Origin of the sequence: Pseudomonas sp. UBA5568 (genome assembly GCF_002425525.1) — a bacterium.
Classification (GTDB): Bacteria; Pseudomonadota; Gammaproteobacteria; order Pseudomonadales; family Pseudomonadaceae; genus Aquipseudomonas; species Aquipseudomonas fulva.
This window is the reverse complement of the sequence record NZ_DIMK01000024.1, coordinates 1-57671: the sequence shown is the minus strand read 5'-3', so window position 1 is coordinate 57671 and position 57671 is coordinate 1. Positions and strand designations below refer to the sequence as shown.

Sequence of the window (57671 nt, the reverse complement as noted above, 5' to 3'; positions counted from 1 at the left end):
TGATGCCGCTCTTCCTGCAATCGAGCGCGACGCTGGTACTGCTCAGCGTCACGGGAGTGCCGTTGCGCCTGATTGAGCTGCCCGGCAGCGCTCAGGTCTGGGTGGCGGTGGCGTGGTTGACGTTGTTTTCGACCTTCATCGCCTACCTGAGCCTGTGGATACTTTTGACCAAACTGTCTGCCACACGGGTATCCGCGTTGGTTTACCTGGAACCCCCTGTAACGCTCATTTGGGCGGCGTTGATGTTCGGCGATGCCATTCACTGGACGACCTATCTGGGTATCGCGATAGTCGCCACAGGCATTGCCATCACCCGCACCGCTCGACGTGTGCGGTCGTCAGGGGAGTGTCCGCAACGATGAGCGGGTTTGGGCCACCTTCTAGAACCACCCTGGTTGCATGTTCAAGCTGGTGTCATCGCGCGCCTCGAGCAAAGCCAGGTCTGCATGGCAGCCCGGTATTTCGCAGGTAAGGAAATACCGGGCTGCCTGCAGCTTGCCGAGGTAGAAGTCGCGGTCAATGGAGCCGCACTGAAGCAGACCGAGTTCGGCATGAATCGCCTGTTGCAGCCAGCGCCAGCCAATCACGCAATGGCCGAAGACCTTGAGGTACAGGGTCGAGTTGGCCAGGGCGCCGGCAACCTTGCCTTGGGCCAGGTCGCCGAGCAGGGCCAGGGTGACACCTTGCAAGCGGTTGACCAGCTGCTCCAGGGGATGGCGCAGCGGGTCGAGGACGGGATGATGGCTGGCGCGCTCGCCAGTGACAGCGATCAGGCGCATCAAGTGTTTGAGCCCGGCCCCCCCGTTCTGGGCCAACTTGCGGCCCAGCAGATCGAGCGATTGGATGCCCTCGGTCCCTTCGTGGATGGGGTTCAGGCGGTTGTCACGGTAATACTGCTCGACCGGGTACTCCCGGGTATAGCCGTGCCCACCGAGAATCTGGATGGCCAGTTCGTTCGCTTTCAGGCAATACGCCGAGGGCCAGGATTTGACGATGGGCGTCAACAGGTCGAGCAACGCTTGGGCCTGCTGGCGAGTGTTTTCATCGGGTGCGGTGTGGGTGTCGTCGAACAGCCGCGCCGCATACAAGCCCAGGTCGAAAGCGCCTTCCACATAGGCCTTTTGCGCAAGCAGCATCCTTTTGACATCGGTGTGCTCAATGATCGGGATGGCCGGGCTTTGCGGGTCCTTGTTGTCGGCTGATCGGCCCTGTGGGCGCTGACGCGCATAGTCCAGCGAGTACAGGTAACCGGCGTAACCGAGCATCACCGCGCCCATGCCGACGCCGATGCGTGCTTCGTTCATCATCTGGAACATGCAGGCCAGGCCCTGGTGTGGCTGGCCGATCAGATAGCCCACGCACTGGCCGTTGTCGCCGAAGTTCAGCGCAGTGGACGTGGTGCCGCGCCAGCCCATCTTGTGAAACAGCCCCGCAAGCGCTACGTCGTTGCGCGAGCCCCGGCTACCGTCGGGCCCGACCAGGTACTTGGGCACGATGAACAGCGAGATGCCTTTGACCCCCGGTGGGGCGTCCGGCAGTTTGGCCAGGACCATGTGCACGATGTTTTCCGACAGCTCATGGTCACCGCCGGAAATAAAAATCTTGTTGCCCCTGAGCCGGTAGCTGCCGTCACCGGCAGGTTCTGCGCGGGTGCGGATATCGGCCAGCGAAGACCCTGCGTGGGGTTCGGTCAGCGCCATGGTGCCGAAGTAGCGGCCCTCGATCATCGGCTGCAGGTACAGGCGCTTTTGTTCTTCGCTTCCGAAGCTCTCGATCAGGTTGGCCGCGCCCATGGTCAGGAACGGGTAGGCGGTGGTGCCGGCGTTCGCAGCCTGGAAATGCGCAAAGCAGGCTTGTGACACCAGGCTGGGCAACTGCATGCCTCCGACCTCGAAGTCGCGGTTGGCGTTGAGGAACCCGGCTTCAAGAAAGGCATCGACGGCAGGCTTGACCTCTGGGATCAGCTCAGCGCGGCCGTCTACATAGCGCGGCTCGTTTTCGTCAGCTTTGCGGTTGTGGGGCGCGAAGTATTTTTCGGCGATGGTGCGCGCAGTGGTCAGCGCAGCGTCGAAGGTTTCACGGCTGTGCTCGGCAAAGCGAGGGCGCTGTATGAGGCTTTCGGCGTCGAGGACTTCATAGAGTTCGAATGCCAGGTTTCGGGTGCTAAGCAAGGTCTCGGGCATGACGGCGGTCCTGGGGCACAATGCTGCGAGTGTAGAAGCGGGTTGGATGGCGAGGACAGGTTAATAGGTCTGGGTGATATGGCGTGAGAAAAGTAAAGCCCGTGGTGCCGCAAGCCACTTGCGATACCACGGGTCACACCACCGCTATTGGACGGGCGCCGCTGCTTAGCCAGGTTGTCACTGCGGCAAGATGGCGACCATAAAAAAGGGAGAGCCCGAGCTCTCCCTTTTCTTCGACCTTCAGCGTTAGCCGATGGTCATCAAGCTGGCGTTACCCCCAGCCGCCGCAGTGTTCACACTCACCGCACGCTCGATGACCAAGCGCTCCAGTGCAATCTGATGATCGCCGCTGGACAAGCCGTGTACCCCGACGATGGCACCGGCACGCTTGGCCACCTGCTGGCAGACGCTGCGCAGCTGGTCCGAATCGCCGTGATGGATCACGGCATCGAACGCCACTTCGTCCTTGTTCCAGTCGGGTACCAGCTTCACCTTGGCCTGCAAGTCACGGGGCAGTCGGGCGCGCAGGGCCTTGCCCGGTTCGCCGTCGGCCCACACCGCCGAGCTGCCTACCGCGAGCACCGCAGCGAACTGCGCCAGCAGGTCGGCTTCGTTGTCAGCCAGGCACAGCACGTGTTCGCGCGGCAGGATGGTGTAGGTGTTGCGCTCGCCGGTCGGGCCTGGCAGCAGACGGGCGATACCGCTCTGCGACTGGCTGGCGAACTGGCTGCACAGCACGGCAAGGTCGGACAGCTGATTGCTCTCGGCCCACGCCTTCAGCGCGTGGAGCGGCTTGACCAACTGCTCGTGCAGTGCGCGATCTGGCTTGGCTTCGCCGTCCTGGTGCTGGAAGTGGCTGCCGATGGCGTCCGCCGGGCGGGTCGACAGCAGGCGGTACAGGTACAGCGGACCGCCGGCTTTCGGGCCAGTGCCCGACAGGCCTTCGCCACCGAACGGCTGTACACCTACGACGGCGCCGACGATGTTGCGGTTGACGTACATGTTGCCGGCATGGGCCGACTCGACCACCTTGGCGATGGTTTCGTCGATACGCGTGTGCACGCCCAGGGTCAGACCGTACCCCGAATTGTTGATCTGCTCGATCAACTGGTCCAGGTTGCGGCGGTTGTAGCGCACCACGTGCAGGACGGGACCGAAGATCTCGCGCTTGAGCTCGTCGAGGCTGTCCAGTTCGATCAGGGTTGGCATCACGAAGGTGCCACGCTTGATCTCGGCACTGTCGGCAATCGCCACCTGATAGACCGAGCGGCCTTTCTCGCGCATGCCCTGGATGTGCTTCTCGATGCCAGCCTTGGCTTCAGCGTCGATCACCGGGCCGATGTCCACGGCCAGCCGGTCCGGGCAACCGAGCCGGCTTTCGGCCATGGCGCCCTTGAGCATCTCGATCACGCGGTCGGCGGAGTCTTCCTGCAGGCACAGTACGCGCAGGGCGGAGCAACGCTGGCCGGCACTGTCGAAGGCCGAGGACACGACATCGATCACCACCTGCTCGGTCAGGGCCGAGGAGTCGACGATCATCGCGTTCTGGCCGCCGGTTTCGGCGATCAGTGGCACTGGGCGACCCTGGTTATCCAGGCGACCCGCCACGTTGCGTTGCAACAGGCGCGCCACTTCGGTGGAACCTGTGAACATCACGCCTTTGACGCGCTCGTCACCCACCAGCCCAGCACCGACGGTTTCGCCGCGGCCCGGCAGCAGTTGCAGGACACCTTCCGGAATGCCGGCTTCGAGCAGCAGGCGCACCGCCTGGGCGGCGATCAGCGGGGTTTGCTCGGCAGGCTTGGCCAGTACCGGGTTGCCGGCGGCCAAGGCTGCGGCTACCTGGCCGGTGAAGATCGCCAGCGGGAAGTTCCAAGGGCTGATGCACACCACAGGGCCCAATGGGCGGTGGGCATCGTTGCTCAGGTCGTTGCGCGCCTGGACGGCGTAGTAGCGCAGGAAGTCGACGGCTTCGCGCACTTCGGCGATGGCGTTGGCGAAGGTCTTGCCGGCTTCGCGGATCAACAGACCCATCAGGGGCTGGATTTCGGCTTCCATCAGGTCGGCCGTGCGTTCCAGGATGGCGGCGCGCTCGGCTGGCGGGGTGGCCTGCCAGATGGGCGCTGCGTTGAGTGCGCACTGGATGGCATTGTCGACGTCTGCAACGGTCGCTTCCTGAACGTGGCCGACCACATCGCGGTGATCGGCAGGGTTCAGAACCGGCGTTGCCGCACTGTCACTGGCGGTGCAGGCCAGCAGCGGGCCGGCTTTCCAGTCGTTGTTGGCGGTGGCCAGCATGGCGCAGGACAGCGAAGCCAGACGGTGCTCGTTGGCCATGTCGATGCCGGCGGAGTTGGCCCGCTCGGTGCCGTACAGGTCACGCGGCAGTGGAATGCGGGGGTGTGGCAAGCCGATGCGGCCTTCCTGGGTACCCATGCGCTCGATGCTGGTGACCGGGTCGGCGACCAGTTCCTGGATGGAAATGGATTGGTCGGCGATGCGGTTGACGAACGAGGTGTTCGCGCCGTTTTCCAGCAGGCGACGAACCAGGTAGGCCAGCAGGGTTTCATGGGTGCCGACCGGTGCATATACGCGGCAAGGGCGGTTCAGCTTGCCATCGGCGATCTTGCCGACCACCTGTTCGTACAGCGGCTCACCCATGCCGTGCAGGCACTGGAACTCGTACTGGCCGGGGTAGTAGTTCTGCCCGGCGATCTGGTAGATGGCCGACAGGGTATGGGCGTTGTGCGTGGCGAACTGCGGGTAGATGGCCTCGGGTACGGCCAGCAGCTTGCGGGCGCAGGCGACGTAGGACACGTCGGTGTAGACCTTGCGCGTGTAGACCGGGTAGCCCTCCAGGCCTTCGACTTGGGCACGCTTGATCTCGCTGTCCCAGTAGGCGCCTTTTACCAGGCGGATCATCAGGCGGTGGCGGCTGCGCTTGGCCAGGTCGATCACGTAGTCGATCACATACGGGCAGCGCTTCTGGTACGCCTGGATGACGAAACCGATACCGTTCCAGCCGGCCAGTGCGGGCTCGAAGCACAGGCGCTCGAGCAGGTCGAGGGACAGCTCAAGGCGGTCGGCTTCCTCGGCATCGATGTTCAGGCCGATGTCGTATTGCTTGGCCAGCAGGGTCAGCGACAGCAGGCGCGGGTACAGCTCTTCCATCACCCGCTCGTACTGGGCACGGCTGTAGCGTGGGTGCAGGGCCGAGAGCTTGATCGAGATGCCCGGGCCTTCATAGATGCCGCGGCCGTTGGATGCCTTGCCGATCGAGTGGATGGCTTGCTCATAGGATGCCAGGTACTTCTGGGCATCGTGCTCGGTGAGTGCCGCTTCACCGAGCATGTCATAGGAATAACGGAAGCCCTTGGACTCGAAACGCGTGGCGTTGGCCAGTGCTTCGGCAATGGTTTCGCCCGTGACGAACTGCTCGCCCATCAGGCGCATGGCCATGTCCACGCCCTTGCGGATCATCGGCTCGCCGCTCTTGCCGATGATGCGGGTCAGCGAGGAGGTCAGGCCCGATTCGTTGTGGGTGCTTACCAGCCTGCCCGTTAGCAACAGGCCCCAGGTGGCGGCATTGACGAACAGCGACGGGCTGTTGCCCAGGTGCGGCTGCCAGTTGCCGGTGCTGATCTTGTCGCGGATCAGGGCGTCGCGGGTGCCTTTGTCGGGAATGCGCAGCAGCGCTTCGGCCAGGCACATCAGCGCCACGCCTTCCTGCGACGACAACGAGAATTCCTGCAGCAGGCCTTGAACGATGCCGGCCCGGCCCCCGGTGCTCTTCTGGTTGCGCAGCTTCTCGGCGATGCCGGCAGCCATCTTGTTGGCCGCGTCGGCAAGCGGAGCGCTCAGGCGCGCCTGCTCCAGCAGCATCGGCACCATCTCCTGCTCGGGCCGACGGTAGGCGGCGGTAATGGCCGAGCGCAGCACCGACTGCGGCAGGATGCTTTCGGCGAACTCCATGAAGCTCTGGTGACCCTGCTCGGGCTGCACGTCGCCGGCTTCATCGTTCAGGCCGAGGGTCTGGCCATTGATTTCGGTCAGGGTCGCGCCACCCTCGAGCTTCTCCAGGTAGCTGAAGATCGCTTGCTTGATCAACCAGTGCGGCGTGCGGTCCACGGACAGCGCAGCGGCCTTGAGTCGTTCACGGGTAGGGTCGTCGAGTTTGACCCCAAGGGTGGTCGTCGCCATTTCTTATCCTCATTATTGCCACGAGTGTGGCTTAAGCTGGCGACAAGATTATCTTCAGGAAAACGCGGGTGCAACCAGGTGCAACCCTAAAATGTCGCGAATAAGGTGCAACTCGTCAGGCTGTCGTTTTCAGTGAGGGTCAAAGCGTCAGGCGAGGAAGGATTTGTTCTAAAAAAGAGCATCATCTGCCCCATTAGGGAGCAAAAACGAGGCTTTGTCTGAAAATGCATACTTGGGTGCAACTTCACAGTGAAAAATGGTTGCACCGGATTTACGTTGTTGAATAGCATCTGCCGCCTGGGTGCAACCACCAACGATGTGGGTGCGCATGAGATAACAACAAACGCCAGGGCCAACACATGGGTAATCCCTTAACGATCACATTCGTGGTCTACATCGCAGCAATGGTGCTGATCGGCTTCGCTGCCTACCGCGCCACCAAGAACCTTTCCGACTATATTCTCGGCGGCCGTAGCCTCGGCAGCGTGGTCACCGCGTTGTCGGCCGGTGCATCCGACATGAGTGGCTGGCTGCTGATGGGCCTGCCCGGCGCCATCTACTTCGCGGGTCTGTCAGAAGTCTGGATTGCCATCGGCCTTACCGTCGGCGCCTACCTGAACTGGCTGTTCGTCGCCGGGCGCCTGCGCGTGCAGACCGAGCACAACGGCGATGCGCTCACCCTGCCGGACTACTTCTCCAGCCGTTTCGAGGACAAGAGCGGCCTGCTGCGGATCATCTCGGCCATCGTCATCCTGGTGTTCTTCACCATTTATTGCGCCTCTGGCATCGTGGCCGGTGCTCGCCTGTTCGAGAGCACCTTCGGCATGTCTTATGAGACAGCGCTGTGGGCAGGGGCAGCCGCCACCATCATCTACACCTTCGTCGGAGGCTTCCTGGCCGTGAGCTGGACCGACACGGTCCAGGCGTCGCTGATGATCTTCGCGCTGATCCTGACCCCGGTGATCGTGCTGATCTCCACCGGCGGCTTAGACCAGACCTTCGCCGCGATCGAGGCCGTCAACCCGGCCCACTTCGACATGCTCAAGGGCGCCAGCTTCATCGGGATCATTTCGCTGATGGGCTGGGGGCTGGGCTACTTCGGTCAGCCACATATCCTGGCGCGCTTCATGGCGGCCGATTCGGTGAAGTCCATCGCCAAGGCGCGCCGTATTTCCATGACCTGGATGATCCTGTGCCTGGCCGGTACCTGCGCCGTTGGGTTCTTCGGCATCGCCTATTTCTCGGCCCACCCTGAGGTGGCCGGGCCGGTGAACGAAAACCACGAGCGCGTGTTCATCGAGCTGGCGAAGATCCTGTTCAACCCGTGGGTCGCCGGTGTCCTGCTGTCGGCCATCCTGGCGGCGGTGATGAGTACCCTGAGCTGCCAGCTGCTGGTGTGCTCGAGTGCGCTGACCGAAGACTTCTACAAGGCCTTCCTGCGCAAGAATGCCTCCCAGCGAGAGTTGGTGTGGGTCGGTCGTCTGATGGTACTGGCCGTGGCCCTGATCGCCATCGCCATGGCTGCCAACCCTGAAAACCGCGTGCTGGGCCTGGTGGCCTACGCCTGGGCGGGCTTCGGTGCTGCGTTCGGCCCTGTCGTGCTGATCTCGGTGCTGTGGAAGGGCATGACGCGCAATGGCGCGCTGGCCGGTATCGTGGTGGGTGCCCTGACCGTGATCCTGTGGAAAAGCTTCGACACCATGGGGCTGTACGAGATCATCCCTGGCTTCCTGTTCGCCAGCATCGCCATCGTCCTGGTGAGCAAGCTGGGCCGTCCTTCGCAGGCGATGGTGAGCCGCTTCGAGACGGCTGATGCGGCGTATCACGCTGACAAGTGACAGCGCCAAGGCGCGCTGCTAGCTGAAAGACGGGCCCGCTCCTGCAGTGTCCGCACGGCCTTCAAGGGTTCGTGCTGCACTGCGGTAGCGGGTTCGTTGTTTTCTGACGACCGTCAGGCCTGACGTCGTTTGCCAGGCAGGGTAAACTTGCGCTCTGCGCAGGAGTTGCCATGAACTATCGTCACGCCTTCCATGCCGGCAACCATGCCGACGTTCTCAAACATATCGTGCTGACCCGCCTCATCGCCCTGATGTCGCGCAAGGAGCAACCGTTCGCCTACCTCGACACCCATGCCGGGCTGGGGCTGTACGACCTCAAGGGTGACCAGGCGAGCCGGACCGGTGAGTACCTCGAGGGGGTCGCGCGGCTGTGGAACCGTGACGACCTGCCGGCCATGACCGCCGATTACCTGCGCGTCATCAAGCGTCTGAACGCAGACGGCGAGCTGCGCTACTACCCAGGTTCACCTGAATTGGCGCGTCGCCTGATGCGTCAGCAGGATCGCGCCTTGCTCAACGAGAAGCACCCGGAGGACGGGCCGCTGCTCAAGGAAAACATGAAGAAGGATCCGCGCGTGTTCGTGCACCTGGGCGAGGGCTGGCACGTGCCGCGCGCCTTGTTGCCCGTGCAGGAAAAACGCGCGGTCATGCTCATCGATCCGCCGTTCGAGCAGGCCGATGAACTCAAGCGTTGCACAGCCGCGATGAAGGAAGCCATTGGTCGGATGCGCCAGACGGTGGCGGCCATCTGGTACCCCATCAAGGACCAGCGCTCGCTGACCCGTTTCTACCAGGACCTTACCAGCACTGGGGCGCCCAAGCTGCTGCGCGTCGAGCTGTATGTGCATCACCAGGACAGCCCGCAAGGCCTCAATGGATCTGGGCTTGCCATCGCCAACCCGCCTTGGGGGCTGGAAGATGAACTCAAGGAGCTGCTGCCCTGGCTCGCCCGGGAGTTGGCGCAGACCGAAGGCAGCTATCGCATGGACTGGCTGATCGCCGAATAAGGCCGCCCCGGCGAGGCTGCTCCACACAGGCCGCGTGACGCCTGAGTGAGTAGCCCCACAGAGCGTGGAGCGGCCTAGTCAGCGATGGGCCGCAAAGTGGCCGCAGGGTTTCAGCTTCGCAGCGCGTAGTGCAGGGGCCGCTTTGCGGCCCATCGCGGCGCTAGGGCGCTCCCACAGTGACCGCGTGATGGACAAGTTGCGCGGTTGCCGTGCTTGTGGAGTTTGTGCCGTGGCCGAAGGCGTAGCCTTTGCAGAGGCATGCGTACGCTGCGCTTTGCGTTATAATCCCGCCTTTTAGCCGCCACCCGCCCACCGGGCCGCTGGCGCATCTCTACCGAATGAAGAGGCCTATCCCTTGGCATTGACGATTCTTGGCCTGTCCGGCGCCCTCAGCCATGACCCTTCCGCGGCCCTGTACATCGACGGCAAGCTGATTGCCGCCGCCGAAGAAGAGCGTTTCGTGCGCGACAAGCATGCGAAAAACCGCATGCCCTACGAATCGGCGAAGTTCTGCCTGGAACAAGCCGGCATCAAGCCCGCCGACGTCGATGTCATTGCCATCCCGTTCGCGCCCATCAGCCTGTTCGGCAAGGCGCGCTGGCACTACGCCAAGCGCTACTGGTACGCACCGGACCGCGCCCTCGACGCGATCCTGATGGGCAACCGCCGCTACAAGCGCTACCGCAAGAAGATCGTCTGGTGTCTGGAGCAGCTGGGCTTCGACCCGAAAAAGGTCAAGATCGAGCCCGTGGAACATCACTTGGCTCATGCCTCCAGCGCCTACCACTGCTCGGGCTTCAAGGAAAAGACCGCGATCCTGGGCATCGACGGCAAAGGCGAGTACGCCACCACCTTCTTCGGCTACGGCGAGAACGGCAAGATCCACAAGATCAAGGAGTTCTTCGATCCGGATTCCCTGGGTGGCCTGTACGGCGCTATTACCGAATTCCTCGGTTTCGAAATGCTCGACGGTGAGTTCAAGGTCATGGGCATGGCGCCGTACGGCGATGCCAGCAAATATGACTTCTCGCGCCTGGCCAGTTTCGAAAACGGCGAGTTGGTGATCAACACCGATTACGCCAACGTCATCGGCTTGCGTCGCTACAAGGAAAAAGGCAAGGGCTTCTACTTCTCGCCCAAGCTGATCGAGTGGCTGGGGCCCAAGCGCGAAGGCGACATCGCCGACGAGCCGTACATCCATTACGCAGCCAGCATGCAGGCGCTGTTCGAGAAGATCGCCCTGCAGATGATCGACCACTACCTGGGCGATACCCTGCGCGAAACCGGCAAGCTGGCGTTCGCCGGCGGTTGTGCGCTGAACGTGAAACTCAACCAGAAGATCATTGCCCGTTCCGATGTGAAGGAGCTGTTCGTGCAGCCGGCCTCCGGTGACGCCGGTACGGCAGTGGGCGCGGCAGCCTACGTGTCCCACGCCCGCGGCGTGCCGGTCGAGAAGATGGAGCACGTCTACCTTGGCCCGTCCTACTCCAACGAAGATGTGATCGCGGCCTGTGCTCGTCATCCCAACGCCCCGAAATGGCGCAAGCTCGACGACATGCCGCAGCGCATCGCCAAGATCATGGTCGATGGCAACCCGGTGGCCTGGTTCCAGGGCCGCATGGAGTTCGGCCCGCGTGCCCTGGGTGGTCGCTCGATCATTGGCTGCCCGAGCGTGCCGGGCGTTGCCAACCGCATCAACGAGCAGATCAAGTTCCGTGAGCGCTGGAGACCCTTCTGCCCGTCCATGCTCGATACGGTCGCCCCGCAAATGATCAAGGTCGACCATCCGGCGCCATTCATGACCTTCACCTTCGAAGTGGCTGAAGAGTGGAAAACCCGCGTGCCAGAAGTGGTCCATGAGGACGGCACCTCCCGTGCCCAAGTGCTCAAGCGCGAATACAACCCGCGCTACTACGACATGATGAAGGCGCTCGAAGACCTGACCGGCAATGGCGTCTCGCTGAATACCTCGCTCAATCGCCGGGGCGAGCCGATGATCTGCTCGCCGACCGATGCCCTGAACATGTTCTTCGGCTCGGATCTGCAGTACCTGATCATGGAAGACATCCTTGTCGTCAAGGACGGCGCTGCCGCCTATGAACAGCCGCTCTGAACCGCGCATCCTGCAGTTCTGCCATGGCTATGACGGGCCTTTCCTGGATTGTGCCCGTCAATACGCCAGCCTGTTCGAGGGCAGCGGCTACAAGGTTACGACCGTGTTCCTGACCGGCGCAGCCGACCCGCAGGTGGCGGCCGGCTGTGCGTCGGATGAAGTGCTGTTTCTGGAGTTCAGCTCCAAGGCGGTCCGTGGCCTGAAGCTTGGCGCGATTCGGGCGTTGCGCAAGGTCGCGGCCCAGCGCAACTTCGCGTTCTGCATAGCTCACCGCTTCAAGCCGATCTACGTCGCCTTGCTCGGTACCCGGTTACCGGTGATAGGCGTGCACCATGCCTTTGGCGACTATGAGCGCAAAGGCCGGCGCCTGTTCGCCAACCTGTTCAGCAAGCGCTTGAGCCTGCTGGGTGTATCCGACGCAGTGCGCGACGACATGCGCCGCTGCCTGGCGCAGTGGCCCGCCGAGCGCATCCAGACGCTGTACAACCGCATCGACATCGCGGCCCTGCAAGCTGCCCTGGTACCGCGTGCCGAGGCACGCGAAGCGTTGGGGCTGGATGCGCAGGCCTGGGTGGTGGGCAACGTCGGTCGGTTGCACCCGGACAAGGACCAGGCCACCTTGCTGCGCGGCTTTGCCCAGGCATTGCCGGCCTTGCCGGGTGGTGCGCGCCTGGCCATCCTGGGCAAGGGCCGCCTGGAACCCAAACTGAAGGCCCTGGCCCGCGAGCTGGGCGTTGCCGATCAGGTCGACTTCCTGGGGCAGGTGCCCGATGCGCGTCGTTATTTCCAGGCCTTCGACGTGTTCGCCTTGAGTTCCGACCATGAGCCTTTCGGCATGGTCCTGCTCGAAGCCATGGTCGCTGGCGTCCCGGTGCTGGCCACGGCCTGTGGCGGCGCGCGGGAAGTGGTCGAGGGTGTCGGCATGCTGTTCCCACTGGGCGAGGCCAGCCAGCTGGCGCAAGGCCTCGAACGCATGGCTGCGCTGGACGACTCGCAACGCCAGGCGTGCGCCGAGCATATGCTCGAACGCCTGCGCGAGCGTTTCTCGGACCAGGCGGTGCGCGATACCTTCTGGCAACTGCCCCAGGTTCGCGCGTTGGTGGGGGCCTGATGTTCAATCATGTAAAAGCCCTGCGCGAGCGTGGCTGGCAAGTCATCGACGCGCAAACCTATGCCCAGGCCTGGGCGCGTTTCGGCGGCAGTGTCGCCACTCATCCCCTGGTGGTCTCGCAGTTGGCGGACCTGGCGCAGATCCCCGTGCGTTACCTGGCCTGGCATCAGGGCGGGGAGCTCAAGGCAGCCATTCCCACCTGGGGGCGCCACCTGGCGCTGTCCAAGGACGTGCTCAAGCGCAGCGGCAAGAAGGCGTTGTTTGACCTGGGCAATGCCGAAATCATCCTGCCGGCGGCGGCCGACGCCGCTGCGCCGCTGCGCCATGGCGCACGCTACCTGTCCGAGCTGAACCAGGGCCGCTTTGTTGGTCTCAAGGCGCAGAAAGAACAGCTGGCGATGGCCCGTGCGCCCGAAGACCTGTCGAAGAAATTCCGTTACAACCAGCGCCGTGAGCTGCGGTTACTGGAAGAAGCCGGTGGCGTGGTGCGGCCGATCAGCGACTTCGATGCCGCTACCATCGCCGCCATGTATTGCGACCTTTTCCAGCGTCGCTGGGGGTTCGCAGCCACCGGCGCCGAGCGCATGGGCGACGTGATCGCGCGGCTGCGGGACCTGCTGATCGGCTCGGTCCTGCTGCTCGAAAACAAGCCTATCGCCATCCAGCTGGTGTACCGCGTCGAGGCGCCTGAGTGGATCAGCGTCGAATACGTCAATGGCGGCGTCGACCCCGAGACCAAGGCGTTCAGCCCCGGCAGCGTGTTGAGTTTCCTCAACACCCAGGCCGCCTGGGAAGACGCCCGCGCGCGCAACAAGCCATTGCGGTTCTCGTTCGGCCGTGCCGACCGCGAGTACAAGGACCGCTGGTGCCACCCCGTGCCGGTGTACCAGGCGTGAGCCGCAAGCAGCAGTTGCTAAAGCGCCACCGGCGCAACAAGCGCCTCGCGCTCCTGGTGGCCCTGGCGGCGTTGATTGCGCTGGGTTTGGTCACCTGGTGGCTGCCGTTGTTGCTGCTGCCGCTGCTGTGGGTGGCCCACGAGGCGTGGCTGGCCGATCACCTGTTCTACACCCCGGCCGACGACTACACCTACGCCTTCGATGAGGCCGATGAAGTGGCGGGCGTAAGCTTGAAGGACGGCCGCTTGCAGCTACCTGCATTGCCCGTCGCAGAAGGCGCCACGTGGGTGCTGCAGGTTGAGCTGCGTTGCGCCCTGCTGGGCAGGTTTCTTGACCCCGGCGTGTCCATCGAAGGCGCAGGTGGCGAAGACCTGCAGGTGTTCGAGCGCGGTGTTCGCGGCAAGCGCTACCTCAACCTGACTGGGCTCGACACGGCGCTGCGTCAGGGCCAGATCACCTTGCGCGGGCGCTTCTGCCGGCTGGTGGGCCAGCCGCGCCTGTGGATGTTCCAGCAGCCAGACCTGCGTCGTAAGCGGGTGATGGTCATCGCGCCCCATGCCGATGATGCCGAACTTGCCGCCTACGGCCTGTACAGCCAGGCAGACGAAGCCTGGATCGTGACCCTGACCGCTGGCGAAATCGAGGCCGAGCACTACCAGGCCATGGGCCTGTCATCTGTCGAGGCTGCGCGGCTCAAGGGGCGCTTGCGGGCCTGGGACAGTATCGCGGTGCCTCGCTGGGCAGGCGTTGCGCAAGCGCGCTGCGTGCAGTTGGGCTATTTCTGCCTGCAATTGCCGGCCATGCGGCAGGCACCGACGACCCCCTTCGGCTCGCGTGAAGCGGACATGGCCGACACGCGCCCCTTCCGTACCCTCAACGCGTTGCCTCTGCCCGGCGACGACGGCGTCCCGACTTGGCACAACCTGCTGGCCGACGTGCGCGCGTTGATACAACAGGCGCGTCCGGAAGTGATCGTGATGCCGCACCCGGTGCTCGATCCGCATCCTGACCACGTGGCTGCCCAGCAAGCCCTGCAGGAAGCGTTGCAGGGCCTGCCGTGGCAACCCGAGATCCTGCTGGGCTATGCCAATCACCTGCACGACAACGACCGCTGGCCCATGGGCGACAGCGGTGCAGGCGTGGCCTTGCCGCCGGTCACCCACGCGTTGTCGGTCGGGCAGCCGTGCACCTTGGTGCTGGACCGTCCTCTGCAACTGGACAAGGCCATGGCTCTGGGCATGATGCACGACCTTCAGCCCCGCCCGCCCTTCAAGCGCCGAGTGCGACGGGTGATCCAGCGCTGGCTGGCAGGCCGGCGCAGTTCGCCTTACGGCGAGAACGAATTTTTCCGCAAGGCCGTGCGTCGCCACGAGCTGTTCTGGGTTCTGACGGACCGCCACCAGGGTGTACATCGGGAAAACGTATGAAGCGTTTCAAAGTCCTGCAACTGCAACCGGACTACAACATCAAGCAGCACGATTTCGCCGACCTGGCCGAGCAGATCTTCAAGGCGCTGCCAGCGGATCGCTTCGAAACGACCATGGCCTTTCTCAAGGGCCGGCCTGCGCCTGGCCAACCGGTCAGCCGCGCCGACCATTCGGTGTACTTCGACTTCAGCGACAGTGCGCTCAAGGGCATGCGTCTCAAGGCCTTGTGGCAGCTCTACCGGTATTGCCGGCGCGAACGCTTCGACGTGGTGATCTGCAACCGCTTCAAGCCTGTGAACATGCTGTTGCAGCTCAACCGCTGGTTGAAGATCCCGTTGTGCATCGGCATTTCCCATGGCTTCGGCGAGTACGACCGCGCCTACCGCCGTCGTCAGACCCAGCGCCTGATCGACGGGCATTGGCAGTTCGTAGGCGTGTCGCCGGCAGTCAAGCAGTACCTGCTGGATTGCAGCTGCGGTTTCACCGATGCCAACACCCACGCCATCACCAACGCCATCGACACGGATCAGGCCCAGGCGTTGCAGCTGGACAAGGCCGAGGCCCGTACGCAACTTGGCCTGGCCCAGAACGTTCGCATGGTCGGGGCGCTGGGCCGCCTGGTGCCGGTCAAAGGCCATACCTACCTGATCCAGGCGTTTGCCGCCCTGAAGGACAAGTACCCCACCGCGCAGCTGGCGATCATCGGTGCTGGTCGTGAGCAGGCGCGCCTGCAGGCTGAGATCGATCGCCTGGGGCTGACGGGCAGGGCGCACCTGCTGGGCTTTCGTGACAACGCCCTGCGCTACGTCCGTGCCTTCGACATCTGGGCCATGCCATCGCTGGCCGAAGGCCTTGGCCTTGCCCTGCTCGAAGGCATGAGCGGGCGCTTGCCGGTCATCGCCAGCGACGTGCCGGCCATGTTGCCGCTGATTACCGGCGCGGGCGGCGAGGTGGTCAAGCCCGCGGACGTTGACAGCCTGACCACGGCCCTGGACCGCTACCTGGCGCTGGATGACGCGGCGTTGCATGCCAAGGGCGAGCAGGCCTACCACTACCTCAATCAACACCACGACATCGACGTGTTCCGTGAGCAATACCTGGCGCTGATCGAGTCGGGCTTGGCTGCCAAGGAGCCGAAATGAGTGCGGACCCAACCCTGGTCACGGTGATCATCGCATCGTACAACCATGGCCCTTACATCGAGCAGAGCATTCTCAGCGTACTGAACCAGACCTACCCGCACATCGAGCTGCTGGTGGTGGACGACGGCTCGACCGATGACAGCGTCGAGCGTATCGAGCGCCTGCAGGCGCAACATGGCTTCGATTTTCGCGTGCAGCGCAACAAAGGCCTGACCCACACGCTCAACGAGGCCATTGCGCGGGCCAGGGGCACGCTGATCGCGCCGTTCGGGTCCGACGACATCATGATGCCGGATCGCATCGCGATCCAGGTCCAGTACATGGCCGACAAGCCCGAAGTGGGTATCTGCGCTGGCAACATCGAACTCATCGATTCCCAGGGTGAGCTGTTCCCCGAAGCGCGGCAGCGCCGCGAGGTTCCGTTCAGGCGCCTGGACTTCGAGGACATGTTCCTGGAGCGCAAACCCTACCCACCTGCGCCCACGCTGCTGATCCGCCGCGAGGCGCTGGAGAAGGTGGGCGGTTTCGACCCGGATATCCGCCTGGAAGACCTGCTGATCGAACTGAAGGTGACCCATGCCGGGTACTTCATCGATGGCCTGAGCGTGGTCATGGCGCGCTACCGCAAACATGCCAGCAACTCGTACAAGAACCACCGATTCATGATCGACAACATCCTGCGTACCTATGCCAAGTTCAAGGATCACCCGGCCTACGAGCAGGTCAAGTTCAAGGCGCTGAACTCGATGTTCCTCAAGGTGGCCAACCGTGACCGCAAGCTGGCCCGCGAACTGCTGGCGCAGATTCCACTGCGCGCCTATACGCGCAAGACCTGGCGCGGGCTGGGGCGGTTGTTCTTCTCGCCCTTGGAAAAGGGCTGAAGGGCCATGGGCTGGCTATCGCGCTACCGGGAAAAACGGGCCAAGCGGGCGATTCGCAAGCTGCCGGCCATCGAGCGCGGGCAGGCGCGATTTGCCGCGCGTTACCCCCAGTACGCTTTCGGCGTGGGCAGCTATGGCGTGCCCGAGGTGCATGACTGGCAAGAGGGCACGACGCTGCGCATCGGCGCCTATTGCTCGATTGCCGAAGGCGTGCAGATTTTCCTTGGCGGGCATCATCGGGCCGACTGGGTCACCACTTACCCATTCCCGGCCATGCTGCCCGAGGCATCGGTCATAGAGGGCTATGCCTTCAGCCGCGGGGATGTGACCATCGGCAACGACGTGTGGCTGTGCTCCAACTGCACGATCCTGTCGGGGGTGAACATTGGCAGCGGCGCCATCGTGGCCGCTGGGGCCGTGGTGACGCGGGATGTACCCGCTTACGCGGTGGTCGGCGGCAACCCGGCCAGCGTCGTGCGCTGGCGATTCCCGGAAGCGGTACGCGTGCAACTGCTGGCCAGCGCCTGGTGGGACTGGCCACCTGCCGAGATTGCCCACGTGGCGGGCAAGCTGTGCAGCGATGATATCCAGGCGTTTCTCGCCTATGCCGAGCAGCGCGCCTCAGGCCTGGCGGGTCGAACCTGACTTCAGGTTGTCAGGCTTGGTCTGCCGGCGCTGAGCCAGGCGCTTGCCCAGGGCGATCCCCGGCTTTTCCAGTATGAGGAACGTGGCGCTGCTCAAGACCACCAGGACGGTGCAGGCGATGGCGATCACGGCCATGAATGCCCCGTGGTCGTCGTAGGTGAACCCGTAAGAGGGGTAGAGGCGATAGGCGAGCCACCACAGCACCAGCCCATGGAGCAGGTAGAGGCTGTAACTGATTTCACCCAGCCAGCGGGCACTGCGCAGGGCCAGGGCGCCCAGCAGGTCGTTGCCCGAGACGATGATGCAGAACACGAGGCTCAGCAGCAGCAGCGGGAATACCGCGAAGGTCTTGTGCAGCACTGTCATCACCAGCACCAGCAAGCCGATGGCCATCCAGGTGCCGTACCTGCCCTTGGCCCATTGCACCAGCCTCGGGCTGCGTATCCAGTACACCGCCGCAATGCCGCCTGCAAAGCTCATCAGGTATTTCTTCTTCAGCGCATGTTCCCAGCCCACGAGCTTTGCCAGCAGGTACAGGGCGACCACGCAGGCAATGGCCCTCAAGAGCGTACCGCGGTAGACGAACATCAGGCCCAGCAACGGCAAGGCCAGGTAGAAGTAGATTTCGTAGTTCAGGGTCCAGGTCACGTTCGAGATCAGGTTGCCGGTGCCGGCCAACTGGTTGATGTCGGGACGGTGGAACAGCAGCCAGGCTGAAAGCTGTTGTGCCAGGGCGGTCGGCGTATCCAGCAGCTCCCAGCCTTGCAGATAGAACACCGTCACAAGCACCGCAGCCAGCAGGCCGAAATACAGGGGGTACAGGCGCATGACCCGGGAAATGGCAAAGGCCCGCCAATCGAAGGCGCGGCCCTGGCGAACCAGCCTGCTCCAGAACAGAAACCCGGTGATCATGAAGAACTGGGCGACGCTCGCTTGCCCGATCTGGGCAAAGAAGCGCTCCGGTGGCATGTTGATCTGGCCAGTGTGCTGGTAATGCCAGGCAATGGCGGCATGGTGGATGAAGACCCCCAGTGCCAGGTAGCCCCTCAAGCCATCGAGGGTGGCCCAGCGCCCCGCCACCGGCTCCAGATGGCGCGCCACCCAAGGGCTGCGCAGCAGCAGCCCTGCCAGCAACAGGGCCAGGCCGAACACCAGGAAACTGAGCAGCGGCGCGAGGTAGCCCATGTCAGCGATCCGCTCCAGGGGCCAGTTCGAGCTTCTGGCGTAGGGCGTGGCTCATGGTCTGGCTGGCCGCTGCACTGTAGCCCTCCAGCAGGGCCTGGACGTTTTCCTCGAACAGCCACTGCTTGTCTTCGGCGTAGCGCTGCATGTGGCGCAGGTTGCGCTGGCGCAGGTCTGCCGACAGTGGCGAAGGCAGCAGGCGCATGTCGGCAAGGTCGATCAGGCCAAATTGGCCGTTGTCCATCAGCAGTACGTTGCCCAGGTGCAAGGACCGGAAGTAGACGCCTTGCTGGTGCAACTGACCCATGAAGCGCCCCAGCCGCTGCACCAGGGCCTTGCGTGCTGCCAGCGAGGGACAGGCCTGCAGGGCCTGGCGCACGGTCTGGCCTGCCAGGGGGATGTAGCGCACACCCTGGGTGCCATCGGCGTAGTTCAGCAGTTCCACGACGGGGGGCGTGGGAATGCCTTCGAGTGCCAGTTGCTGGCTGTTTCTGGCAAAGCGGCGCGCGTAGGGGTAGAAGGCGCCGGCGGTGTACCAGGCGCGCGGGCGGAACAACTTCAGGAAGCTGCCATCTTGCAGGAGCAGGACCTTGGGCCCAAGCCCGTCCTCTTCGATGATGCGGGCACCCTCATGCAGCTGCCTGGCCTGCGCCTCGCTCAAGCGAGCGCGGTTGGCCGCCACCAGCCTGCCGCCCCGGCGGGCGATGTTCAGCCCCGCGACCAGTGCCAGCGGAATCCACAGCAGGAACCAGTGCTCCTTGGGCCGCGACAGGATACCGCCGCCCTCGGTCAGGCCCGCACCAATGCCGAACACCAGCAGTGCCGAGGCCATCTGCAGGGCAGGGTGGGTGCGGTACTTCCAGCCGCTGTAAAGCGCGTAGAGGATCATGCCCAGCCACGGCAGCAAGCCCAGGATGCCCACGTAATACAGCACGCCCATGACGAAACTGTGGGGCTCGCTCAGCAGGTAGCCCACGCCGACATCGATGGACAAGGGCGCGTCGTAGCCGTGGCCAATCAGCGGGTGCTGGAGGAACAGGTCCCAGGTAATGCGCCAGATATCGAAACGGTACGAGTCGCCGCGCGCCATGATCAACTGCGGGTCCACCACCAGTACTGCGGCGATGAACAGCGGAGCGGCCAGGAACAGGGGGATCGAACGACGGTCCAGGCACAGCAGGGCGATCCAGTTCACCGCCAGGGTCATGGCCACCAGGGGCGTGCGGGAACCGGTGGCCACCACCGCGGCGAACATGACCGCAAAGGCCGCCATGCACAGCGACACGGTCAGCGCCCGCTTGCCGTTGACCGCCATCCATAGCCAGTAGGTCCCGAAGAAACCGTACAAGTGCGAGCTGAGCAGCGGGTTATCCAGAGCGCCTGCGCCGATCAGCCGGCTGCCTGGCGTGTAGGTGAGCATGAACGTGGTCAGGTCCCGCAGCGTGGCCAGCAGCGCCAGTAGCGCAGCCCCCAGGAAAAGGCCCTTGAGCGCCTCGGGCCGGTAACGCAGCATCAGCCCGGTGCCCAGGAACAGCATCAGGGTGTGCAGGGGCCGCTTGATCAGGTTGTCCGCCTGCGCCGCCGAGGGTGACCAGCTCAGGCTGAGGATGGCGTAGCCGGCGAAGGCCACGAACAGCCACAGCAACGGTTCACGAAACAGGGTTTTCAGTTCACGAGGCCGGACACATAGCGCCAGCAGGGTCGGGATGCTGAAAAGGCCGTAGTACAGCTTGTGGTGCAGGCTGCGTTCGGGCAGGAAGAACAGGGCACCGAGCAGCGCCAGCATGCCGGCCGGCAGCAGCCACAGGCACACGAAATCGAAAAAGCGGTTGCCGGCGTTGTGTAGGCTGCTTGGGAACATGGAGAAAGAGGGCCCAGGTCGAAAGAACGGGCAATGTTACCCCAGCTTTGCGCGCATTGCTGCTGGTAAGCGGCGGGGGCCGAGTGGTCCGACGTCGCTGCCAACGTGTGGTAAAGTCAGCACCCCATTTTCAGCATGTTCCGTGATATGACAGACGCCAACGGCTCCCAGAGCCCATCGAGCATGAAGATCTATTTCCGTCTACTTGGCTATGTCCGACCCTACATCGGCGTGTTCCTGCTGAGTATCCTGGGCTTTCTGATCTTTGCTTCGACCCAGCCAATGCTGGGTTACATCCTCAAGTATTTCGTCGACGGCCTGTCCAACCCGGATGCCTCGCTGTTTCCCAACGTCCCGCACCTGCGCGACCTGAACCTGCTGCACACGGTGCCGGCGCTGATCATCATCATCGCCGCCTGGCAAGGCCTGGGTTCGTTCCTGGGCAACTACTTCCTGGCCAAGGTCTCGCTGGGCCTGGTCCATGACCTGCGGGTGCAGCTGTTCAACAACCTGCTGAGCCTGCCCAACCGCTACTTCGACCAGAACAACTCCGGGCACCTGATTTCGCGCATCACCTTCAACGTGACCATGGTCACTGGGGCGGCTACCGACGCCATCAAGGTGGTCATTCGCGAAGGCATGACGGTGGTGTTCCTGTTCGGCTCGCTGCTGTTGATGAACTGGCGCCTGACGCTGGTGATGCTGGCCATCCTGCCGCTGATCGCCTTCATGGTGGGCCGTGCCAGCAAGAAATTCCGCAAACAGAGCAAGAAGATCCAGGTTGCCATGGGCGACGTCACCCACGTGGCGTCCGAGACCATTCAGGGCTACCGCGTGGTGCGCAGCTTCGGCGGCGAGGCCTACGAGCGCCAGCGCTTCCTCAAGGCCAGCCAGAGCAACACCGACAAGCAGCTGCGCATGACCCGTACCAGCGCCATCTACACGCCCCTGCTGCAACTGGTGATCTACGTTGCCATGGCCGTGCTGATGTTCCTGGTGCTGTACCTTCGTGGCGATGCCTCGGCAGGCGACATGGTGGCCTACATCACCCTGGCCGGCCTGCTGCCCAAGCCGATTCGCCAGCTTTCGGAAGTGAGCTCGACCATCCAGAAGGGCGTGGCCGGTGCCGAGAGCATCTTCGAGCAGCTCGACGAGCAGCGAGAAGTGGACACCGGTACCGTCGAGCGTGATGCGGTCAGCGGGCGCCTGGAAGTGCGCAACCTCAGCTTCACCTACCCCGGTACCGATCGCCAGGTGCTGAGCGACATCAACTTCACCGTCGAGCCTGGGCAGATGGTCGCGCTGGTGGGCCGCTCCGGCAGCGGCAAGTCCACCCTGGCCGGCCTGATTCCACGCTTCTACCACCACAGCAGCGGCGAGATACTGCTCGATGGCGTGGAAATCGAAGACTTCAAGTTGCTCAACCTGCGTCGACACATCGCCCAGGTCAACCAGCATGTGACCTTGTTCAGCGACACCATCGCCAACAACATTGCCTACGGTGACCTGGCCGGGGCGCCGCGTGCCGACATCGAAGCGGCGGCTGAGGCAGCCTTCGCCAAGGATTTCGTCGATCAGCTGCCCAAAGGTTTCGATACCCAGATCGGCGAAAACGGGGTGTTGCTCTCCGGTGGCCAGCGCCAACGCCTGGCCATCGCCCGCGCGCTGTTGAAGAACTCGCCACTGCTGATCCTGGACGAAGCGACCTCGGCCCTGGATACCGAGTCCGAGCGGCACATCCAGGCTGCGCTGGACCGCGTGATGCAGGGGCGCACCACGCTGGTGATCGCGCATCGCCTGTCGACCATCGAGAAGGCCGACCAGATCCTGGTCATGGATCAGGGCCGTCTGGTGGAGCGGGGCACCCATGCCGAGCTGCTGGCCGCCAACGGTTACTATGCGCGCCTGCATGCCATGGGCCTGGATGAGCCGGCCAAGGCCGACATCACCTGATCCTACCTGCCAAGGGGCCTCGGTGCCCCTTCTGTTTCGGGGTATTCCTCAGCGCGAACTGGCCCTAAAGCCGCCAGCCGCGCTGTGCTAATATCCCGTCCCTGTTCACTATTGTCATATGGGTTGCCCATGAAGTTGTCCATGCCGCGTTTCGATCAAGCCCCGGTACTGGTGGTCGGCGATGTCATGCTCGACCGCTACTGGCATGGCGGTACGTCGCGTATTTCGCCGGAAGCGCCAGTGCCGGTGGTCAAGGTCGATCAGATCGAGGATCGCCCAGGCGGTGCGGCCAACGTGGCCTTGAACATCGCCGCACTGGGCGCGCCGGCGTCCCTGGTGGGCGTCACCGGGCAGGACGAAGCTGCCGACAGCCTTTCCAACAGCCTGCAGGCGGCAGGCGTGCGTTCGGTCTTCCAGCGCATTGCGCATCAGCCGACCATCGTCAAGCTGCGGGTCATGAGCCGGCACCAGCAGCTGCTGCGCATCGATTTCGAAGAATCCTTCGCCACCGACCCGGTGTCGCTCAGCGCAGAAGTCGACGGTTTGCTCGAAGGCGTCAAGGTCCTGGTGCTGTCGGACTACGGCAAGGGCGCGCTGAAAAACCACCAGGCGCTGATCCAGGCCGCACGGGCCAAAGGCATCCCGGTGCTGGCCGACCCCAAGGGCAAGGATTTCTCCGTCTATCGCGGGGCCAGCCTGATTACCCCCAACCTCAGCGAGTTCGAGAACATCGTTGGGCGTTGTACCGACGAGGCGGAGCTGGTTGCCAAAGGTTTGCAGCTGCTCCAGGAGCTGGACATGGGCGCCTTGCTGGTGACCCGTGGCGAGCACGGCATGACCTTGCTGCGCAATGGTCATCCGCCCCTGCACCTGCCAGCCCGTGCACGTGAAGTGTTCGATGTGACCGGCGCAGGCGATACGGTGATCTCCACCCTTGCCGCCGCCATTGCCGCCGGTGAAGAGCTGCCCCAGGCAGTGGCCCTGGCCAACCTGGCGGCGGGTATTGTCGTCGGCAAGCTTGGTACTGCGGCGATCAGCGCGCCGGAACTGCGCCGCGCCATCCAGCGCGAAGAAGGGTCCGAGCGCGGGGTGCTGGGCCTTGAGCAATTGCTGGTAGCGATCGACGATGCCAGGGCACACAACGAGCGTATCGTGTTCACCAATGGCTGCTTCGACATTCTGCATGCGGGCCACGTGACCTACCTGGAGCAGGCGCGCGCTCAAGGCGATCGCCTGATCGTGGCGGTCAACGACGATGCATCGGTCAGCCGGCTGAAGGGCCCGGGCCGGCCGATCAACAGCGTCGATCGCCGCATGGCCGTGTTGGCAGGCTTGGGCGCAGTGGACTGGGTGATCAGTTTCTCCGAAGGCACCCCAGAAAACCTGCTGAGCCAGGTCAAGCCGGATGTGCTGGTCAAAGGCGGCGACTACGGCATCGACCAAGTGGTTGGCGCCGACATCGTCAACGCCTATGGCGGCACCGTGAAAGTGCTGGGGCTGGTCGAAAACAGCTCTACCACTGCCATCGTCGAGAAGATCCGCAAGCACTGACAGGGCAGGGCTGCGCGGCAGCCCTTGTTGCGGCGGCGCCAGCGGCGGCGCGCTGCATGCCCGCTTCGCTCAGGGCTTGTGCAGCGAGGTACGCGCCCGCTTGAGCAGCGCTCGGGCCTTGGCACCGAACCGTTGCAGGTGGGAGGCTCGGGCAGGCTTGGGTTCCACCAGGCCTTGTTGACGCACCCAATCCTTCCAGCGTATCCGTTCCTCGTTGACCACCCAGCCCTCCTGCCGGGCGAAGCTTTCGGCCAGGTACAACCCCCGTGTGCTGGCCGGCACCAGTTCGTCTTTCTTCAGGGTATACAGCTCGGCCAGGGGTTGGCCGTCCTGTAGCGGCATCAGGTACAGGTCCGGGCGCTTGCGGTTCAGCCGCGCCACCAACTGGTCGCCCTCAAGGCGTTCATCCACATGGAACAGGCTGAGCTTCTTGGCCTCCCTGGGCACTTGCAGGCGCATGTCGTAGATCAGTTGCAGCGAAGCGGTCGGCAGGTGCACGTAGGCACGGGGCCGCTCCAGCAGGACCAGGTTGCCGCAGTGGACCGGGCGGGCGGCACCGGACTGAGGGGTCAGTTGAAAATGCGGCGTTTCTCGGTAGTGCAAGGCTGCCGCATAGGGCACAGGTAGCCAGGTGTCGTTGAAGCGGCCGCCCAGCCAGCCCTCTGTGGTTTCCAGCAGGCATTCCTCGGCTACTTCCTGCACGGCGGTGTGCAATGGCAGGTTCAGTTCCTGAGCGGGCACGTAACCTGAGATCAGCTTTAGCACCACGTCGCCGCGGTCTTGGCGCCGTTGACGCACCAGCACCCAGTAGTCGCGGTTCTGCCAGGTCAGCGTCAGGCGCACCGACACACCCAAGTTGGCAAGTTCGACCACGAACCGCTGGGGATCTGCCACCGCCACCGGTTTGCGACGTTGTTGGGTCTGGGCGAAATTGAGGGGCATGCCAGTGCCCTGGTAGAGAAGGCTTTCGGCCGTGGCCTCGACATGCAGCGGCAGCGTCTTGAAGTTGCTCGGGTTCTTGCGTATCAGCGTTCGCGCCACGTTGCTCCTCCTTGCGACGGCTCGCCCGGCGCGTGGCCAGGCAGACTCAATGCTGGCCCAGGATTCGGGCGACGGTGGCCACGTTATGGGCCAGGTGCAACGGGTTGATGGTGCCCACGATAGCACTGCTGACGCCAGGGTGGGCGAAGAGCAGCTCGAAGCTGGCACGGACCGGGTCGACGCCGGGTGCCAGGCAGGCATGGCCGCTGGCCAGGGCCTTTTTGACCAGGATGGCCTTGCCGTGCTGCGCAGCGTAGTCGAGTACCGGGCGCTCTGCCTGTTCGTTCAGGTTGAAGGTGACCATGGCGCAGTCGCCTTGCTCCAAGGCCTTCAAGCCTCCGGCTACAGTCTTGCCTGAAAACCCGAAGCCCAGGATCTTGCCTTCACGCTTGAGCGTGGCCAAGGTCTCATACACCGCCTGCTGCTCGAGGATGGCCAGGTCATTACCGTCGGAGTGCACCAGCACCAGGTCGATGCGGTCGGTTTCCAGCCGGCGCAGGCTGCGCTCCACCGATCGGCGCGTGTGGGCCGCGCTGAAATCGAAACGCGATTGACCGGCGTCGTATTCCTCGCCCACCTTGCTCACCAGCACCCAGGCATCGCGCTGACCCCGCAGCAGCGGGCCAAGGCGCTCTTCACTGCGGCCATAGGCCGGAGCGGTATCTAGCAGGTTGATGCCCAGGTCGCGGGCCTGGCCAAGCAGCAGCCTGGCTTCATCGTCGCCGGGGATGGTGAAGCCTGAAGGGTATTTCACGCCCTGGTCCCGGCCAAGCTTGACCGTGCCCAGCCCCAGGGGCGAAACCTGCAAGCCCGTGCTGCCCAGGGGGCGGTGCAAACCGTGGAGAGTTGGCAAGCTCATGGCAGGAGGGTCTCCCATGCAGGCTGGCCCAGCGGCGGGCGCGGCAAGTCGGTCAGGTCGGCCTGGGCCTGAGGTTGCACGGCGTCGCGTTGCAACTGGCGGATAACCCGGTCGCTGAAGTCAGGTGCCAGGGCCAGCTTGGTAGGCCAGCCCACCAGCAGCCGTTGCTGTTCGGCAAGAAACGCATTGTCCGGGCGCACCAAGCCGGACTGGGCAGGCTCGGCACGGTCCACTCGCAACGTGGCCCAGTGCAACTGGCTTTGATCCACCCAGGGCAGCAGGCTGGCCACTTCTTTCTGCGCGGCGGCGATCTGCGCGGCCGGCTCGCGGGCCACGCCATCGGCTTCGGCCAGTTCGCCGCCCAGGTACCACACCCACTGTCCGTCGGCGGCCGGGTGGGTGGTGACCGTCATCCGCGGCTTGGGGCCTGCGCCCAGGCAATGGGCATAAAGTGGCTTGAGGTTGGCTCCCTTGACCATCACCATGTGCAGGGGGCGGGTTTGCATGGCGGGCTGCTCGAGCCCCAGTGCCTGCAACAGGTCCGCGATGCCGGCGCCCGCGCTGAGCACGATGCGCTGGGCGCGGATGTCACGCCCGTCCACACGCAGGCCCACCAGCTCGCCCTCGTCGCGCAGCGGCTCGATGCGTTCGCCCGCCAGGAGGCTGTCACCGGCCAGTTCGGCCAGGTTGGTCAGCAGGCTGGGCACGTCGATCACCAGTTCGGCCAACCGATAGACCTTGCCCTTGAAGGCACGGTCCTGTAACGCCGCAGGCAATTGGTCGCCTTTGACCTGATCCACCCGGCCGCGCACCGCCTTGCTGGCGAAGAAGCTGGTGAGATTGCCGGCCAGGGTGCCTGGAGACCACAGGTAGTGCGCATCGGACAGCAGGCGCGTATGGCGCAGGTCCAGTTCGCCGTTGCCCGCCAAGGCTTCGCGCCAGCGGCGCGGCATGTCGGCAATCGCCTCCGAGGCGCCGGTCAGCGCCCCATGCAGCGCGTACTTGGTGCCGCCATGGATGATGCCCTGGGACTTGAGCGTCTGTGCGCCGCCTACCGTGGCGCGCTCCACCAGCACTGTCGAATAACCCAGGCGGCGCAAGCGGGCATTGAGCCAGAGGCCTGCGACCCCGGCGCCGACGATCAGCACGTCAGTGGAAATGGCAGATGGCATGGCGATACCTCGAAAACTGGGACAGCTGGCAAGTATACAGGCTCAGGGTCGGATGCACGGGCTGGCGTGCGCCACGCCTCCTGACGCTGCTGCCACGGCCCGGCTCAGTGCCCCGTGGTCTTGGAGAACAGCTGAATCACCACCACGCCGCCAACGATCATCGCCATGCCGAGCATCGCCGGGATGTCCAGTTTCTGCCCATAGAGCACCAGTGCCGCCACGCTGATCAGCACGATACCCAGCCCCGACCAGATCGCGTAGGCGATGCCCACCGGGATGCTGCGCACCACCAGCGTCAGCATCCAGAACGCGATGGCGTAGCCCGCCACCATCAGCAGCAGAGGCAATGGGGTGCTAAGGCCTTTGACAGCCTTCATGGAGGCGGTGGCGACGACTTCGGCGCAGATGGCAATCGCGAGGTAGGTGTAGGCATTCATGACGGTTCTCCATTGGATGGGCGCATTCTAGGCCGTACTCGAATGCGGTAAAGTCATTACCTATCTGGTAAGGAGATAGGTGAATGGCCGAGCAATGGAGTCTGGATCAGTTGCGCACGTTCATGCGCGTGGCTGAGCTGCGTTCGTTTTCTGCCGTTGCGCGCGAACAGCACAAGGCTCAATCAGCGGTCAGCAACGCCATCGCCCTGCTCGAAACGGACCTTGGGGTTACCCTGTTCGAACGCAGCAGTGGGCGCCAGCCGAAGCTCACCGCAAACGGCGAAGCGCTGCTTGCCGATGCCCGCGAGCTGCTGCGCCAGTGCGAGCGTCTGGATGGGCGGGCCTTGGCGTTGATGCGTGGCCAGGAAGCACTGCTGCGGGTGGCGCAGGATGAGGCGATGCCGTATCAGCCTGTCATCGACAGCCTGGATGAGTTGGCAACCCGTTACCCCTTTCTGGAAGTTCAACTGGCCAGCGGCGCGCAGGGCGACGTTGCACGCAAGCTGGTGGAGCGGCGTGCCGACCTGGGGTTGTTCTTTCACCATGAGCGCGTACCGGCGTCGCTGGAACGGCGGGCCTTGGGTAGCGTGGAAATGGTCACGGTCTGCGCCGTCGGCCACCCCTTGGCGCAGGCCGGCCGGGCGGACCGACAGCAACTGGCACGCCATCGCCAGCTGCTGATCACCCCCCAGCAGAGCGGTTACCCGGGGGGTGAGGCGATCAGCCCACAGGTGTGGCGGGCCGACAGCTTCTATGCCATGGCCGAACTGCTGATGCGCGGGCTGGGCTGGGCCTGGCTGCCGCGGCATGTGGTGCAGTACCCCACCTATCAGGCGCATATGGTGGAGCTGGCCAGCGACTGGCGGCCACCGGCGCTGGTGGTGGAGCTGGCCTGGCGTCGGGACGAGCCGCTGGGGCCTGCGGCGCAGTGGCTGGCCGAGCGCTTTGCGGTGCATTTGCGTGCGATCGGGTAAACTGCGTCGCCATGAACAGAACTCTCTACACCTTGCTGTTTCACCTTGCCCTGCCACTGCTTGCACTTCGCCTGTACCTACGCGCGCGCAAGGCGCCGGCCTACGGGCGCCGTATCGGCGAGCGCTTTGCCATCAAGCTGCCGACGATGCGCAAGGGCGGCATATGGGTCCATGCGGTTTCCGTAGGCGAAAGCATCGCAGCTGCCCCCATGGTGCGCGCACTGCTCAAGGCCTACCCTGAGCTGCCGATCACACTGACGTGCATGACGCCCACCGGTTCGGAGCGCATTGGCGCCCTGTTCGCCGATGAGCCGCGGGTCCAGCATTGCTACTTGCCATACGACCTGCCGTGGGCGGCGGGGCGCTTTCTCGACCATGTGCAGCCAAGGCTGGGCGTGATCATGGAAACCGAACTCTGGCCCAATCACATCCATCAATGCGCCAGGCGCGGTATTCCCGTGGCGCTGGCCAATGCGCGCCTGTCCGAACGCTCGGCCCGTGGCTACGGGCGGTTTGCCAGGCTGACCCGGCCCATGCTGGCCGAAATGAGCCTGATTGCCGCGCAGACCGAGGTGGAGGCCCAGCGCTTTCTGGCACTCGGCGCGCGTGCTGCCTGCGTGCAGGTCACCGGCTCGATCAAGTTCGACCAGAAGATCGATGAGCAGCTGGTGCCGCGCGCCCAGGCTTTGCGCCAGCAATGGGCCGCCACTTCGCGCCCGGTGTGGATTGCCGCCAGCACACACGACGGCGAAGATGCCCTGATCCTCCAGGCACACCAGCAGTTGCTGCAGGTGCATGGGGATGCGTTGCTGATCCTGGTGCCCCGGCATCCGGAGCGCTTTGACGCGGTTCATGCCATCTGCAGTCAGCAGTTTGCCACGGTGCGTCGCTCTACCGGGCTACCGGTGCTTGCCCAGACCCAGGTGCTGCTGGGCGACACCATGGGTGAATTGCTGTTCTTGTATGCCCTGGCCGACATGGCGTTCGTCGGTGGCAGCCTGGTGCCGACCGGCGGGCACAACCCGTTGGAACCGGCAGCCCTGGCGCTACCGGTGCTCATGGGGCCGCACGTGTTCAACTTCCTCGAAATCAGCGCCATGCTGCGCGAGGCGGGTGCGTTGCAGCAGGTCGATGACGCTCAGGGGTTGGCCGGTGCCGTGCAACGGCTGGTCGAATTACCGCAAGATGCCCGGCGCATGGGTGAGGCGGGTAGGGCGGTGATGAGGGCCAACCAAGGGGCGCTGCAGCGCTTGCTGAAGGGGTTGGGAAGGCTGATGCCCTGAGCGCTCACTGTCGGGGCGATGGTTGCGGTTGGCGTGATCAGGGCCGCTTTGCGGCCCATCGCCGGCAAGCCGGCTCCCCCAGATGAGGCTGCCCGTCCTCAGGGCTTACGCTCGAAATTCTTCGCCGCCGCTGCCGCCAGGTCCGGTGGCAGGAAATCCTTGTCCGGGTTGTAGTCGGGTTTCAGGTAGCGCTTGAGGTCCTGCAAGTCTTGCGGGCTCAGCGTGCCGGCCGCCTGTTTCAGGCTCAGGTTGTCGAGGATGTAGGCGTACCGGCTGTTGTTATAGTCGCGCACAGAGGTGTACAGCTGGCGCTGGGCGTCGAGCACATCGACGATGTTGCGGGTGCCCACCTGGTAGCCGATTTCGGTAGCCTCGAGCGCGCTCTGGTTGGAGATGATCGACTGCTTGCGCGCCTGTACCTGTTCGACGTCGGTGTTCACCGCACGGTGCAGGTTGCGGGTGTTCTCCACCACCTGACGGCGCAGGCTTTCGCGCTGCTGTTCGCTCTGGCTGAGGCGCTGGTAGGCTTCGCGTACCTGTGAACTGGTCAGCCCGCCGCTGTAGATGGGAATGTTCAACTGCAGGCCAACGGTGGTCTGCTCCACGTCGCCCCCATAGCGAACACCCAGCGGCGATGGGTTGCTGAAGCCCAGGTTGTCGTTGTCACCCTTCTGGTATTTGGCCACGGCATCGACGGTCGGGGCGTGACCGGCCTTGCGCTGACGCAACGTTTCTTCCGCCGCAGACACCGCGTAGTTGGTCGCCAACAGGTTGAGGTTCTGCCGGCCGGCGGTTTCGACCCAGGCCTTGGCGTCGTTGGGCACGGGCACCTGCACCGGCAGGCTGTGGACCACACCCTGGATAGCGGTGTACTCCCGATTGGTCAGGGTGACCAACGCCTGGAAAGCATCCTGCACCTGACGGTCGGCGATGATGCGGTTGGCGCGGGCCGTGTCATAGCTGGCCTGGGACTGCAGCACGTCGGTCTTGTCCGAAAGCCCCACGTCGAAACGTTCGTTGGACTGGTCGAGCTGACGCTTGAGGGCCGCTTCCTCGGCCTTGCTGGCCGCCAGGTTGTCCTGCGCACGCAGCACCGCAAAGTAGCTTTGCGCAGTCTGCAGGATCAGGTTCTGCTCGGTGGCGGACAGCTCCAGCGCGGCCTGTTCGTTGACGGCCTCGGCAGCTTGCAACTGGAACCAGCGGTCAGCGCGGAAGATGGGCTGGGCCAGGGTCGCGCTCCAGGCATTGCCGCTGCGGTTGGATGTGATCGACGGCTCGTCGAGCTTGGTGCGGGTGCTTTGCATCTCGGCACCGGCCGACAGGTTGGGCAGCAAGCCGGCACGGGCCTGGGGCACGATTTCGCGGCGCGCGCCGTAGTCGGCGCGGGCGGCTGCCAGGTCGGCGTTGTTCTCTACCGCTTCCTGGTAAACGCTCACCAGATCGGTCTTCACCGTTGCCGGTACGTCCGCCGCCCAGGCCATCGTATGGGACGCACAAGACACGGCCAGGGCCAGTGAGAGTTTGCGCAGCATAGGGGCAATCCTTGTACGAAATGTAATTACTGAACTGTTGAGTTTTGCTTGATGACGCAGTGTAGTGCCACGCGCTCCGGGCAACAATCACCCTGATGCCGTTGATCATTCCCGGGATTGCTCGCTTGGCTTTGCCGGCAACTCCAGTCTAGACTGCGCATGTTCTTGTCGGGGTGCCTTGAAGCAAAGGCTGAGATCGCATAGGTGCGGATCCCGTTGAACCTGATCAGGTTAGCGCCTGCGTAGGGAACAAGATTGCTCGCCTTCCCGGGGAGCCTCTTGTGCCAGGTCCGGGAAAGCATCGGCTGTTTGCAGCCCATGACACCCCGTCTTTGGCACCGCACACGTCTAGGAGTGCGTCCGCGTCCTTCAGGTTCACCCCGACATTCCACTGCTAGGAAGCCGTCTGGAGAGCCTGTGATGACCCAACAAGAAAAAGCGATGAACCTTAGCGAATCGGCGCAAGTCGATCAGCAGTCCGTGCAGCCGTTTCCGCGCTCGCGCAAGGTCTATGTCCAGGGCTCGCGCCCGGATATTCGCGTACCGATGCGCGCGATCAGCCTGGCCGACACGCCCACCGATTTCGGGGGCGAGCGTAATGCGCCCGTGCTGGTCTACGACACTTCCGGCCCCTACACCGACCCAGAGGTGTTGATCGACGTGCGCAAGGGCCTGGCCGACGTGCGTTCGGCCTGGATCGATGCACGCGGTGACACCGAGCGCCTGAGCGGCCTGAGCTCCCACTTCGGCCAGCAGCGCCTGAACGACGCCGAGCTGGCCAAGCTGCGCTTCGCCCATGTGCGCAACCCGCGTCGTGCCAAGCCAGGCGCCAATGTGTCGCAGATGCACTACGCCCGCCAGGGCATCATCACCGCCGAGATGGAATACGTGGCCATCCGCGAGAACATGAAGCTGCAGGAGGCCCGGGCGGCAGGCCTGCTCGATACGCAGCATGCCGGTCACAGCTTCGGCGCCAGCATTCCCAAGGAAATCACCCCCGAGTTCGTGCGCGAGGAAGTGGCCCGTGGCCGCGCCATCATTCCGGCCAACATCAACCACACCGAGCTGGAGCCGATGATCATCGGCCGCAACTTCCTGGTGAAGATCAACGGCAACATCGGCAACAGTGCGCTGGGTTCGTCCATCGAAGAAGAGGTGGCCAAGCTCACTTGGGGCATTCGGTGGGGTTCGGACACCGTCATGGACTTGTCCACCGGCAAGCACATCCATGAAACCCGCGAATGGATCATTCGCAACTCCCCCGTGCCCATCGGCACCGTGCCCATCTACCAGGCACTGGAAAAGGTCGGTGGCGTGGCCGAGGACCTGACCTGGGAGCTGTTTCGCGACACGCTGATCGAACAGGCTGAGCAGGGCGTGGATTATTTCACCATCCATGCCGGGGTGTTGCTGCGCTATGTACCGCTGACCGCCAAGCGCGTCACCGGCATCGTCAGCCGGGGTGGTTCGATCATGGCCAAGTGGTGCCTGGCGCATCACCAGGAGAACTTCCTGTACACCCACTTCGATGAAATCTGCGAAATCATGAAGGCCTACGACGTCAGCTTCTCGCTGGGCGATGGCCTGCGACCGGGCTCGATCGCCGATGCCAACGACGCGGCGCAGTTTGGCGAGCTGGAAACCCTGGGCGAGCTGACCAAGATTGCCTGGAAGCACGATGTGCAGTGCATGATCGAAGGCCCCGGCCATGTGCCGATGCAGTTGATCAAGGAGAACATGGACAAGCAGCTCGAATGCTGTGACGAAGCGCCGTTCTACACCTTGGGCCCGCTGACCACCGACATCGCCCCTGGCTACGACCACATCACTTCCGGCATCGGAGCGGCCATGATCGGCTGGTTCGGCTGCGCCATGCTCTGCTATGTCACGCCCAAGGAACACCTGGGGCTGCCCGACAAGGACGACGTCAAGACCGGCATCATCACCTACAAGATTGCGGCCCATGCAGCCGACCTGGCCAAAGGTCACCCAGGGGCCCAGATTCGCGACAACGCGCTGTCGAAGGCGCGCTTCGAGTTTCGCTGGGAAGACCAGTTCAACCTGGGGCTGGACCCCGACACGGCGCGTGCCTTCCATGATGAGACCTTGCCCAAGGAGTCGGCCAAGGTGGCGCATTTCTGCTCCATGTGCGGGCCGAAGTTCTGCTCCATGAAGATCACCCAGGAGGTGCGTGAATACGCTGCCCGGATCGAAACCGTGGACGTCTCGGTGGAGCAGGGCATGCGCGAGCAGGCCGAGCGCTTCCGCCAGGCCGGCAGCCAGCTGTACCACAAGGTCTGAGGCCCAGCCTTTGGGCCAAGGTGGGCGCCACTCAGGCCGCAAAGCAGGGACCTGGTTAGCGGCCTGCCTTGCGCCCACCCCAACAATCACATTGCCGAGTGCGAGCAAGCATGACCACGTCCAGTCAATTTTCCCCTGATCATCCCATTCCCAACGGCCAGCGCGTATTCGGTGGTCGCGACCTGTTTTCACTGTGGTTTTCCCTAGGCATTGGCCTGATGGTGCTGCAAGTCGGTGCCATGCTGGCGCCGGGCCTTGGCCTGTCCGGGGCCATCCTGGCCATCGTCCTGGGCACCGGGGTCGGTGTGCTGTTGCTGGGTGCTGCCGGTGTGATCGGCAGCGACACCGGTTTGTCCGCCATGGGTACGCTCAAGCTCAGCCTGGGGGCGCAGGGTGCGCGCTTGCCAGCGCTGCTCAACGTATTGCAGCTGATAGGCTGGGGCGCCTTCGAGATCATCGTGATGCGCGATGCCGCCAGCCTGTTGGGTGCGCGAGCCTTCGGTGAGGGCAGCATCTGGAACAGCCCGGTGCTATGGACGCTGTGTTTTGGCGCGCTGGCCACCGTGCTGGCGGTCAGTGGACCGTTGGCTTTCGTGCGCAAGATCCTGCGGGCCTGGGGCATCTGGCTGCTGCTGGGCGCCTGCGTCTGGCTGACCTGGAACCTGTTCGCCAAGGCCGACCTGGCGATGTTGTGGCAGCGCGGCGGGGATGGGTCGATGTCGCTGGCCGTGGGCTTTGACATCGTCATCGCCATGCCCCTGTCCTGGCTGCCGCTGATTGCCGACTATTCGCGTTTTGCCCGCGACGGCAGGCAGGTGTTCGGCAGCACGGTGGTGGGGTATTTCATCGGCAACACCTGGTTGATGAGCCTGGGGGTGGCCTATACCCTGGCCTTCGCGGCGCAAGGCGAAGTCAATGCCCTGCTGCTGGCGCTCGCCGGGGCGGGCATGGGTATTCCGTTGCTACTGATTCTGCTCGACGAATCGGAAAAAGCCTTCGCCGACATTCATTCGGCGGCGGTCTCCGCCGGCGTGCTGGCACGCGTGAAGGTTGAACACCTGGCCCTGGCCATCGGCGTGCTGTGCACCCTGATCGCCCTGTTGGCACCGCTTGCCCAGTACGAAAACTTCCTGCTACTGATCGGCTCGGTGTTCGCCCCACTGTTCGGTGTGGTGCTGACGGACCATTACTGGGTTCGCCGTCGCAGCATTCCAGCCCATGTGGGGGCGCTGCACTGGCCGGCATTGCTGGCATGGGCGGCAGGCGTGGCGGCGTATCACATCATCGCCGCCCAGGCGCCGGACCTGGGCGCGACCCTGCCGGCGCTGGTGCTGGCAGGGGTGTTGTATGGCGTATTGAACTTCAGCCGCGGCCGGGGAACAGTTCGGGCTTGATCACGCCATTGAGGCGTGGGTAGGGAATTTTCAGCTCCACATGGCCCATGGAATACGGCGCGATGGCGTACACCTCGTACTTCACCACCACCGCGCCGTAGGTCAGGGCGATATGCGGCGAGCGCTTGAATGGCCAGGTTTTGATGAACTCGGCATCCTTGTCCATGCCGACACTCATCAGCCAGGCCCGGTGTGATTCCTCCACCGTCTTCCAGAACGTTTCTTCCTGGCCGGGGACCAGCATGTCCTGCAGGGTCAGGACCTTGTCCAGCTTGCGTGAATAGTTGATGAACGCACGACCTGGCATGCCATGGGCACCACCGGTATCCAGGTAGCTGGACAGCTCGATGATCACCAGCCCGTCATGCTGTTCGCGTACTTTGGCCTGCAGGTAGCTGCTGTTGCGCTTCTCGGCGCTGGCCAGGTAGTGCTGTTCGTAGGCTTGCAGCGTTGTCGGTGCCGCCCCGTGCTGGTTGTCCTCGGTCAGTTGCAGCAGACGCTTTTCGACAATGCCGTCGAGCTTGGGCAACGCCGGGAAATGCACGGTGTCAATATTCACCAACGGGCAATCACGCTCGCTGCAGCCTGGCTTGACGTGTTCCCAGGCTTCGCGCTTGACCTCGAGCGGCGCTCGGTAGTTGGGGGCGAACAGGCTCTGGCATGCGCCCAGCGCCAAGGCCAGCACAGCGATGGATGTCAGTTTGACAAGTGTCATGATGATCCTTGCAAGAACAGGGAAAAGTCGGCCTTTGACCGTCGGCATGGCCTTCAGTTCGCCACTAAGCTAACAGAGACCGGGCCTGCTGTGCCATGTACGCCAACGGTTGTCGCCGGGGGGTGAAACGTGCCAGCGTGCAGAGTAGGATGGCGCGATGCAGCAGCGGTGCAACGAGGATTTTCATGTCGGATACGTTGAATTCAGTGCCCCAGGCGGTCGAGATCGTCAAGCGGGACAAGTGCTTCCAGGGCTTTTACAGGCTCGACAAGCTCCACCTTCGCCATGAGCTGTTCGCCGGTGGAATGGGTCGGGAAATCAGCCGTGAGCTGTTCGTGCGCCATGACGCGGTGTGCGTTCTGCCGTACGACCCGCAGCGCGATGAAGTGGTCCTGATCGAGCAGTTTCGTGTGGGTGCCCTGGACAAGGTCGCCAACCCTTGGTTGATCGAGATGGTCGCCGGGCTGATCGACAAGGACGAGCAACCTGAAGAGGTGGCGCACCGCGAGGCCGAGGAAGAGGCCGGCCTGACCTTCAGCGCGCTGTGGCCGATGACGCGCTATTTTCCTTCGCCAGGCGGCAGTGACGAATACGTCCACCTGTTCCTGGGCCGCTGCAGCGCCGAGGGTGCCGGCGGCCTGCACGGGCTGGAGTCCGAAGGCGAGGACATCCGGGTGCGCGTGTGGTCGTTCGAGGATGCCTTGCAGGCGGTACGCGACGGGCGCATCTGCAATGCCGCGACCATCATCGGCTTGCAATGGCTTGCCCTGAACCGCGACGAAGTTCGAGGTATGTGGAAGTGAACCTGTTGCGCGAGCGCTACCGGGTCGACCTGGCCGGGTTGCAGGCCGCCTGCGAGGCCAACTATGCCCGGCTGATGCGCCTGCTCCCGGACATGCGCACCACCCAGAGTTCGCGCAGCATCGGCATGACCCAGGGCGACCAGATGCTGGGCGTGCTGGTGCTCGACGTGGTCCTGGCCTGCCCCTATACCACCACGCTGCGCATACGCCAGGAGCACAGTCTGCCCTGGCTGCCGGTCCCGGTCATGGAGGTGCAGGTGTACCACGATGCCCGCATGGCCGAAGTGGTGAGTGCTGAGCACGCCCGGCGCTTGCGTAGCATCTATCCTTACCCCAACGCCGCCATGCATCAGCCGGACGAGAAAGCCCAGCTGAACCTGTTCCTGGGTGAATGGCTTTCCCACTGCCTGGCCTGCGGCCATGAACTGGTAAGCGCTCGCTGAAAGGAGACGGCCTTGCCGCACTCGAACCCTGCCGGCACCGTTAACGTGGTGCACCTGACCGACGCCCATCTGTTCGCCAGCCCCGAGGGCAGCATGCTGGGCCTCAATACCCGCGACAGCCTGCGCCATGTGGTGCAGCAGGCGTTGCGCGAGCAGCACGACACGCACCTGCTGGTGTGCACGGGGGACCTGTCCCAGGACGCCAGCGTTGCGTCCTACGCAGCCTTTGAGCAATTGACCGCAGGCTTTGCCGCGCCGGCGCGCTGGCTACCGGGCAACCATGACGAAGCGCAGGTGATGGCGCAGGTGGCGCCCGAGTTGGTGCAGCCGGTTACCGACATCGGGGTCTGGCGCATCGTCATGCTCGACACGGCAGTGCCAGGGGCGGCCCATGGTTGGCTGCAGGACGCCCAGCTCAGTGTGCTGGAGGCGGCCTTACGCACGGCAGGGGAGCGCCATTGCCTGGTGTGCCTGCACCATCAACCGGTCGACATCGGCTGCGCATGGATCGCCCCCATCGGCCTGCGCAACGCCGATGCGCTGTTCGCCGTGCTCGATCGTCATCCCCAGGTGCGCGCGCTGTTGTGGGGGCACGTGCATCAGGAATGGGATCAATGGCGCGGCGACCTGCGGCTGCTGGCCACGCCTTCGACCTGCATTCAGTTCGCGCCAGGCAGTGAGGATTTCGAGGTGAGTCAGCAGCATCCTGGCTACCGCTGGATCCGCCTGCATGCTGATGGGACGGTGGACACGGGGGTGGAGCGGGCGCTGGATTTCGAGGTCAGGCTCGATTTCGATAGCCCCGGGTATTGAACCGCGAGGCCGCTCCATTGACCGTGTGGTGCCTGAGCTGACGGGCTCTTGGGCTTGTGGGCCCAACTGTCTGGTGCCGTATCAGCAAGCCAGCGCATTGCCGTGTAGATGCCGGTCAGACGCCCATCCCGCCGCTTACACCAAAGCTGCGAATCCTCTCAGTGACTCTTCACCCTGCCCGTCGGGGAATGTGTTTCAGAAAAACCGGCGCGGCGCCAAAACCTTGCGAACGCGATACACTGCGCGTCCCTGCGCCTGCCTACAGGCGCAACGCTACAGCTTTCGGGGAGCAGCATGTCGGGTTCCATCCTTTATATACACGGCTTCAACAGTTCGCCGTTGTCAGCCAAGGCCAGGCAGCTTCAGGCCGTCATGCAGCACCTCGGGCTGATCGACCGGCTGCGCCTGCCAGCGCTGCATCACCACCCCCGCCAGGCCATCGAGCAGCTTGAAGGCTGCATCGCCGAACTGGACGCGCCGTTGCTGGTGGGCAGCTCACTGGGCGGCTACTATGCCACCTACCTGGCCGAACGCCATGGCCTCAAGGCCTTGCTGATCAATCCCGCCGTAGGGCCGCACCGCTCGTTCGACGGCTATCTGGGTACCCAGCACAACCATCACACAGGCCAGGCGTGGGAGTTGACCCTCGACCACGTCCAGGCGCTGGCCGAGCTGGAGGTCCCGCCTCCTGCGGACCCAAGCCGCTACCAGGTATGGTTGCAGACCGGTGACGAAACCCTGGACTATCGCCATGCCGAGCGGTACTACCGCCACTGCGCGCTGCGTATCCAGGCCGGTGGGGACCACAGTTTTCAAGGCTTCGCCGAGCGCCTGCCGGCCCTGCTGGCCTTCGCCGGTGTTGCCCCGACGCAGTACGCTGCACTCGATTTTTCTGTATTTTGATTTTTTTGCATTCACCAGACTGACGACGAGACCCCATGGCCAATCCCAGCGCTAGCGCCTATAACGCAGACGCCATCGAAGTCCTCTCGGGCCTTGACCCGGTTCGCAAGCGGCCGGGCATGTACACCGACACCAGCCGCCCCAACCACCTGGCCCAGGAAGTCATCGACAACAGCGTCGACGAAGCCCTCGCCGGCCACGCCCGTTCGGTGCAGGTCATCCTGCACGCCGACCATTCGCTGGAAGTCAGCGACGACGGACGCGGCATGCCGGTGGACATCCACCCAGAAGAGGGCGTGTCGGGCGTCGAACTGATCCTCACCAAGCTGCATGCCGGCGGCAAGTTCTCCAACAAGAACTACCAGTTCTCCGGCGGCCTTCACGGCGTCGGCATTTCGGTGGTCAACGCCTTGTCCACGCAGGTGCGCGTGCGCGTAAAGCGTGATGGCAACGAGTACCAGATGACCTTTGCCGATGGCTTCAAGGCAAGCGAGCTGGAAGTGGTCGGCACGGTCGGTAAGCGCAACACCGGCACCAGCGTCTATTTCAGCCCCGACCCCAAGTACTTCGACTCCCCGCGGTTTTCCATCAGCCGGCTCAAGCACGTGCTCAAGGCCAAGGCCGTGCTCTGCCCAGGCCTGCTCGTCAGTTTCGAGGACAAGGCCAGCGGCGAGAAGGTGGAGTGGCATTACGAAGACGGCCTGCGCTCCTACCTCGTGGATTCGGTCAGTGACTTCCAGCGCCTGCCCGACGAGCCGTTCTGCGGCAACCTGGCCGGCAACAAGGAAGCGGTCGATTGGGCCCTGCTGTGGCTGCCTGAAGGGGGCGACAGCATCCAGGAAAGCTACGTCAACCTGATCCCCACGGCCCAGGGCGGCACCCATGTCAACGGCCTTCGCCAGGGCCTGCTGGATGCGATGCGTGAGTTCTGCGAATTCCGCAACCTGCTGCCGCGTGGTGTGAAGCTGGCCCCCGAAGACGTCTGGGAGCGCATCACCTTCGTGCTGTCGATGAAGATGCAGGACCCACAGTTTTCCGGGCAGACCAAGGAGCGCCTTTCCTCGCGTGAAGCCGCCGCCTTCGTTTCAGGCGTGGTCAAGGATGCCTTTAGCCTGTGGCTCAACGCCCACCCGGAGCTGGGCATGCAGTTGGCCGAGTTGGCCATCAGTAACGCCGGGCGCCGCCTGAAAGCCAGCAAGAAGGTCGAGCGCAAGCGCATCACCCAGGGCCCGGCACTGCCGGGCAAGCTGGCCGACTGCGCAGGCCAGGACCCAATGCGCGCCGAGCTGTTCCTGGTCGAGGGCGACTCGGCCGGCGGTTCGGCCAAGCAGGCGCGTGACAAGGAGTTCCAGGCGATCCTGCCGCTGCGCGGCAAGATCCTCAACACCTGGGAAGTGGACGGCGGTGAAGTACTCGCCAGCCAGGAAGTGCACAACATCGCCGTCGCCATCGGCGTAGACCCAGGTGCCACCGACCTGGCCCAGCTTCGCTACGGCAAGGTGTGCATCCTGGCCGACGCCGACTCCGACGGCCTGCACATCGCCACCTTGCTGTGCGCGCTGTTCGTGCAGCATTTCCGGGCACTGGTCGAAGCCGGTCACGTGTATGTGGCCATGCCACCGCTGTACCGCATCGACCTGGGCAAGGAAATCTACTATGCCCTGGATGAAGCCGAACGAGACGGCATTCTCGACCGCCTGGTGGCAGAGAAAAAACGCGGCAAGCCGCAGGTCACCCGCTTCAAGGGCCTGGGCGAGATGAACCCGCCCCAGTTGCGCGAAACCACCATGGACCCCAACACCCGGCGCCTGGTCCAGCTCACCCTGGACGACGTGCAGACCACGTGCGAGCTGATGGACAAGCTGCTGGCCAAGAAGCGTGCAGGTGATCGCAAGGCCTGGCTGGAAACCAAGGGCAACCTGGCCGAGGTCATGGTTTGATTCGTTGGCTCCTGGCGGCTTGCCTGCCGCTGGTGGCCTTGCCGACCTTGGCAGACACCTGGCCTGAACTCGAACTGATCGGCGAGCACCCCGTCGATGGCATGCGTGCCGGTAACCTGTCGGGCCTTGCGCAATGCCGCGGCAGCTTGTGGGGTGTCTCGGACCGCGACGACGACCGTATTTACCGTTTCGAGCTCAAGGACGGTGCATGGCAGGCGCAGGCAGTGGCCTTCGACCCCCCACCGGTGCCGGAAAGCGGCTTACCATGGGGGCTGAAGATGCGGACCTGGCTGGCGTCGTGGCTGCGCGGTGGCGACCTTGACTTCGAGGGCATCACCTGTGACCAAGCCGGCAACCTGTACCTGGTCAGCGAGGCGCATGCCGCCGTGCTGCAACTGCCTGTTTCGGGCACGCCAGACTGGCTGAAGATCGATTCGGCCATGGTGCGCCAGGCGCGCGCCAGCGGCATGCTGCTGAACTTCAATGCGCTGTTCGAGGGTGTGGCCGTCAACCCTGCTGGCGATCGCCTGTGGCTGGCCGGCGAGCGTGAGCGCCGCGGGCTGGTGGCCATCGAGCGCCAACAGTCGGTGTGGGCCTGCGGGCCCCGCTGCGTCCTGTTCAGCGAAGCCGGTGTAGAGATGCAACCGCCGCAGATACCCGATGCGCGGCCGGTTTCACGGGACTTCGCCGACCTGGCCTGGTTCGACGGCAAACTGTTCACGCTCGAGCGCAATGCCTATCGCATCTGTCGCCGCGATGCCGACAGCGGCCAGGTCGAGCGCTGCTGGTCATTTGCGGCCGACGCGTTGACCGAGCCGCGCCGCTATGACCAGCTGTTCGGTGTGGCCGAGGCGCTGGTGGTCGACGCCGAGGGGGCGTGGATCGGCCTGGACAACAATGAAGGCGCGCGTGCCGATGGCGAGCGCCGACCGATCGTCTGGCGCTTTGCGGCCCCTGCCGGCGGCTGGAGCGCCAAGCCGTGAGTCAGGCACCGGGCAGACGGGCGGGCAGGGTGCTGATGATCCTGGCCTGGACGGCGGCGCTGTTTCTGGCTACGCGCTTCTTCGGGCAGTGGGAAGACCGCCAGCGCAATCCCAATGCGCAGGTCCAATCCTCCCACGGGCAAGGGTTCGTCGAGGTGCGCCTGCTAGGCAATGGCCAGGGCCACTTCGTGGCCGATGGCGCCATCAATGGCCAGGTGGTGCATTTCATGCTCGACACCGGTGCCACCGATGTCGCCATACCCGAATCCCTGGCCGACGGCCTTGCACTCAGACGTGGCAGCCCGGTAACCGTCAGCACGGCCAACGGTCGCACGCAAGGCTATCGCACCCGGCTGGACAGCCTGCAATTGGGCGATATCCACCTGCGCGACATCCGCGCGATCGTGGTGCCGGGCCTGGATGGCACCACCGTGCTGTTGGGCATGAGCGCCTTGAAACAACTTGAATTTACCCAGCGCGGCGGCACCATGCTGCTGCGCCAGAACCTGAAATGACGAGGCTCGCATGAGCGAACTACAAGACAGTCTGGACGGCGTCGAACGCCGCTCGTTGGCTGACTTCACCGAACACGCCTACCTCAACTACTCCATGTACGTGATCATGGACCGGGCCCTGCCGCATATCGGCGATGGCCTCAAGCCAGTGCAGCGGCGCATTGTCTACGCCATGAGCGAGTTGGGCCTGGACGCCGATGCCAAGCACAAGAAGTCGGCGCGTACCGTGGGCGATGTACTCGGCAAGTTCCACCCTCACGGGGACTCGGCCTGCTACGAAGCCATGGTGCTGATGGCGCAGCCCTTCAGCTACCGCTACACATTGGTGGACGGCCAGGGCAACTGGGGCGCGCCGGACGATCCCAAGTCGTTTGCCGCCATGCGCTATACCGAAGCACGGCTGTCGCGTTATGCCGAGGTGCTGCTTGACGAAGTCGGCCAAGGTACCGTGGATTGGGTGCCCAACTTCGACGGCACCTTGCAGGAACCGGCGGTGTTGCCTGCGCGCCTGCCCAACATTCTGCTCAACGGCACCACCGGTATCGCCGTGGGCATGGCCACCGATGTGCCACCGCACAACCTGCGTGAGGTGGCCAGTGCCTGCGTGCGTTTGCTCGACGAGCCAAAGGCCACCATCGAGCAGTTGTGCGAGCACATTCAAGGGCCCGATTACCCGACCGAGGCAGAGATCGTCACGCCTCGGGCCGACATCCTCAAGATGTATGAAAGCGGGCGCGGTTCGATTCGCATGCGTGCAGTGTACCGGGTCGAGGATGGCGATATCGTCGTCACGGCGTTGCCGCACCAGGTGTCCGGCGCCAAGGTACTGGAGCAGATTGCCGCACAGATGCAGGCCAAGAAGCTGCCGATGGTCGCTGACCTGCGCGATGAGTCCGATCACGAAAACCCGTGCCGTATCGTCATCATCCCGCGCTCCAATCGCGTGGATGCCGACGAGCTGATGCAGCACCTGTTCGCCACCACCGACCTTGAAAGCAGCTACCGGGTCAACGTCAACATCATCGGCCTGGACGGTCGTCCGCAGCTGAAGAACCTGCGGGCGCTGCTGCTGGAATGGCTGGAGTTCCGTACCGGCACCGTCCGGCGCCGCTTGCAGCATCGTCTGGACAAGGTGGAAAAACGCCTGCACTTGCTGGATGGTTTGCTCACTGCCTTCCTCAATCTGGACGAAGTGATTCATATCATCCGCACCGAGGAACACCCTAAGCAGGCGCTGATCGCCCGCTTCGACCTCACCGAGATCCAGGCCGATTACATCCTGGAAACCCGCCTGCGCCAGCTCGCCCGGCTGGAAGAAATGAAGATCCGTGGCGAGCAGGACGAGCTGCTCAAAGAGCAGGCCAAGCTGCAGGCGCTGCTGGGCAGCGAGGCGAAGCTGCGCAAGTTGGTGCGCAGCGAATTGCTCAAGGATGCTCAAACCTATGGCGACGACCGACGCTCGCCGATCGTCGCGCGGGCAGAAGCCAAGGCGCTCTCCGAAAACGAGCTGATGCCGACCGAGCCCGTCACGGTGGTGCTGTCGGAAAAAGGCTGGGTGCGGTGTGCCAAGGGCCATGACATCGATGCCACGGGCCTGTCGTACAAGGCCGGGGATGGGTTCAAGGCCGCAGCCGCGGGGCGCTCGAACCAATTTGCCGTGCTCATCGATTCCACCGGCCGAAGCTACTCGGTGGCTGCCCACAGCCTGCCGTCAGCCCGTGGCCAGGGCGAGCCCCTGACCGGGCGCCTGACGCCACCACCGGGCGCCACCTTCGAGTGCGTGCTGCTGCCCGAAGACGATGCGCTGTACGTGGTGGCCTCCGATGCCGGCTACGGGTTCGTGGTCAAAGGTGAAGACCTGCAGGCCAAGAACAAGGCTGGCAAAGGGCTGCTCAGCTTGCCCAACGGCGCCAAGGTGATGACGCCGCGACCGGTGCTCAACCGGGAGCAGGACTGGCTGGCAGCCGTGACCACCGAAGGCCGTCTGTTGGTGTTCAAGGTCAGTGATTTGCCGCAGTTGGGCAAGGGCAAGGGCAACAAGATCATCGGCGTGCCCGGTGACCGGGTCGCCAGCCGGGAAGAGTATGTCACCGACCTGGCCGTGGTAGCCGAAGGGGCTACGCTGGTGCTGCAAGCCGGCAAGCGGACCCTGTCACTCAAGGGCGATGACCTGGAGCACTACAAGGGCGAACGCGGCAGGCGCGGCAGCAAGCTGCCACGTGGCTTCCAGCGGGTCGATGGGCTGCAGGTCGAATTGCCCGCCTGACCGTCAGACAGGCCCGCAATGGCGATTTCACCGCCGTTGCGGGCAGAAATGCTGGAGTCGAGCACTCATTTCGCGGATGATATGCCCCCTGCGGTGCCGGCGTAGCCGTGTGCCCGTTTGAATCCATACGTATCACTGCGGCATGCCTGAAGGCAGCCGCCTGGATGGGATGATGAAATTTCTGCGCCTTCCCTTTGCGCTGTTGATGACGGGTCTATTGGGCCTTGGCGGGTGCACCATGCACCAGCCGGTTGCCTTGTACCAGCTCGACAGCGGTGATCCTGGCCAGCCGTCGCAACACGCGGGCATGGCCGTCGTGCTCGGCCCGGTTTCGGTGGCCGACTACCTGCAACGTGAGACGTTCCTGCAACGCCAGGCCGACGGCAGCCTCAGCGCCGCCACCGACGGGCGCTGGGCGGGCAGCCTGTCCTCGGACATCGATCAATTGCTGGTGCGGCAGCTGGCCTGGCGTCTGGATAGCCAGCGCGTGGTGCTGGCGCCGGCGACGGCAGGTTTCAGCCCGGACGTGCAAGTGCTGCTGTCGATCACGCGGCTGGACTCTGGCAAGAACCAACCCGCGGTTCTGGATGCACAATGGCGTGTGCTCGACCGCCGTGGCCAGGTCCGTGACAACCGCATCGTGCATTTGGAGCAGAAGCATGAAGGTAGCGAGGCCTCGCAGGTACAGGCGCAAGGTCAATTGCTGCAGAAGCTGGCCGAGCAACTGAGCACTGCGGTGAAGCCGTTGGCAAACCAGCCGGCCATTGCCGAAGCCGCACCCAAGAAGCCTGCAGCGCCTGTGCAGGTCAAGAAGCAGCCCGAGAAATCCAAAATCCCGATGGCCTCGCCGATTCGTACCGACATGGAAGTGTATCGGTTCTAACCGAAGGCCAGGCATGAAGAAGCCCGCCTCAAGGCGTAATGCTGTTCATTTAGGGCCGCTCCGCGACCCATCGCGGCACAAGGCCGCTCGCACAGTGACTGCGTGACGCTTGAGTTAGCGGGCTCACTGGGCATCGTGGGAGCGGCCTTTGTGCCGCGATGGGCCGTGAAACGGCCCCAACACGCTTAAGTGAACAGCATTAGCATCAAGGCGGGCTTTTTCGTGGGCGCTGTACAGGGCCGCGCAGCGACCCTGTAATGGCTCAGGCGCGGCGTTCGTGCATGCGGGCCAGTTGGCGTTCCAGCATCGAGGGGTACGGCTCCATCAAGCGCTCCACGCAGCATGCCCCTTCCGGGCTTGCGATTGGGCGAATGCGAGCTCGCTGGCGGATCAAACCGTCGTCGTTGACCTTACGCTCGACCAGCAGCAGGTTGCGGCTGTGTTGAGACAGTGCCAGCGCGTCCTGCACCTTTTCAGCCATCAGCAGGTCGACCAGTTCCAGGCCATCGAGGTCATTGCTCATGGCAAGGCCCAGTTGCAGTTGCAAGGTGATGCCGCTGTCAGCGACGTCGATCTGCAAGGCATGGCCCAAGGCGCGTAGCAACTCGCCGCAACAGATGGCATTAGTGAGGTAGTCCTCGCCGCACTGGCGGCTGTGGAACAGGACCAATGTACTGCCGTCGTTGAGGGTGTGGGTTTCGCCCTCGTACAGCGAGGCCGCATGCTCCAGGCACTCCTGATAGCGCTCGGTCAGCTCGGTCAGGCGGGTGCGCGGCAAGCGCCGCAGCTGCTCCTGGGAACCCAGTTGCACGGCAAGCACCGCGCTGAACTGAGGCTCATCGGACTCCACTTCGACCGCGTGTGCCGGTGCGTCGTCGTCCAGCAGGCCGGCGAACGCCTCGTCGTCATCGTCCGCGCTCGTGACGGTAGTGCGCTGAGCAGGCTTGGAAACGGGGGCGGGCGCGTCATCGAAATGCTCGTCGTCCTCAGGCTCCGGTTCCGGCTCTGGCGGAGGCGGTGGGGCCAAGCGGGCATGCAGTTGCCGGGCGATGTCGCCGATCTCGTCCTGGCGGTCGGTGGCGGGCGTGTAATACTGCGGATCGCGCAACCAGACCCGCAGTTGCAGCAGCGGCAAGGTGATGAATCGGCCTTGGCGCAGGCTCAGGGTCAGGGCAAGCACCAGCAGAATGGCCGCCAGGATGGCCATGCTCTGCATGCTGATCAACATGGGCTGCTGGAACTGGCTCATGTCCAGGCTCATGCGCAGTTGCCCGGCAGCCACGTCCTGGAAGGTGATTTTGGTCTGATAGACGCCCTCGGCCTCACCCAGCAGGCTGTTGCGCGGCCGCTGGCCTGCCTCGGCGAGGATGCGGTTGTCGACGCTGTAGATGGCGGCGTGTGCCACCAGCGGGTTCTTCACCAGGTTGCCCAGCAGCACGTTGAGGCTGAGGATATCGTTGGCCACCAGCAACTCGGTCGCCGACGTCGCCGTCTGGGTCGTCAGGCTCTGGCCCACGGCATCGGCCTGATCGTGCATGGCCTGCTTGAACTGCAACCCCATGACGCAGGCATAGATCACCAGCGCCAGGGCCACCAGGAAGATGTTGGTGCAGGCGATGCGCAATGCCAATGGCACGCGACGTTGACTCAGGGCGCGATAGATCATCAGGAAGAAATTGTCTGTTTTGACTGAGGTGGGCCGGTTCACTGAGCTCGGCTCTTAATGGCATGAAGTGGGGGGGAGTATAGCGACCCGGGTTTTGTCGGCAAAGTAGCGTTAGCGCCCGATGGTCACGGAAAATCGGTAGAATGCGCATTTTTCATCGAAGTCGGAGCCTGGTTGTGCGCGAAATCGTCCTGATCAACATCACCGGTGAGGACCGCCCCGGTCTTACTGCTGCCATCACTGGCGTCCTGCTGCAGGGCGGTGTGAGCATTCTCGATATCGGCCTGGCGGTGATGCACGGCACATTGTCGTTCGGCATCCTGGTGGATATTCCGGATAACGAAGTGGCGACCAAGCTGCTGCAGAGCGTCCAGGCCAAGGCGCACGAGCTGAACCTGCAGGCGCGCTACACACCGATTTCCGAAGCGGACTACCAGCACTGGGCCGATGGCCATGGTGAAGCACGGCACGTGGTCACCCTGCTCAGCCGCAAGATCTCGCCAGACCAGTTGCAGCGTGTCAGCGCCATCATCAGCCAGCACGGGCTGACCATCGAGCGCATCGAGCGCCTGTCGGCCCGGGTGGCCCTGGACGCGGACACCAGCAAGGGCAAGGCTGCGGTGGAGATTTCGGTTCGCGGCGAGCCTGACGATGGCCAGGCGTTGCGCGCCGAGTTCTTTGCCTTGTCCGAGGCTCTGAGCATCGACATCGCCTTCCAGCGGGACGACCTGTTCCGCCGCAACCGCCGCCTGGCCGTGTTCGACATGGATTCGACCCTGATCGAGGCTGAAGTGATCGACGAGCTGGCCAAGGCCGCTGGCGTGGGCGAGCAGGTCGCGGCGATCACCGAGCGGGCCATGCGTGGCGAGTTGGACTTCCGGGCCAGCTTCAAGGAGCGCATGGCGCTGCTCAAGGGCCTGGATGTCAGCGTGCTGGATGAAATCGGCGCATCGCTGCGTTTGACCGAAGGTGCGGAAAACCTCTTTGCCGAGCTCAAGCGCCTGGGTTACAAGACCGCCATTCTGTCGGGTGGCTTCACCTACTTCGCCCGCCAGGTACAGGCGCGCCTGGGCATCGACTACGTCTTTGCCAATGAGCTGGAAGTGGTCGATGGCAAGGTGACTGGCGTGGCGGTGGAGCCTATCGTCGATGCCCAGCGCAAGGCCGAGCTGCTTCAGCAATTGGCCAGCGAAGAAGGCCTGCAACTGGAACAGACCATCGCCGTGGGCGATGGCGCGAACGACTTGCCGATGCTGGCGCTGGCGGGGCTGGGCGTAGCCTTCCGCGCCAAGCCGCTGGTGCGGCAGTCGGCCAAGCAGGCAATTTCCACGCTGGGCCTTGATGGCGTGCTGTACCTGCTGGGCCTGCGCGATCGCGACACACGCGGCTGATACAGCCTGCGCTTGCGCAAAGCGGCCCCAGGGCTCTGGCGCTAGCGCCCGAACCCTGGGGCCACGTCTCAGGCCATTACGCCTGCAACGGCGTGGCCAACAGCTGGCCCATGCGCACGGCCGAGGCGGCGCCCACGTGTTCGGCCCATTTGACCTGGTCGGGGCCGAACAGCACGATCGCCGTCGAGCCCAACTTGAACCGACCCAGCTCGGCGCCTTTTTCCAGGTGAATCGGCGCACGGCTGGCGTCGTCGTAGCGGAAGGTCTTGAGCTCGCGCTTGGGCGGCGTGATCAGCCCTGCCCAGACGGTCTCGATGGAAGCCACGATCATGGCACCGACCAACACGACCGCCATCGGGCCGCGCTCGGTGTCGAACAGGCAGACCACCCGCTCATTGCGAGCGAACAGTTCGGGCACGTTTTCTGCGGTGGTCTGGTTGACCGAGAACAGCCGCCCCGGCACGTAGACCATCTCGCGCAACGTGCCTGCCAGCGGCATGTGCACGCGGTGGTAGTCCTTGGGTGACAGGTAGACAGTGGCAAACTCGCCGCCCATGAAGGGGGCCGCCATGGCCGGGTCGCCGCCCAGCAGTTCCTGTGCGCTGTAGCTGTGGCCCTTGGCCTGGAAGATGCGGCCGTGCTCGATCGGTCCCACCTGGCTCACTGCACCGTCGGCCGGGCACAGGATGGCGCCGGGGGTCTGGTCCAGGGGGCGTGCGCCGGGTTTCAGGGCACGGGTGAAGAACGCGTTGAAGTGCTCGTAGGCGGTCAAGTCTTCGACCAGCGCCTCACGCATGTCGACCTGGTAGCGCTTGGCAAACCAGGCGGTGAAGGCGTTCTTGAACCAGCGGGCGCGGCACTCGGCAACGCAGCCGGCCAGGCGCGACAGCAGGTGATGCGGCAGCAGGTACTGGCTGATGATGAACAGACGGGATTTCATTCAGGTTCCTTAAACTTCTACAGGCGTGTCCGGGTGGTTGCCCCATTCGCTCCAGGAGCCAGCGTACGCTTTGACTCGCGGGTAGCCGAGGGCCTTTGCCACCAGATAAGTGAAGCCGGAGCGGCGATGCGTCTGGCAGTGGGTGATCACTTCCTTGTCAGGCGTGATACCAAGGGACTGCAGCACTTCGGCGATGTCCGGGCGGATGCGCAGATGGTCATTGAGGTCCATGCCGGCGGTCCATTCGAAATTGACCGCACCGGGTATGTGCCCGCCTTTGGCCGCGAGCATTTTTTCGCCGGTGAATTCCTGTGGGGCGCGAGCATCCCAGATTGCCAGGTCATCGGCGCCCAGGCGGCTTTGCAGGTATTCGCGGGTGGCGGTGGGTTCCGGATGCAGGTGCAAACTCACCGGCTGGGTACCCTTGGCAGGCACATCGGTACTGAGCCGGTCGGCAGGCCAGGTCTGGATGCCACCGTTGAGGTAGTGGTACCGGGTGTGACCGATCACATCGAGCAGCCAGATGAAGCGGCCAGCCCAGCCACCGCCATCATCGTCATACACCACATAGACGGCATCGCTGCGGTGGCCCAGTTCGCCGAACAGCTTTTCCAGGTCGCTCAACGGCGGTAGCAGCCCCGGTGCAGGCGGCTGACCGAGCTGAGTCCGCTTGCCCTCGACGAAATGCGCGCCCGGGATATGCCCGCTGACGTAACGATTGGCGCTGCTGAGGTCGACCAGGATCAAGTCGGGCGAGCCCAGGCGTGGCAACAGGTCGGCGGCTTCGATCACCAGCGGCAGGCCGGAAAAGTCGGTCATCCACGGTCTCCAGTGTGCAAAGAGGCGATTGTAGCGCAAGGCTCAGCCCTTGCGGTTGGCAAACACCGATAGCGCCCGTTCGATGCATTGCGAGGTTTTGCCAAAAGCCTGCACGCTGATGTCGGCCAGGGGCCGGCACCCTTGGTCGGCCACCAAGAGCATCAGCACCTGGTCATTGACCGCCAGCGAGCGCAGCAGCACATGCTCGCCTCGGAACAGGGCACGCAAGGGCGGCGGCAACAACGAGGCGAACTGGGTGTGGTTTTCGGGTGTAATGCGCAGTTGCCCGGCCTTGGACATCAGCTTTTGCAGCAGCTTATTCGCCGCCACCGGCAATATCAGGCTGCTCGCCTCTTTCGCTAGCCCGGCTGCCTGCTGCACGCGCAGGCAGTCATTGGCACGGTCCAGGCCCAGCAGCAGCAGGCGTTGCATGCCGCACGCCAGTACCGCTTCGCGGGCCTGGGCCGCCAGGTGCACGGTATTGGCGAAAGGACTGGGCTGGGCCAGCAAGTCCTGGCAGAGCGACCGCCAGCGCGCCAGTTCTTCGGCGGTGGGGGGCGGGGGCGCCAGCATGTCCGGGTGGGGGCGGCGTTGATGCCAGGGCCAGATCAAGGCCTCGGCAGGGTGGAACAGTGCTAGGCGCGCATGACGCCTGGCACTGGCCGCAGCTTGTTGGTGAACCTGCTGTTGAACATCTTCGAGCGAGGTCTGCAGGTAGAGTGCGGTCAGCAGTTGCCAGCGCAGCAGGTGGGGATTGTCCCAGCCCACCTGCGCTGCCAGTGCCAGGTTGTTGGCCAGCAGCACGGTGTTGGCCGGTTGGTTGAACCAGCGCCGCAGGCCGGGCTCGGCATCGAGCCGGTGTTGTTGATTGAGCAGGTCTTCGTCCCGAGCGATGTTCAACACCTGGGCAAGCTGGTCGCGCTCCTCGAGCAGCAGGCGATAGCCCTGGGTCACCCATTGCGGCAGGCGCCACTGCTGGGCCACGGCCTGGCACAGCGCCATGATGCGAACACCGAACAGCTCCTGCTCGACAATGGCGGCGTCTTCACCTTTATGGATGACCCGCAGCTCCCAGGTGTCGAGCAGCTTCGGGTGGGCCAATGCCAGCGGCCATAACGGGGACAGGAACAGCAGGCTACCCCAGTGAATTTCCTGCCACAGCCGCGCCAGACGGCTGGCGAACAGGCCGCTGGCCTGCTGCGAGGCATGCTGGCTGATCAACTGGAACTGGCGCAGCACCGGCGGGATGTCTTCGATCGGCAGGGCTGGCAGGCGCCTGAGCAGGAGAGCGCTACGCTCAAGCCCCAGGCGATTGAGGGCGATCTCCAGGCTTTCGGCCGGCTCGGCCTGGCTGGCGTTGGTCGGGTGGTTGGCTTCGCGCATCACCGAAAGCACCAGGGCCGGGCTGTCCTGCATCAGCTCGGCGATGTCGCGCAATGAACGCCGGTTATCGTTGATGGCCGCCATGACCCGGTCGTAGCTGTGCTTGGGCACAGGAATGCGCACACTCTCCAGCAACTTCACCCAAGCCTCTAGCGTACGCGGGGCCTGGCCGGATACCTCGGTTTCGATTGGCATTTTGACATCAGTCCAAACTGGCTTTTCGCTTTTAGTGGCTATAGTCTGGCGCAGTTCTGCCGATAAGGAGAAGAAGAGTTTTGACGCTCCCGCCTCTTTCCCTGACCACGACAGCAAGTGCTTTGAATCTATGGCTAAAATTATCGGCATCATCGTCGTATTCGCGAGCGTGCTCGGCGGCTACGTCCTCTCCCACGGCAAGATTGCGGCGCTGATCCAGCCGTTCGAAGTGCTGATCATCGGCGGCGCGGCCTTTGGTGCGTTCCTGCAAGCCAACCCTGGCTACATGACGATGCACGTTCTGAAGAAGTCGATGAAGATGTTCGGCTCGCGCTTCACCCATGGCTATTACCTGGAAGTGCTGGGGCTGGTCTATGAGATTCTCAACAAGAGCCGCCGCGAAGGCATGATGGCCATCGAGGCCGACATCGAAGACGCCTCGGCCAGCCCGATCTTTGCCAAGTACCCGACCGTACTGGCCGATGAGCGCATGACTGCGTTCGTCTGCGACTACCTGCGCATCATGTCCACCGGCAACATGGCCCCCCACGAACTCGAAGGCCTGTTCGACATGGAGCTGCTGAGCATGAAGGAGGAGCTGGAGCATCCATCCCACGCGGTCACTGGGGTCGCAGATGGCATGCCAGGCTTTGGTATCGTTGCAGCCGTATTGGGCATCGTCGTCACCATGGCGTCGCTGGGCGATGGTGACCAGGCAGCCATCGGTATGCACGTGGGCGCCGCCCTGGTGGGTACCTTCTTCGGTATTCTCGCCGCCTATGGCTTCTTCGGCCCGCTGGCCAAGTGCCTTGAGCACGATGCCAAGGAAGAACTCAACCTGTACGAGTCGATCAAGGCCTCGCTGGTCGCTTCGGCCTCGGGCATGCCGCCGTCGCTGGCCGTGGAGTTCGGGCGCAAGGTGCTGTACCCCAAGCATCGCCCCAGCTTCTCCGAGCTCGAGCAAGCGGTACGCGGTCGCTGAGTCATGGAGAACAATCAGCCCATCATCGTCAAGCGCGTAAAGCGCTTTGGCGGCGGCCACCACGGTGGCGCCTGGAAGATCGCCTTTGCCGACTTCGCCACGGCCATGATGGCGTTCTTTCTGGTGCTGTGGTTGCTGTCGACGGCAACACCTGAGCAGAAGATCGCCATCGCCGGGTACTTCAAGGACCCGATCGGCTTCTCCGAAAGCGGTACACCTTACGTCATCGACCTGGGCGGCTCGCCCGAGCTGGCGCCGGAAAAGACCATCAACCCCGAGGTGAAATCGGAGCCGACCCCCGACACCAGCATCGAACTGAACAAGGACCAGGTGGAAACCATGGCCGAGCAGGTCGAGCGCGAGCGCCTCGAGCTGCTGCTGCAGGAGTTGCAGAACAAGGTGGAAGAGAACCCGCAGCTGCAGAAGTTCAAGGACCAGATCCTGTTCGAGATCACTCAGGACGGCCTGCGCATCCAGATCATGGACGCCGAGAACCGGCCCATGTTCGACATCGGCAGCGCACGCTTGCAGCCGTATTTCGAGGACATCCTGCTGGCCATGGCCGATACCATCAAGACCGTGCCCAACAAGATCAGCGTCAGTGGCCATACCGATGCCAAGCCGTACGCAGGTGCTGGCGAGTTCGGCAACTGGGAACTGTCGGCCAACCGCGCCAATGCTGCACGGCGGGCACTGGTAGCAGGGGGCTATCCAGAGGGTCAGGTGGCACGGGTGGTGGGGTATGCGTCTTCGTCGCTGTTCGATCGCAAGAACCCGCTCAACCCGGTAAACCGCCGGATCGACATCATCGTGCTGACCAAGAAGGCCCAGCGTGATATCGAAGGCGAGCAGGGCGCCGCGCCCCCGCCGGCTGAAGCGCCTGCCGGGGCGCAGGCACCGTCACCATCCGCACCGGCACCTTCGGCGGTCGATGGCCAGACGCCCATGCAGCCACGTGAGTTGCGCCAGAAGCTCAACATCTTCGAGAACGGCACGTTGAAGATGGATGAGACCAAGGAGCAGTGAGGGCTTGGCAGCCCCGCGGGGCTGCCGGTCACTGCCGGATCGGACGAGGCGCCATGCCTGCATCGTGCTCGCAGGGGTTGATCAGTAGGTTTCTTCCGGCAGGCTGGCGATGATCGAGCGGTAGCTGTTCATTCGCTGAGGCTTGATTCGCCCGTCTTCCAGGGCCTTGAGCAGAGCGCACCCGGGCTCGCGATCATGCTTGCAGTCGCGGAAACGACAGGTGCCGAACAGGTCGCGGAACTCGATGAAGCCTTCTTCTACATCGGTGCGGCTGACGTGCCCCAGGCCGAACTCACGGATGCCCGGCGAGTCGATCAGGTCGCCCCCGTTGGGGAAGTGATAGAGGCGGGCGGTGGTGGTGGTATGGGTGCCCTGGCCCGACCATTCCGACAGGTCACCGACCCGGGTGCCGGCCTGTGGCAGCAGGCTGTTGACCAGTGACGACTTGCCCACCCCCGACTGACCGACGAAGACGCTGATGTGTCCATCCAGCGCCTGCTGCAGGCGCTGCATGCCATCCCCTTGGTGCGCCGACACTTCCAGCAGCGGGTAGCCCAGTTCACGGTAGACGTCCAGGAGCGCCTGCAGGCCTGGCCCGTTTTCGTCATTGACCAGGTCGGCCTTGTTCAGCAGCAACAGGGGCCGCAGGCCGGCATGTTCGGCGGCCACCAGGTAGCGGTCGATGAGGTTGGGGTGCGGTTCCGGCGCCGGTGCGAAAACGATGACGATGAGGTCGACGTTGGCGGCCACTGGCTTGAGCTGGCCATGGTTGTTGGGGCGGCACAGTTCGGTTGCACGGGGCATCTGCGCAACGATGACGCCGATCCCCTGGTTGCCGGCACGCCAGACCACGCGGTCGCCGGTGACCAATGCCGGGAGGTTGGCGCGCAGGTGGCAGCGAAATACCTGGCCTGCGGTGTCGCCATCTTGGGCTTCGACTTCGACTTGCACGCCGAAGTGTGCGATCACCAGCCCCAGCTGTTCGGGCCCAAGGTCGCCGCCTTCCAGTTCCTGCAAGGCATGCTGCTCGCGCTTTGCTGCACGTGCAGCGCGCTCGTTCTGGATTTTTTCGATACGCCAGTTCTGGCGACGGTTGAGCTGGCGTTTGGCCATGAACGCTCCGTAGAAGGCCCCGAGCGGGGCGTAGAAAACGACTGGCAGTCTAGCATGCCGGGCCTGAACGCTGTCCGCTTCACTTTGGTTCATGAGGGTGCACTGCGCTAATATAAGCCTCCATCGGAGGAGTGCCTGCATGCAAAACCCACAGAACCTGATCTGGATCGACCTGGAGATGACCGGGCTGGATCCGGACAGCGATGTCATCATCGAGATGGCCACCATCGTCACCGACAGCGACCTCAATACGCTGGCCGAGGGACCGGTCATCGCCATCCACCACAGTGATGAAGTGCTGGCGCGCATGGACGACTGGAACACCCGCACCCACGGCGCCTCCGGCCTGACCCAGCGGGTGCGTGAGAGCCAGGTGAGCATGGCCCAGGCCGAGGCCCAGACCATCGCCTTCCTCGAGCAGTGGGTACCCAAGGGCAAGTCGCCTATCTGCGGGAACAGCATCTGCCAGGACCGTCGGTTCCTGTACCGGCACATGCGTCAGCTGGAAAATTACTTCCATTACCGCAACCTCGACGTCTCCACCCTCAAGGAGCTGGCAGCGCGCTGGGCCCCCGAGGTGCGAGACAGCTTCAGCAAGGGCAACACGCACCTGGCGCTGGACGACATCCGCGAATCCATCGCCGAGCTGCGCCACTACCGCGAACACTTCATCAAATTCTAAAAAACGTAGCTCACACGCTGCATGCGGCCAGCCAATGACGGGCCGGGCACTGATGCCCGGTTCCATGCGCTGACGGCCGCTCGCGTGTGTGATCGGCGTGGGTCTTGCTCATGTTGCTGATGCTTTATCTGATCGCCATCACTGCCGAAGCGATGACCGGTGCGCTGTCTGCCGGCCGTCGCGGCATGGACTGGTTCGGCGTGGTGCTGATCGCGTGCGTGACCGCATTGGGCGGTGGTTCGGTGCGTGACATGCTGTTGGGGCACTACCCGCTGACGTGGGTCAAGCACCCGGAATACTTGGTGCTGACCAGCTGCGCGGCGCTGTTGACCATTTTCATCGCGCCGATGATGCGCCGCCTGCGCTCCCTGTTTCTGGTGCTCGACGCCTTGGGGCTGGTGGCCTTTACCCTCATTGGTTGCATGACCGCGCTGGAGATGGGGCAGGGGATGCTGGTGGCGTCCATCAGCGGTGTGATCACGGGGGTCTTCGGCGGAATTCTGCGGGATATCTTCTGCAATGACATTCCGCTTGTGTTCCGCCGGGAGTTATACGCAAGCGTGTCGTTCGCCGCGGCCTGGTTCTACCTGGGCTGCGACTACTTCAAGGTGCCCGCGGAGCAAGCCATGCTGCTGACGTTGTTCGGTGGGTTTCTGGTGCGGTTGCTGGCTATTCGCTTTCACTGGGAGATGCCCAAGTTTCATTACAATGACCAACAGTGAAGGTGGGCGCCCGCACCCGGCTAGCAGGCTCAGGCTTTGTGCTTCACCGCAAGGCTGCAGAGGCGGCGTAGCCTCCCAGCAGGTTCATGCCACCCCGTGCCGGGCAAGCGCCCACTCCACGTGCTCCCTCACCAGCGGCGAGGCATCGTCGCGCCTCGCCTTGAGGGCTTCGATGACCGGGATCGTGGAAGGGGCGTTGCCCAGGCCGACGGCCAGGTTGCGCAGCCAGCGCTCGTAACCGGCACGTCGCAGAGGCCCGCCTTCGGTCTTGCGCAGGAAAGTAGGCTCATCCCACAGAAACATCTGCGCCAGCTCCGCGTTCTCCAGGCCGTGGCGGGGCTGGAAGTCCTGCTCGCGGCTGGGCTTGGCGAAGCGGTTCCAGGGGCAGACGATCTGACAGTCGTCGCAGCCGAATACCCGGTTGCCCATCATCGAGCGCAACTCCACGGGAATCGGCCCTTTGAGTTCGATGGTCAGGTAGGAGATGCAGCGGCGGGCATCCAGCACGTACGGGCCGACGAAGGCCTGGGTGGGGCAGATGTCCAGGCAAGCCGTGCAGCGGCCGCAGTGTTCGCTGGTGGTGGCCTGGTCCACTGGCAGAGGCAGGTCGACGAACAGTTCGGCCAGAAAGAAATAGCTGCCGGCCTTGCGGTTGAGCAACAGGGTGTTCTTGCCGATCCAGCCAAGCCCGGCTTGTTCGGCCAGGGCCTTTTCCAGAACTGGCGCGCTGTCGACGAAGGCTCGGTAGCCAAAGGGGCCAATGGCCTGCTGGATGCGGTCGGCCAGCGACTGCACACGCTTGCGCACCAGCTTGTGGTAGTCCCTGCCCAAGGCATAGCGGGACACGTAGGCCTTCTCCGGCTGGGCCAGGCGCTGCGCCATCTGCGTGTCGCCGGGCAGATAGTCCATGCGCAGCGAGACGACGCGCACGGTGCCTGGGATCAGTTGCTCGGGGTGGGCGCGCTTGCTGCCGTGCGCCCCCAGGTATTCCATCTCCCCCTGATAACCGGCGTCCAGCCAGCGCTGCAGGTGGTGCTCGTGTTCGCCCAGGTCGATACCGGCGATGCCGACGTGGGCAAAGCCCAGTTCCTGGCCCCACAGCTTGATGTTGTGGGCCAATGCGTCGAGGTCAGGTGTGGAGGCGGACATGGATGGGCAAGCAATACGGGCAGAGGTGCGTATAATTCTGCCAGACATTGGAGCTTTTGACCCCATGCAACAGACCAGTAACCCCCTACACACCCCCACAGTGCTGAGCAGCCTGACCGTTGCCCACCTGCCGCCACGGCCTGCTCAGGCCCATAAAGGTGACTTCGGCCATGTGCTGGTGGTCGGCGGCGACCTTGGCACCGGCGGCTCCGTCCTGCTCAGTGCCGAGGCCGCCTTGCGCTGCGGCGCTGGGCTGGTGAGCGTGGCCACGCGGCCGGAGCACGTGGGCGCCGGGCTGACCCGCATGCCCGAAACCATGTGCCTGGGCGTGCAGTCGGCCAACCAGTTGATGACCG

Annotated in this window: 47 protein-coding genes and 1 riboswitch (1 of these 48 running past the window's edge); of the genes, 31 read left to right on the top strand and 16 right to left on the bottom strand. The window is 63.9% G+C overall.

What is annotated here, in order from left to right; all coding sequences use genetic code 11:
* On the top strand, positions 1–362 hold the final stretch of the coding sequence (locus B2S33_RS07860; RefSeq protein WP_110606953.1) for a DMT family transporter. Its footprint begins 562 nt before the window's first position; only the last 362 of its 924 coding nucleotides appear in the window; its start codon lies beyond the left edge, outside the window; it ends in the stop codon at positions 360–362.
* 18 nt (positions 363–380) lie between these two features.
* On the opposite strand, the gene B2S33_RS07855 is transcribed toward B2S33_RS07860, so the two are convergent.
* Positions 381–2183, bottom strand: a complete 1803-nt coding sequence (locus B2S33_RS07855; RefSeq protein WP_288650124.1) for an acyl-CoA dehydrogenase — start codon at positions 2181–2183, stop codon at positions 381–383.
* A 246-nt stretch (positions 2184–2429) separates the two neighbouring features.
* Positions 2430–6383, bottom strand: coding sequence for a trifunctional transcriptional regulator/proline dehydrogenase/L-glutamate gamma-semialdehyde dehydrogenase (gene putA, locus B2S33_RS07850; protein ID WP_027913995.1), 3954 nt, complete (start codon positions 6381–6383; stop codon positions 2430–2432).
* 359 nt (positions 6384–6742) lie between these two features.
* On the opposite strand from putA, the gene putP reads away from it, so the two are divergent.
* The 9 genes from putP (at position 6743) to B2S33_RS07805 (ending at position 17443) form a co-directional block, all read left to right on the top strand.
* Entirely contained in the window at positions 6743–8221 is a 1479-nt protein-coding gene (gene putP, locus B2S33_RS07845; protein ID WP_027913994.1) for a sodium/proline symporter PutP, read from the top strand.
* A gap of 170 nt (positions 8222–8391) precedes the next feature.
* Positions 8392–9228 (top strand): 23S rRNA (adenine(2030)-N(6))-methyltransferase RlmJ, encoded by an 837-nt coding sequence (locus B2S33_RS07840; RefSeq protein WP_027913993.1) that lies wholly within the window; start codon positions 8392–8394, stop codon positions 9226–9228.
* A gap of 355 nt (positions 9229–9583) precedes the next feature.
* Positions 9584–11341 carry a carbamoyltransferase family protein gene (locus B2S33_RS07835; RefSeq protein ID WP_027913992.1) on the top strand — a complete coding sequence of 586 codons (1758 nt, stop codon included), beginning with the start codon at positions 9584–9586 and terminating at the stop codon, positions 11339–11341.
* Positions 11325–12452 carry a glycosyltransferase gene (locus B2S33_RS07830; RefSeq protein WP_027913991.1) on the top strand — a complete coding sequence of 376 codons (1128 nt, stop codon included), beginning with the start codon at positions 11325–11327 and terminating at the stop codon, positions 12450–12452. Before B2S33_RS07835 ends, B2S33_RS07830 begins: the two co-directional genes overlap by 17 nt.
* A complete protein-coding gene (locus tag B2S33_RS07825; RefSeq protein WP_027913990.1) occupies positions 12452–13348 on the top strand; it encodes an antimicrobial resistance protein Mig-14 in 897 nt (298 codons plus the stop codon). The genes B2S33_RS07830 and B2S33_RS07825 overlap by 1 nt, the downstream gene beginning before the upstream one ends.
* Complete coding sequence (locus tag B2S33_RS07820; protein WP_128611144.1) at positions 13345–14775, top strand: PIG-L deacetylase family protein; 1431 nt, start codon at positions 13345–13347, stop codon at positions 14773–14775. Before B2S33_RS07825 ends, B2S33_RS07820 begins: the two co-directional genes overlap by 4 nt.
* The gene (locus tag B2S33_RS07815) at positions 14772–15917 is read left to right on the top strand and encodes a glycosyltransferase (protein ID WP_028687917.1); all 1146 of its coding nucleotides are present in this window, start codon (positions 14772–14774) and stop codon (positions 15915–15917) included. The genes B2S33_RS07820 and B2S33_RS07815 overlap by 4 nt, the downstream gene beginning before the upstream one ends.
* On the top strand, positions 15914–16798 hold the full coding sequence (locus tag B2S33_RS07810; RefSeq protein ID WP_028687916.1) for a glycosyltransferase: 885 nt from the start codon (positions 15914–15916) through the stop codon (positions 16796–16798). Before B2S33_RS07815 ends, B2S33_RS07810 begins: the two co-directional genes overlap by 4 nt.
* 6 nt (positions 16799–16804) lie before the next feature.
* The gene (locus tag B2S33_RS07805) at positions 16805–17443 is read left to right on the top strand and encodes a CatB-related O-acetyltransferase (protein ID WP_128610982.1); all 639 of its coding nucleotides are present in this window, start codon (positions 16805–16807) and stop codon (positions 17441–17443) included.
* Here the strand turns inward: B2S33_RS07805 and B2S33_RS07800 are convergent.
* A complete protein-coding gene (locus B2S33_RS07800; protein ID WP_288650123.1) occupies positions 17420–18628 on the bottom strand; it encodes an acyltransferase family protein in 1209 nt (402 codons plus the stop codon). The genes B2S33_RS07805 and B2S33_RS07800 overlap by 24 nt on opposite strands.
* Position 18629: 1 nt before the next feature.
* A complete protein-coding gene (locus tag B2S33_RS07795) occupies positions 18630–20486 on the bottom strand; it encodes a bifunctional O-antigen ligase/aminoglycoside phosphotransferase family protein (protein ID WP_242810034.1) in 1857 nt (618 codons plus the stop codon).
* Positions 20487–20633: 147 nt separating this feature from the next.
* Between B2S33_RS07795 and msbA the strand changes: the two genes are divergently transcribed.
* Both msbA and hldE read left to right on the top strand, forming a co-directional pair.
* On the top strand, positions 20634–22439 hold the full coding sequence (gene msbA, locus B2S33_RS07790) for a lipid A export permease/ATP-binding protein MsbA (RefSeq protein ID WP_027913984.1): 1806 nt from the start codon (positions 20634–20636) through the stop codon (positions 22437–22439).
* A 129-nt stretch (positions 22440–22568) separates the two neighbouring features.
* The gene (gene hldE, locus B2S33_RS07785; RefSeq protein WP_027913983.1) at positions 22569–23990 is read left to right on the top strand and encodes a bifunctional D-glycero-beta-D-manno-heptose-7-phosphate kinase/D-glycero-beta-D-manno-heptose 1-phosphate adenylyltransferase HldE; all 1422 of its coding nucleotides are present in this window, start codon (positions 22569–22571) and stop codon (positions 23988–23990) included.
* Positions 23991–24059: 69 nt separating this feature from the next.
* Here the strand turns inward: hldE and B2S33_RS07780 are convergent, their stop codons facing one another.
* From B2S33_RS07780 to B2S33_RS07765, 4 genes are all read right to left on the bottom strand, one after another.
* Entirely contained in the window at positions 24060–25031 is a 972-nt protein-coding gene (locus B2S33_RS07780) for a metal ABC transporter ATPase (protein WP_140174815.1), read from the bottom strand.
* Between the two features lie 46 nt (positions 25032–25077).
* Positions 25078–25890 carry an aldo/keto reductase gene (locus B2S33_RS07775; RefSeq protein ID WP_027913981.1) on the bottom strand — a complete coding sequence of 271 codons (813 nt, stop codon included), beginning with the start codon at positions 25888–25890 and terminating at the stop codon, positions 25078–25080.
* Positions 25887–27062 carry an NAD(P)/FAD-dependent oxidoreductase gene (locus B2S33_RS07770; protein WP_027913980.1) on the bottom strand — a complete coding sequence of 392 codons (1176 nt, stop codon included), beginning with the start codon at positions 27060–27062 and terminating at the stop codon, positions 25887–25889. The genes B2S33_RS07775 and B2S33_RS07770 overlap by 4 nt, the downstream gene beginning before the upstream one ends.
* A 104-nt stretch (positions 27063–27166) precedes the next feature.
* Positions 27167–27499: a DMT family transporter gene (locus tag B2S33_RS07765; protein WP_027913979.1), complete on the bottom strand. Its 333-nt coding sequence runs from the start codon at positions 27497–27499 to the stop codon at positions 27167–27169.
* Between the two features lie 83 nt (positions 27500–27582).
* On the opposite strand from B2S33_RS07765, the gene B2S33_RS07760 reads away from it, so the two are divergent.
* On the top strand, positions 27583–28473 hold the full coding sequence (locus tag B2S33_RS07760) for a LysR family transcriptional regulator (protein ID WP_027913978.1): 891 nt from the start codon (positions 27583–27585) through the stop codon (positions 28471–28473).
* 11 nt (positions 28474–28484) lie between these two features.
* Complete coding sequence (gene waaA / locus B2S33_RS07755) at positions 28485–29756, top strand: lipid IV(A) 3-deoxy-D-manno-octulosonic acid transferase (RefSeq protein WP_288650122.1); 1272 nt, start codon at positions 28485–28487, stop codon at positions 29754–29756.
* 98 nt (positions 29757–29854) lie between these two features.
* On the opposite strand, the gene B2S33_RS07750 is transcribed toward waaA, so the two are convergent.
* The gene (locus B2S33_RS07750) at positions 29855–31288 is read right to left on the bottom strand and encodes a TolC family outer membrane protein (protein ID WP_023532888.1); all 1434 of its coding nucleotides are present in this window, start codon (positions 31286–31288) and stop codon (positions 29855–29857) included.
* A 159-nt stretch (positions 31289–31447) separates the two neighbouring features.
* Positions 31448–31554: riboswitch (TPP riboswitch) on the top strand.
* Positions 31555–31708: 154 nt separating this feature from the next.
* Here B2S33_RS07750 and thiC point away from each other — a divergent pair.
* Both thiC and cytX read left to right on the top strand, forming a co-directional pair.
* The gene (gene thiC, locus B2S33_RS07745; protein ID WP_028687911.1) at positions 31709–33589 is read left to right on the top strand and encodes a phosphomethylpyrimidine synthase ThiC; all 1881 of its coding nucleotides are present in this window, start codon (positions 31709–31711) and stop codon (positions 33587–33589) included.
* Positions 33590–33699: 110 nt separating this feature from the next.
* Positions 33700–34983: a putative hydroxymethylpyrimidine transporter CytX gene (gene cytX / locus B2S33_RS07740; protein ID WP_027913975.1), complete on the top strand. Its 1284-nt coding sequence runs from the start codon at positions 33700–33702 to the stop codon at positions 34981–34983.
* Here cytX and B2S33_RS07735 read toward each other — a convergent pair.
* Positions 34952–35698, bottom strand: coding sequence for an RsiV family protein (locus B2S33_RS07735; RefSeq protein ID WP_028687909.1), 747 nt, complete (start codon positions 35696–35698; stop codon positions 34952–34954). The genes cytX and B2S33_RS07735 overlap by 32 nt on opposite strands.
* Before the next feature lie 185 nt (positions 35699–35883).
* Here B2S33_RS07735 and B2S33_RS07730 point away from each other — a divergent pair, with 185 nt between their 5' ends.
* The 9 genes from B2S33_RS07730 (at position 35884) to B2S33_RS07690 (ending at position 45247) form a co-directional block, all read left to right on the top strand.
* Positions 35884–36501: an NUDIX domain-containing protein gene (locus tag B2S33_RS07730; RefSeq protein WP_023532940.1), complete on the top strand. Its 618-nt coding sequence runs from the start codon at positions 35884–35886 to the stop codon at positions 36499–36501.
* Entirely contained in the window at positions 36456–36944 is a 489-nt protein-coding gene (locus tag B2S33_RS07725) for a DUF1249 domain-containing protein (RefSeq protein WP_219858223.1), read from the top strand. The genes B2S33_RS07730 and B2S33_RS07725 overlap by 46 nt, the downstream gene beginning before the upstream one ends.
* 12 nt (positions 36945–36956) lie before the next feature.
* Positions 36957–37757, top strand: coding sequence for a 3',5'-cyclic-AMP phosphodiesterase (gene cpdA / locus B2S33_RS07720; RefSeq protein ID WP_027913972.1), 801 nt, complete (start codon positions 36957–36959; stop codon positions 37755–37757).
* A 294-nt stretch (positions 37758–38051) separates the two neighbouring features.
* Positions 38052–38660, top strand: a complete 609-nt coding sequence (locus B2S33_RS07715; RefSeq protein WP_027913971.1) for a YqiA/YcfP family alpha/beta fold hydrolase — start codon at positions 38052–38054, stop codon at positions 38658–38660.
* Positions 38661–38695: 35 nt separating this feature from the next.
* A complete protein-coding gene (parE, locus tag B2S33_RS07710; RefSeq protein WP_027913970.1) occupies positions 38696–40600 on the top strand; it encodes a DNA topoisomerase IV subunit B in 1905 nt (634 codons plus the stop codon).
* Positions 40597–41583, top strand: coding sequence for an esterase-like activity of phytase family protein (locus B2S33_RS07705; RefSeq protein ID WP_196132468.1), 987 nt, complete (start codon positions 40597–40599; stop codon positions 41581–41583). Before parE ends, B2S33_RS07705 begins: the two co-directional genes overlap by 4 nt.
* A complete protein-coding gene (locus tag B2S33_RS07700; RefSeq protein WP_111475559.1) occupies positions 41580–42098 on the top strand; it encodes a retropepsin-like aspartic protease family protein in 519 nt (172 codons plus the stop codon). Before B2S33_RS07705 ends, B2S33_RS07700 begins: the two co-directional genes overlap by 4 nt.
* 10 nt (positions 42099–42108) lie before the next feature.
* Complete coding sequence (gene parC, locus B2S33_RS07695) at positions 42109–44364, top strand: DNA topoisomerase IV subunit A (RefSeq protein WP_027913967.1); 2256 nt, start codon at positions 42109–42111, stop codon at positions 44362–44364.
* A 172-nt stretch (positions 44365–44536) separates the two neighbouring features.
* Entirely contained in the window at positions 44537–45247 is a 711-nt protein-coding gene (locus B2S33_RS07690) for a PqiC family protein (RefSeq protein ID WP_023532908.1), read from the top strand.
* Between the two features lie 262 nt (positions 45248–45509).
* Here B2S33_RS07690 and B2S33_RS07685 read toward each other — a convergent pair whose 3' ends face one another.
* On the bottom strand, positions 45510–46955 hold the full coding sequence (locus B2S33_RS07685; RefSeq protein WP_027913966.1) for a histidine kinase: 1446 nt from the start codon (positions 46953–46955) through the stop codon (positions 45510–45512).
* A gap of 134 nt (positions 46956–47089) precedes the next feature.
* Here B2S33_RS07685 and serB point away from each other — a divergent pair, with 134 nt between their 5' ends.
* Positions 47090–48304, top strand: coding sequence for a phosphoserine phosphatase SerB (gene serB, locus B2S33_RS07680; RefSeq protein ID WP_058604066.1), 1215 nt, complete (start codon positions 47090–47092; stop codon positions 48302–48304).
* Positions 48305–48380: 76 nt separating this feature from the next.
* On the opposite strand, the gene asd is transcribed toward serB, so the two are convergent.
* From asd to B2S33_RS07665, 3 genes are read right to left on the bottom strand one after another with little or no spacing between them, the layout of a single operon-like run.
* Entirely contained in the window at positions 48381–49244 is an 864-nt protein-coding gene (asd, locus tag B2S33_RS07675; RefSeq protein WP_027913964.1) for an archaetidylserine decarboxylase, read from the bottom strand.
* A 9-nt stretch (positions 49245–49253) separates the two neighbouring features.
* Complete coding sequence (locus B2S33_RS07670) at positions 49254–50063, bottom strand: rhodanese-like domain-containing protein (RefSeq protein ID WP_027913963.1); 810 nt, start codon at positions 50061–50063, stop codon at positions 49254–49256.
* Positions 50064–50105: 42 nt separating this feature from the next.
* Positions 50106–51641, bottom strand: coding sequence for an HDOD domain-containing protein (locus tag B2S33_RS07665; RefSeq protein WP_280077523.1), 1536 nt, complete (start codon positions 51639–51641; stop codon positions 50106–50108).
* Between the two features lie 130 nt (positions 51642–51771).
* Between B2S33_RS07665 and motA the strand changes: the two genes are divergently transcribed.
* Together motA and motB are read left to right on the top strand one after the other, a co-directional pair.
* Complete coding sequence (gene motA / locus B2S33_RS07660) at positions 51772–52623, top strand: flagellar motor stator protein MotA (RefSeq protein ID WP_023532967.1); 852 nt, start codon at positions 51772–51774, stop codon at positions 52621–52623.
* A 3-nt stretch (positions 52624–52626) separates the two neighbouring features.
* Positions 52627–53649, top strand: coding sequence for a flagellar motor protein MotB (motB, locus tag B2S33_RS07655; RefSeq protein ID WP_110607544.1), 1023 nt, complete (start codon positions 52627–52629; stop codon positions 53647–53649).
* A gap of 81 nt (positions 53650–53730) precedes the next feature.
* Here motB and rsgA read toward each other — a convergent pair whose 3' ends face one another.
* Positions 53731–54762 carry a small ribosomal subunit biogenesis GTPase RsgA gene (rsgA, locus tag B2S33_RS07650; RefSeq protein ID WP_023532943.1) on the bottom strand — a complete coding sequence of 344 codons (1032 nt, stop codon included), beginning with the start codon at positions 54760–54762 and terminating at the stop codon, positions 53731–53733.
* Positions 54763–54901: 139 nt separating this feature from the next.
* On the opposite strand from rsgA, the gene orn reads away from it, so the two are divergent.
* Both orn and B2S33_RS07640 read left to right on the top strand, forming a co-directional pair.
* A complete protein-coding gene (orn, locus tag B2S33_RS07645; RefSeq protein WP_027913960.1) occupies positions 54902–55444 on the top strand; it encodes an oligoribonuclease in 543 nt (180 codons plus the stop codon).
* Between the two features lie 110 nt (positions 55445–55554).
* The gene (locus B2S33_RS07640) at positions 55555–56166 is read left to right on the top strand and encodes a trimeric intracellular cation channel family protein (RefSeq protein ID WP_027913959.1); all 612 of its coding nucleotides are present in this window, start codon (positions 55555–55557) and stop codon (positions 56164–56166) included.
* 84 nt (positions 56167–56250) lie between these two features.
* On the opposite strand, the gene queG is transcribed toward B2S33_RS07640, so the two are convergent.
* The gene (queG, locus tag B2S33_RS07635; protein ID WP_028687879.1) at positions 56251–57315 is read right to left on the bottom strand and encodes a tRNA epoxyqueuosine(34) reductase QueG; all 1065 of its coding nucleotides are present in this window, start codon (positions 57313–57315) and stop codon (positions 56251–56253) included.
* A gap of 64 nt (positions 57316–57379) precedes the next feature.
* Between queG and B2S33_RS07630 the strand changes: the two genes are divergently transcribed.
* Positions 57380–57671 (top strand): NAD(P)H-hydrate dehydratase (locus B2S33_RS07630; protein ID WP_288650120.1); only part of this gene is annotated, 292 nt, incomplete at its 3' end.

Excerpts from the sequence above, each read along its gene's own strand:
- B2S33_RS07750 (WP_023532888.1), bottom strand. The coding sequence starts at position 31,288 with ATGCTGCGCAAACTCTCACTGGCCCTGGCCGTGTCTTGTGCGTCCCAT.
- rsgA (WP_023532943.1), bottom strand. The coding sequence starts at position 54,762 with ATGGCCAAACGCCAGCTCAACCGTCGCCAGAACTGGCGTATCGAAAAA.
- cytX (WP_027913975.1), top strand. The coding sequence starts at position 33,700 with ATGACCACGTCCAGTCAATTTTCCCCTGATCATCCCATTCCCAACGGC.
- B2S33_RS07670 (WP_027913963.1), bottom strand. The coding sequence starts at position 50,063 with ATGACCGACTTTTCCGGCCTGCCGCTGGTGATCGAAGCCGCCGACCTG.
- queG (WP_028687879.1), bottom strand. The coding sequence starts at position 57,315 with ATGTCCGCCTCCACACCTGACCTCGACGCATTGGCCCACAACATCAAG.
- putP (WP_027913994.1), top strand. The coding sequence starts at position 6,743 with ATGGGTAATCCCTTAACGATCACATTCGTGGTCTACATCGCAGCAATG.
- parC (WP_027913967.1), top strand. The coding sequence starts at position 42,109 with ATGAGCGAACTACAAGACAGTCTGGACGGCGTCGAACGCCGCTCGTTG.
- B2S33_RS07825 (WP_027913990.1), top strand. The coding sequence starts at position 12,452 with ATGTTCAATCATGTAAAAGCCCTGCGCGAGCGTGGCTGGCAAGTCATC.
- B2S33_RS07805 (WP_128610982.1), top strand. The coding sequence starts at position 16,805 with ATGGGCTGGCTATCGCGCTACCGGGAAAAACGGGCCAAGCGGGCGATT.
- putA (WP_027913995.1), bottom strand. The coding sequence starts at position 6,383 with ATGGCGACGACCACCCTTGGGGTCAAACTCGACGACCCTACCCGTGAA.
- motA (WP_023532967.1), top strand. The coding sequence starts at position 51,772 with ATGGCTAAAATTATCGGCATCATCGTCGTATTCGCGAGCGTGCTCGGC.
- orn (WP_027913960.1), top strand. The coding sequence starts at position 54,902 with ATGCAAAACCCACAGAACCTGATCTGGATCGACCTGGAGATGACCGGG.
- B2S33_RS07665 (WP_280077523.1), bottom strand. The coding sequence starts at position 51,641 with ATGCCAATCGAAACCGAGGTATCCGGCCAGGCCCCGCGTACGCTAGAG.
- B2S33_RS07640 (WP_027913959.1), top strand. The coding sequence starts at position 55,555 with ATGTTGCTGATGCTTTATCTGATCGCCATCACTGCCGAAGCGATGACC.
- B2S33_RS07770 (WP_027913980.1), bottom strand. The coding sequence starts at position 27,062 with ATGCCATCTGCCATTTCCACTGACGTGCTGATCGTCGGCGCCGGGGTC.
- B2S33_RS07690 (WP_023532908.1), top strand. The coding sequence starts at position 44,537 with ATGAAATTTCTGCGCCTTCCCTTTGCGCTGTTGATGACGGGTCTATTG.
- parE (WP_027913970.1), top strand. The coding sequence starts at position 38,696 with ATGGCCAATCCCAGCGCTAGCGCCTATAACGCAGACGCCATCGAAGTC.
- B2S33_RS07815 (WP_028687917.1), top strand. The coding sequence starts at position 14,772 with ATGAAGCGTTTCAAAGTCCTGCAACTGCAACCGGACTACAACATCAAG.
- B2S33_RS07735 (WP_028687909.1), bottom strand. The coding sequence starts at position 35,698 with ATGACACTTGTCAAACTGACATCCATCGCTGTGCTGGCCTTGGCGCTG.
- msbA (WP_027913984.1), top strand. The coding sequence starts at position 20,634 with ATGACAGACGCCAACGGCTCCCAGAGCCCATCGAGCATGAAGATCTAT.
- B2S33_RS07795 (WP_242810034.1), bottom strand. The coding sequence starts at position 20,486 with ATGTTCCCAAGCAGCCTACACAACGCCGGCAACCGCTTTTTCGATTTC.
- B2S33_RS07810 (WP_028687916.1), top strand. The coding sequence starts at position 15,914 with ATGAGTGCGGACCCAACCCTGGTCACGGTGATCATCGCATCGTACAAC.
- hldE (WP_027913983.1), top strand. The coding sequence starts at position 22,569 with ATGAAGTTGTCCATGCCGCGTTTCGATCAAGCCCCGGTACTGGTGGTC.
- B2S33_RS07855 (WP_288650124.1), bottom strand. The coding sequence starts at position 2,183 with ATGCCCGAGACCTTGCTTAGCACCCGAAACCTGGCATTCGAACTCTAT.
- B2S33_RS07725 (WP_219858223.1), top strand. The coding sequence starts at position 36,456 with ATGGCTTGCCCTGAACCGCGACGAAGTTCGAGGTATGTGGAAGTGAAC.
- B2S33_RS07830 (WP_027913991.1), top strand. The coding sequence starts at position 11,325 with ATGAACAGCCGCTCTGAACCGCGCATCCTGCAGTTCTGCCATGGCTAT.
- B2S33_RS07730 (WP_023532940.1), top strand. The coding sequence starts at position 35,884 with ATGTCGGATACGTTGAATTCAGTGCCCCAGGCGGTCGAGATCGTCAAG.
- B2S33_RS07760 (WP_027913978.1), top strand. The coding sequence starts at position 27,583 with ATGGCCGAGCAATGGAGTCTGGATCAGTTGCGCACGTTCATGCGCGTG.
- B2S33_RS07800 (WP_288650123.1), bottom strand. The coding sequence starts at position 18,628 with ATGGGCTACCTCGCGCCGCTGCTCAGTTTCCTGGTGTTCGGCCTGGCC.
- B2S33_RS07765 (WP_027913979.1), bottom strand. The coding sequence starts at position 27,499 with ATGAATGCCTACACCTACCTCGCGATTGCCATCTGCGCCGAAGTCGTC.
- B2S33_RS07715 (WP_027913971.1), top strand. The coding sequence starts at position 38,052 with ATGTCGGGTTCCATCCTTTATATACACGGCTTCAACAGTTCGCCGTTG.
- B2S33_RS07840 (WP_027913993.1), top strand. The coding sequence starts at position 8,392 with ATGAACTATCGTCACGCCTTCCATGCCGGCAACCATGCCGACGTTCTC.
- motB (WP_110607544.1), top strand. The coding sequence starts at position 52,627 with ATGGAGAACAATCAGCCCATCATCGTCAAGCGCGTAAAGCGCTTTGGC.
- B2S33_RS07775 (WP_027913981.1), bottom strand. The coding sequence starts at position 25,890 with ATGAGCTTGCCAACTCTCCACGGTTTGCACCGCCCCCTGGGCAGCACG.
- asd (WP_027913964.1), bottom strand. The coding sequence starts at position 49,244 with ATGAAATCCCGTCTGTTCATCATCAGCCAGTACCTGCTGCCGCATCAC.
- waaA (WP_288650122.1), top strand. The coding sequence starts at position 28,485 with ATGAACAGAACTCTCTACACCTTGCTGTTTCACCTTGCCCTGCCACTG.
- thiC (WP_028687911.1), top strand. The coding sequence starts at position 31,709 with ATGACCCAACAAGAAAAAGCGATGAACCTTAGCGAATCGGCGCAAGTC.